Genomic DNA, 56,537 nt, shown 5'->3' with positions numbered 1-56,537 from the left:
TCCGCCGTAGGCGTTCCCGGGCATGGTGAAGAACAACCGGGCAGCGTGCGGGTCGCCGTCAGGGGACCGCCATGGCAAGGTCACCGTGAGCGGCGGAAACCTCCGCATGTGCTCGGTCAGGGCGAGCTTCACACTCTCCGGTAACGGCTCCTCGCGGGCCTTGTTGAACTTCGGCGGCGCGAAAAAGAGCTTGCCCTTCAACACCTTGATCTGCCGCTGGATCGTCACACCGTCGCGGAACCAGTCCACGTCATCGGGGGAAAATCCCAGGATCTCGCCCTGACGCATCCCGAGGCCGGCGCCAACGTCCACCATGGCCCGGAACGGCTCAGGCAGCGCCTCCCCCATGGCTTGCACCTGCCCTTGGGTCCAGGGCACGAGCTTCTTCTTGGTCACACCCGGCAGCACGACCGTGCTCGACTTCGTCGGGTTCTTGACGACCACCTCGTCTTCGACCGCAACGGCGAAAATGGTGCCCACGTGACGCATGATCGTCTCAATGTAGGTGGGGGCGAGCCCTGCGTTCTCCATCGACTTCACCAGGGCCTGAATCATGCTTGGGCGTCTCGAAAGCCGTCCCATCTCCTTGCCACCGATGATCGGATAGACGTGCAGCGTCAGGCGCGTCCGCATCGCCTCTTGCGTCGAGACGTCCAAGGTGCGGTTCTCGATGACCTCCTCGGCGAACTTCTGGAAGGTGACCCTGCCTGCGTCGGGATCGATGTACGTTCCGCGGAGTAGGTCAGCCTCGACTACCTTCTTCCGGTTCTCGGCATCGACCTTCTTGCCGAAGCTCTCGTTCTTCTCCCGGCTATCAGGCCCGTCGTACCTGAGTCGCCAGCGCGAGCCCTTGCCATACCTCTTCGGATCTCGCTCCATGACCGGCTTGCCGTTCCCGTCGAGCAGGACCTTGCCATCCGGGCCGCAGGCCTTCCTGTACCACCGGTCCTCAATGTGCGCCACCGATCAACCCTCCATGTCCTGGTCACGCCCACTCGAGAAGCTCTCGTATACCTCACGAGGATTCATGGAAACCGCCCTGGCCATCTGATCGTTCCCGAACCGTTCTCGCCAAGATTGCAGGGTGGCTAGCACGTCAGGGAGCGGCCAATTTTGATCTGTCCCTGCGGCGGGATCTTCCAGATCTACGAACGCGCGCTCGTGATGTCCGAGGCCGACCAGCCCTTGCCAGGCCGCCAGGTGATCCTCGTAGGCGCGCAGCGCCTTCATGGCCCACACCATCCCCCAAGCAGCTCCATGGTCGAGGCTGTCCACGCTCTTGGCCGTTGCTGGCACTCTGTCAGCGAGCGCGAATACGAGGGACTCGATGTCTTCGCGCCAGTCTTTGTACAAGTCGAGGAGGGTATCGGCTTGCAGTTCCGAGGTGGCTCGGAGCCGATCGACCGAGTACCGAAGCTCGTGGTCTGAAGGTGTCGAACTAGCCCCCATCGAGAGAAGGTCCGTCCCGAGCACCTTTGCGATCAGATGTGCTTCGTTGAGCCGTACTGGGCGTTCTCCGTTCTCCACGCGCTGCACGGTCTGCTGGTGAAAGGGCAGGCCGAAGGCTTTAAGCTCGCGCGCCAGGTCAGTCTGCGTCATCTTGCGCGCCTCGCGGAGCCGCTTCATCTGCTGGATGAAGTTGTGCTCCCACAAGGCGTGCGGGTTCGGTATGTCTGCCACAGACCGCACGGTACAACGTTTTGTAGGTGGGCTTCCACATCTTGATTATGCGATTGGCGTTGGCTGTGTTAGATGTGGAACCAGGACGTGATGAGCAGCATCGACATCTGATTGCTCGCGGCCAAGGCATCGCTTGACCAGTTCAGGAAGAGACACGGTGAAGACTCCACGCGCGCCCCGGCAGGTCCGCAGCACGCGTCCAGCCAACGACCAACTCCTGTTGCTCCCGGAAATCGCCGAGTATGTCAGGCGCAGCGAGGCCACCCTCCGGTACCTGCGTCATGTCGGCGGCGAAGGCGCCCCGCCTCTTTGGCGTCAGGGCCGGCGGCTGGTCGCGTGGAAGAGCGAAATTGACGCTTGGCTTGACGAGCAGCGCGAAGCTGACGAGCAGGCATCGCAGTCTGCTTGACGGGGGAACCCAGGGCGGCTTTCACGCAGGCTTGGCCCGTTGATGCTTGCTCTGGACTGAGGTGGTTCGCCCTGAGGTAATCAATCTCAGCGCCTTTACAACATAGATTCGCTCGTTGCGTCTTTCGTACCGCACCCGCACCCGTCGCCGTGCGAGAGGGTGACACGAGGCGGCTCGACAGTGACACTGCCAGAAGGGTTGATGCGCTCGTACGCCTCGCGACGGGCGCGCTGCTCGGCCAGCAACTCCGCTGCTCGGCTGCTCGCTGCTCTTTAAAGTGCGATCGTCTAGCCGCCGCGCGGCAGAGGTCCAGGGCGTTCACCAGGGTTCTGGAGTCGGCCGCGATAGCACGACAGCGGTCCTGGTTATCGGTCCCTGTCGCGGCGACGGAGAGAAGACAGACCCGCATCCACCGCGTAGGCGACGAGCAGGGCCATGGCCAAAATGGCCAGCAGCGCAACAAATTCCCAGATGGTCGGCAGGGAGGCGCGCCAGTCGTGGGTCACGATGTTCAGACCCATGGCGACGATCGCGACGGTTACGAACCAGACCGTGCGCTCGGAGGGAAGCTTCACTGAGGAGCCCTTCGTGGTACAGCGGGGTGACCAGGCTGGCACTGCACCCAGATCGTCCCAAAAGTTACTTCACGGAGCCAGCAATCCCCTGCCGCATCAGCTCTCTCAAACGCTCGCGAGTCCGCTGTTCGGCAAGTAACGTGGCGTGCTCGGCCGCGCGCTGCTGGACCGGCCAGGGGGTGACGAGCTGTCCGTCCGGGTTGATCCACGCGGACAGTCGGTGCCGGATCCAGCTCGGGAGCCAGCGTGGGGCGTGGGTGTGGATCCATGGGGTGCCGTCCGGCCGGTGGTCGAGCGCGTGCCGGATGTCGCTGATGGTCGCGCCAAGCTCGAACACGGGCCGCAGCACGCTGCGCAGGTGCCGCGCGGAGATGCGGCGCAACAGCGGCACCTCACGGATCAGCTGCTCACACGCTGCGAGTCTGTCCTTCCTGGTGACCGGCGTGACGGTCGCTCGCCACTCGCTGGCTGGTGTCGCGGGCGCGGTGCGTCGTCTCGCGCGCGCGTTACGGGGAGTCTCCTCACCTACAGCAAGGGGGGAGGGCTTGGGGGTGCAAGATCCATCCACAGGGGCGCTGCCTGCGGAAACGTCAGATACCAGCTCCAGGTGCGGGCGGGTCGGCACGGTCTCGCACGGCCACGGAACCTCCTCCGCGCTCACGGGCGTGACCGTCGCGGGCTGCGAGGGGTCGTCCTCATCGGCCTCAAGGATCGCAGTCGGGACGATCAGCAGGTACTGGGCGGCCTCGTTGCCGCGCCCGTCGTCGTCCAGCCCGCAGCGGGTGCCCTTCCGGAAGCGAACCGTGGTGCCGGGCACCGCGCGAGCCAGCAACCCGGCCTTGATGAACCACGCGTACAAGTTCGCGACGGTCCGCTCCGACAGCCCGAGGTCGGCGGCCAGGTGCTTCCAGGTGGCGCCCTTCTTCGGCGCGGTCAGCATCGCCCACGTCGAGCGTCTCATCACCTGCCAGGCGAACCGCAGAGCATTACGCATCCAGTCGGCGCGCCGGCCGGTGGCCTCAACGAGATACTGCACCGCCTCGGACCACAAGCCATGCGCGGGCGCGAGGATGTGCCCGTCCGGGATCAGCGGACGAGGCTCACCACTGCCCGGACGATCGGGGGGCGGGGGTGATGGGGACGCGGCTGTCCCGCACGCGACGGATTCCGGGCGTGCTGGGGCAGCCGCTTGGGCGCGTGCTATGGTCGGCTCCAAGCGTCACGGGTTTTGGCGCGCAGAAGCCCCCGGCAACGGCCTCGGGCCGCTGCACGAAAGACCTCAACGCGATGTTGTGAGGAAGCCGGACCGGCGACTCAGCCGCTCAGCTCGTCTGGTTGGCCGCCTGGAGCTGAACGATCTGGTCGCGGGTATCGCGACTTCGAGAGGGCCCCGTACGCGGGGCCTTTTCTCATGTCCGGGGCCTCTCCCCTCCGCCGCGCGCCTGCCATGCGGCAAGGCGACGACCGAGATCTCGTCGACGTCGAGCGGGGCACACTGCTGGAGTTTCGCGCCGGTTCACGATCACGGCGGTGACACCACGGTGAGGGGCGGAAACGTGCGGACGGGCGCCGCATTCGCGTTCTGCGCTGCCGATCGTCACACGTCCTTCCCGATCACAAGACCCCCTCCGGACTGGCCAAAGGGTCCGTTACGGATGGACCCTAGCGCGCTCGTCAATCAATGACCACTCCGCATAGCACATATATTGACGGCACGCACACAACCGCACCGGACAGCCCTCGCATGTCTGGAGATATCCAATACCCACCAGGCCCATGAAACCCGCTCCAGCGCCCGTACACGCCCACACAGACCCCGTCCGACGGTCAACGGCCAGCAGCACCTAGATGCCCGCGTGCTTGCGCAGGTCGGCCTCTTCCCGCGTCCCGGCCTGCAGCCGCCATCGGCACCGCCGTCCGCAACTCCAGATGGCCGCGCATCTCTCGAGTCACCGCGGCCGCCGACGATCGCTCGAACTTCTGACCGATGGGCGCAGGTCATGGAATGATTGCCTTACCGTCTACCGTTCCAAGACGCGGCAGACAGGTACCTGCCTCAACACGCGTTGAGACAGAGTCCGTGGTTCGGCTTGGCGGCACCAAACGCCAGGCCGTGTGGGAGCCCAGGTATGTGGCTAGCCTCGGCAGGATCAGTCGATGTGATGCCACCCGGCGAGGTAACCACTCGCTCGGAGCCGGTGCTTTACACCCACGTCCAAAGGAGAAGGTCAGCGAGTAGGACGGGAGGGTAGATGCTTAGCTGCACCTCGCTGGTCGGCTGAGATAGATAGCCATGGGGACCAATCCGGGAGCATGGCTCTCGGGCTTGGGTCCCGCTGGTGCGTTCCTCCTCGTAGCGATGTGCTTCCTTGCGATCCTGGGCGTTTGTGCGATCTTGGTCGCGGCCTACAAGACGAAGCACCGCGAGGGAGAGGTCCGCATCTCTTGGAAAGAAATCTCAGTCCGATGGAGCCAAGAGAAGGTACAGGAACAGTCTGAGGCGTTAGAACAGGCGCCAGAAGACACACCCGCGGTTGAGAAGCCGCGAGCAGCCGCTGGCGACACCGTCACCCCGAATGGGGGTGATGCAGTCGCCTAGAAAGGCCCCCTCTTTCCGAGGGGGCCTTCTGCATGTTGCGGAATGAAGGGCTCGGGCCCTCGCCACCTAGCTTTCGGAAGATCCCTGCTGTAGCTGCCGATGCCAGCGAGTGGGGTAAATCTCAATGTCGAGTGCTTGTTCCAGCCGTGCGAGGGTCGCTACGTCCGGGTAGACATCGCCAAGCAGCACGCGGCCGACCGTTCTCCACCCGAGGCCGGATCGCTCGGCCAGTCCGCGATGGGTCAACTCTCGCGTCTCCATCGCCGCCTTCAGCCGCCTGGCGATCTCCTGCCCAACATGAGCGCCAATGGGGGCGTCTGGCGATAGTTCAGCGCTTGGCCACTCGCCACTGACGATGTAGGCGTTCGGGGCTTGGTCATTGCGCACCAGGCCCTCCTCTACATCTGCGGCTCCAGCCTCCGTCTCGTGAATCGTCATCATTCCACCTCCACATGGGCCATACATGGCCCACGCAGTGTATGGTCCTGCAGTCCAAGGTGAACGCCGCCCGCCGGACGAAAGGCATGATCATCGCGCGAATCAACATCTACAAATACGAGGCCGGGGGCCGTGTTCTCGACGGCTGGTTCCACCAAGAGCACGCCCCCTCTGTGCGAAGCTCAAGTGAGACAGATGGGACTAAAGTTCCTTAACTGACATGAGTAGGGCGAGAACGGGTATCCACCGCAGTGACCATGACCAGCCATGATCTCCAGCGCGGCACCGGGCCGCGTGCCGACCGGCCCAAGCGGCGGACCTTCACCGCCGCCTACAAGCTGCAGATCGTCGAGGAGTACGACGCGGCGCCGGACGGCACCAAGGGCGCGATCTTGCGCCGGGAAGGGCTGTATGAGGCCAGCATCTCGCTGTGGCGGCGCCAGCGTGACAATGGTGAGCTGACCTCCGCCGCCGGCCCGGCCGGTGCGCCCCGGGCCCGCAAGACGCCCGAGCAGTTGGAGTTGGAGCGGCTGCGCAAAGAGAACGCGGCACTGGCGCGGGACAAGGCGCGGGCGGAGAAGAAGCTGGCGCAGACCGAGGCCGCCCTGGACATCATGGGAAAAGGTTTCGCGCTCTTGGAAATGATCTCCGAGAGCGCGGAGAACGAGCGTTCGTGACCACCGTCCGGCGCGAGACGCTGGAGCTGTTGCGGGCCGCCTGCCTGCCGATCGCCGCCTGCTGCGCGCTGACTGGGATTGCCCGGGGCTCCTACTACCGCAGCCTGCGCCCGCGGCCCGAGCGCGTGCCGGGGACGCGTCCGGCGCCGCCGAACAAGCTCACCGCGGCCGAGCGCGAGGAGGTGGTCGCGGTCTTGAACAGCCCGCGCTTTGCCGACAAGGCGCCCCGCCAGGTATGGGCCGCACTGCTGGACGAGGGCACCTACCTGGCCTCGGTGTCGACCATGTACCGGCTGTTGCGCGAGCGGGATCAGGTGCGCGAGCGCCGCGCCCAGGCCCGCCATGAGGCCCGCAAGAAGCCCTACCTGGTCGCCCGCGCTCCAAATGAAATCTGGTCGTGGGACATCACGAAACTGCCCGGCCCGCAGGCGCGGCAGTTCTACGACCTATACGTGATGATCGACATCTTCTCCCGGTACGTCGTGCACTGGGAGATCCACTTGCGCGAATCGGGCGAGCTGGCCCGGCAGTTCATGGAGAACAGCCTGCTCGCCAACGGCGGCATCGCCCCGCAGACGATCCATTCCGACAACGGCACGTCGATGACCTCCCAGCCGGTCAGTGACCTGCTGGTCAGCTTGGACATCGCCAAGTCTCATTCCCGGCCGAAGGTCAGTAACGACAACCCCTACAGCGAGGCGGCGTTCAAGACCCTCAAGTACTGCCCGGTGTTTCCCGAGCGGTTCGATTCCCTGGCCGAGGCCGAGACGTTCTGCCACCACTTCTTCCAGTACTACAACCACGAGCACTACCACGCCGGCCTGGGCCTGCACACGCCGTTCACCGTGCACATCGGCACCGCCCCGGCCATCCAGGACCGACGCGAGCAGGCGCTCGATCGCTTCCGCACGGCCAACCCCCACCGGTTCACCCGCACACCGCGACTACCCAAGATCCCCACGGTCGCCTACATCAACCAGCCCGAAGAAGACCACAACAGCGCATCCACGCCCGCGCAGGAGGCCGCCTAGCGATCACCTCGGCAGCGTCCCTGTCGCACTTGACTTGACACCTACCGGCCGAGCGATTCGACGAAGCCACGCGATGGGACGGCCAAGACCTCGTCAGCATCCTGACCAGTGACAGGGACGACCACGAGACGTTGTATCGAACGGCGGAAGGCAAATGGGTGCTCCACCGCTGGTCGCAGTGGGAAGGCAAAGATGACACCTACAAATTCATCGATCACGCACGGGCGCGCATCTGGCTGCTGACCTGCAACCACGACGACGCTGTCGTGAAGCACTTCGGCGAACTGCCCGATGAGGCCGGACCTGGCGCCAGTGACGCCGAAACGGTGCCATGATGGGGACACCACCACCTTCGTTCGGCGATCATGGTGGGCTACGTTTCGGGTAGCGATGGGTCGGCCTCCGGGCGCTAGGGGTAGCGCTGCTTTCCGGGGGCCGTTTCCCTTTCTCGGGCCACCTGTCCTGTGCCGCCGAGGGATGATTGCGTCTCCCAGGCACCTTGCAGCGACTCAGAGTGCGTAATCACATAGGTCGGCGAAGACATCGGTCAGTCAGGCACGCCAGTCAGCCGTCTGGCCAGGTCGGTGGCGTCCTTCTGGGTGAAGGCGCCACTGATCTCCAGCGCGGGACCAGAAATCGGCTGTGTAATGGCCGGTGCGGTGACCACTTTGCCGTCGATGACGATGGCGAGCTGGTTCCGCGGGGTGGGCAGCTGGTACAGGGCCGACGTCAGCGCGGCGAACTTGGCGCTGTCGGTGTTGTTGAGCGTGACTTGGACTACCCAGGTCACGCCTCCGGACAGGCCGGCTTCCGCCTTCTCTGCTGTGATGTCGGTCAGGCCCTGGCCGAGCTTGTAACACGAGGTGCCGTCGAGAGCGCCCACCGTACCCGTAGCGCAGGGAATGGAGGACGTCTCAAGCACGGGCTGCAGCGCAAAGGACGTCACGTGCGGCTCAGACCGAGGCGCTCCAGTCATCGCTGTGAGCACTCTGGCCGCCATGAAGATCATGACGACTGCCAGCCCAAGAGCGACAATCGTTCCCGCGACAATAGCGATCACATGAACACGCCTCACAGAACCCCTCCCACAAGACGAGCTATCCCTTCTCGTATGACTGTCAGGGAGTTCCCCCCTCCACTCGTGACGACCGGAGCCTCTCGGTCAAACTATGGCGGCATGAACCTTATGGTCATCAACTTCCAGTGACAATGGTCAGCCTGTCGATGACAGAGGACGCCCCCTCCGGTGTCCATCAACCCACACTGGCTACAATCGAACACGTGAGCGAAGTGCACTGCCGCAAGGTCGTCGCCGAGTCCCGCATCGCGGCCATCGCCGTCATCGCGGCCGGAGAGACGTTCCCCACCCCGCTGTGGCAGCACCGCAACTTCGCCAGCGCCGTCCTCCGCCTGGCCGACCTCGCCGACCAGGCCGACGACGAGGAGCTGCAGCAGCTCACCGACGAACTGCTCGCCCTATTTCACGTCCTCAGCGAAGCACTGACCAACCACTACGGCCCGGCGCTTGCCGCGCACGCCGAACGCCTCCAGATCAGCACCGAGCAGGTGGAGGAACGCCTCTACCCGCCACTGCCAGCCGACGACGCCACCCGCCGCGCCTACGCCAACAGCATCTACGGCTCGGCCGACCGGCTCCGCAAGGCCGGGCTCATCGGCCTGGGCCAGGACCGTGGCCACGTCCTGCACAACATCGTCCGCATCGTGTGGGTGCTCGCGCAGCGCCGCGCCGACATCGACGCGTTCTTGACCCGGTTGGAGCAGCTGCGGGCCGATCTGGACCTCGTAGCGCGCATCTCGTAACACAAGTGACGACGATCACACCCAAACCGGTTCGCTTACGCAGGACGCCGCGTTCAAGTTGATCCCGCTCCTGGAGGCGAGCCGCTCGGCGGGCTGGCCCTTCTGACCGCTCTGAAAGACGTAAAGACCCCGCCGCCCTTGATGGGGCAGCGGGGTCTTCGTTGTCACAAGTAAGCGATTGGGCACACCATGATGGCGGCTCTCACCCCTCAACCCAGGACTACCTGGACGTCGGTACGTGCTCGTCTATCTCGCGAATCAATGCCTGCACGGTGCCCAAGCGCCGGGAATGCGGCATCAGCTCAGAACGAAGCTCGTCCAACAGGGAGAGACATCGAACCGAGGTGACCATCGGGAGTCGCCGCACCGCCAGACGCCCTGCGTGTACGGCCTGGTCCAGATCACCAGCTCCGGTGTAAGCGAGACTGAGCAGGGCGCTGTGGCGTAGCGCCGACCGGCGGTGCGCATCCGATGCGTCCAAGGCTCGTTCACGCAGCAAGGGCTCGGCTTTCAGGATGAGGCGGTTTCGGCGCCCGGGGACCTGACGCGCGAGCATGACGAGAGCACGACCAGCGAGGGCGTCTAGCTCGGTCGGTGTGACGTAACTGGCCCATGCGGGCCGTTCCTCGTCGGCTTCGCTGATCAGCCCCGCAGCACGGTCCCTGGCGCGCTCGACCCCCGTCAGATCGCCCGCACCAGCGTGCGCGAGAGCGCTGCGTGAAGCGATAAGTGCCTGCACAGCGGTGGGTGTATGGGATGCGGCCTCCGTGGCCGCTGCGGCGAGTTGAAGAGCGTCACGGTGCTTTCCGAGGGTGGTCGCGTGGTTGCTCATCAACGCCATGATGCTGGCGGCCACGCCCCGATCGCCTGCGGAGTGAGCGGCGTGCAGACCCGTGAGGTACCAGCGTTGCGCGCGGCCGTCGAGCGCCGCTTCCTGCGCCATCCAGCCGGACGTCTGCGCGAGCTGCGCGAGCGCCGTGCACAGGCGCTTACCGGTGTTGGCGTCGTAGCTGCCAGTGCGCACCAACCGGGCCACGCTGTCGAACTGGCCGCCGACGAAGTCGGCCGCGGCGCTTCCATGTTCCTCATCGAGCTGCTGCGCGCCCGCGACCGTGGTCTCGATGAGAGACATCAGCGAAGGCGGGACATGGCTGGATGTTGTCTGCTCCGGGATCGACGCGGGAGCGTCCAGCCACTCCCAGGCCGGCCCGGTCAAGGCCACGCCGCTCAGGGTCAGGAATGTGCGTCGTGTCAACATGCCGAGCCGCCACTCTCCCAACAGGTGCTGTAGGCCCGCGTGGTCCCACGGTACGTCAAGATCCCCACCCAGCCAGATCCTCGACGGGCGCGATGGAGTGGTCGCAGGCCACACCATGTCGAAGGAGATCGGCCGCTTGAGGGCCTGAACCAGCAGCTCAACCACAATGTCGGGGATCGGCGCACGCGGAGAAGCGCCGCGTAGCCAATGGTAAGGCGTCTTCTCATGGACACGGCGCTTCCCTGGATGCTGCTGGAGCACCGCGTTAACGCGCCTGGCGAGAGCCTCTGGACGCCATCCCACTTCGTCGAGCAGCAGCTTGAGCGATGGGTTCGGCTCTGGTGGCCGGACTTCACCAGTGACGGCACGGGCCATGTGGGGGCCTTCCGGCAGCGGAGGGTGGCAGCGGAGCACATGAGAACGCGTCGTCGAATCTACGCCCCCGGCCAGGGGTCTGACGGTGAAACGCACCAACCGCACCAACTCAGCGTCCGACCGCACCACCCGCACCGGCGGCTCGCCTACCCGAGTCATGATCGGCGATCCATCGTGGTGAGCAGCGGCCCCGCACCGCGCGAGGTTTCCGTGGCCGTACTCCCCGTTGCGGCCACATGAGCCGCCTCCTCATCTCGCTGGCCTCATCCCAAAGGAGTAGCCATGCACGATATGGCGCACAGTGCCCACACGAACCAGCAGAGAACCCCCGCCGATTCTCTCACCGTGCGCGGCGGGCGCACCCTGTCGGGAACAGCGACGGTGGACGGCTCCAAGAACGCAGCTCTGCCGCTGCTGGCCGCCGCCGCCGTACTCGGCCGGCCGGTCACCCTGACCAACCTGCCCACTTCCTCGGACACCGCCGCGCTGGCCGCGCTGATCTCCGCGGCTGGCAACCTGGTGGTCGCCTCTCCCGATGGCGCCCACACCATGCATGTCACGCCCGCGCGTGACCAGCGCGGCCCCGTTGACCGCGCGCTCGCCGCCCGCATCCGCGCCTCTTACTACCTGGTGCCAGCCCAACTGGACTGCGGCGTAGCAGACCTCCCGTGGCCGGGCGGCTGCGCCGTGGGCCACCGCGGGATGGAGCTGCACTTCGCCGTCTACGAAGCGTTCGGAGACACGGTCCACACCAGCGACGACGGCTATCGGATCACCAGCACCAAAAGCCAAGCCCGCACTCCGGTCGAGATCACGCTGCCGTTCCCGAGCCGCGGCGCCACCGTGGTGGCGCTGTTGCGGGCCTTGGTCGCTCACCGCCCACTGCTGCTGCATATGCCCTCCCTCTGCCCGGAAGTGACCGGCCTGGTGGAGGCGCTGCGGCTGGCCGACCATCACGCCGCCTACCTGCCGGACGGCACGCTGTCCTTCGAGCCCGGCGTGGCCTGCCCCGTCCGATGGAAGGTGCCCGGCGACAAGATTGAGGCAGCGACGCTTCTGGTCGCCATGGCCGCCACTGGCGGGCACGGCCGCATCCTCGGAGTAGACCCTCACCATCTGACGCCCTTCATAGAGCTGCTGACCAAGGCAGGATTCGTCGTCGAAGCGATCCCCGGTGGCGTCGAGCTCGGCGCGGACTTCCACCTGACGGGGACACCGATCAACGCGATCGCCTCCCTGGACACGCTGGGCGACGCCGATGGCCTCGACGCGGACTTCGAGCCGCCGCTGATGGCCCTGGCCATGACCGTGCCCGGCGTTCACTCCTTCGCTGACGAGATCAACCGTGGCCGGCACGCCAATCTGGTGCCGCAGCTGCGTCGTCTGGGCGCGGTCATCTTCGAGGAGTCCGCCACCGCCTGCCGGGTGAGCGGCCCGCAACGACTGGTCGGCGCGGACGTGGTAGCTGAGGACATCCGGACCGGGGCGGCGCTGCTGCTGGCCGCGCTGGTGGCCGAGGGCACCACGGTGGTGGCCCGTCTCAGCCAGGTTCGGCGCGGATACGCCGACCTGCCCGGCAAGCTCTGCGCGCTGGGCGCCGACATCACCGACACAGCCGGCGTGGTGTGAGTGATGGCCGCGGTCACAGCTCGTCTTCCCCTGCGCTCGGTGGACTCGATCCTGGCCACCACCGACGTGCATTCCGCTCTGGAGGAGCCGTCGTCGCTACTCACGCACCTGCACAGCGTCCGGCCCACCACGCTCGTGGCCGACTGCGGCGACTTCTTCGAGGGCAGCGGCCTCTACCATCTCGGAGGCGGCGAGATCGAGCGCCGACTTCTCATCCAGCTGTACGACGTCCTGGCCCCTGGCAATCACGGCTGGCACCATCACCTGGAGCCTGACCTGCGCCCGCTGACGGTGTGCGCGAACGTCACCGACGCGGCCGGAGACCTGGTGTTCCGACCCGTGCACTGGGCTCAGATCGGCGGCCAGCTCGTCGCCATCACCGCGGTCCTGGGCGAGCAGGCGTTCACCTGCCTGCCCGCCCAGCACCGCGCCGGCCTGCGATTCGTTTCCCCGGCTCACGCGCTGAACGCCTTGTCCGCCACCCATCGAGCCGATGCGTGGGTCGTGCTGAGCCACTCCGGCTACAAGCACGACATCGAGCTGGCACGGGCGTGCCCGCACCTGGATGTCATCTTCGCCGGCCATTGCCACAGCGACCACTACGGGCCCACGACGGTCGGGGCCACGCTGGTGGTCAAGGGGTATGAGCAGGCGGCCGGTTACGCCACGGCCAAGCCGAGCGGGCCGGGATGGCACGCTGCGGCTCACCGGTTCGCTCCCGCCAGCGGCGTCCCGGCGCCGCTGCAGGCGATCACGCGGCAGATCGACGAGCTGCGTGAGCGACTACGGGAACCGCTGGGCGTACTGGCCCCGCGCTTCCGCCGTCGGCCCTTGGACCTTGATCGGCTGCTCAGCGAGGCCGCCACCTACCTGCTGCAACGAAGCGCGGCCGAGGCGGTGGTTCTGAACCGCACCAGCCTGCGTACCGTCGACCTGCGTGACTACCTCACCAGAGGGTCACTCCTGCAGATCGAGCCGTTCGGTAACCGGCTCACCAGAGTGAGCCTGCCTGAGAAGGCCCATGACCAACCGCAGAAGCTCGTGGAAGACCTGGCCACGTGGATGGGGCCGATCATCACCGCGCCCGACCCACTTCCGACCCGCCTTCGTCACGTCCTGACCACCGGCTACGTGGCGACGACTTTCCTGGACGACTCCGGCACCACGCCGGACGGAGAGCCGCTCGCCGACATCATCCGGCACGTGCTCAGGACCAACCGGCCCTGACCAGATGGGGAGAGCGAACACCCATGATTCTCACCGGACCAGAGATCCAAGCCGCCGTCCACGACGGCAGAGTACGCATCGACCCGTACGACCGCGACCTGATCAACCCGAACAGTTACAACGTCCGGCTCGGCGACACCCTGCACGTCTACACCGAGCCTGTCATCGACGCCTACCGCCACAACCCGACCCAGACACAGCGCATCGACTCGACGGGGTTCGTCCTGCAGCCCGGCGAACTGTACCTCGGCCACACGCAGGAGCAGGTCGGCAGCGACGTGTTCGTGCCGCTGCTGTTCGGCCGCTCCTCTGTAGGACGACTCGGCCTGTTCGTGGAGATTACCGCCCCCATCGGCGACGTGGGGTTCCATGGCCAGTGGACGCTGATGCTGTCCCCTATCCGGCCGCTGCGCGTCTACCCGGGCATGAGGATCGGCCAGGTCATGTTCTTCGTCTGCGTCGGCCCCATCGACCTGTACCGAGGCAAGTACCAGGCGTCGATCGGCCCTCAAGCCTCGCGACTGTGGCGCGACCGGCAGCCGGTAGAGGTGCTCTCGTGATCCTCACCGGCCCCGCCATCGCCGCCGCCATCAGGGCGGGCGAGATTGCCATCAGTCCGTTCGAAGAGGAACGCCTGTCCCCGAACGCCTACGACTGGCGGCTCGGGGAGCACCTGCGCGTGTGCGAACAAGACCTCGACGCCGCCGCACCCTGCGGCTTCCCCGAGGTCGTCATGCCTCCCAGCGGTTTCGTACTGCAGCCGGGCGTCCTCTACCTCGGCCACACCCTGGAGCAGACCACCTCCGAGCATTACGCCCAGTTCCTCAACGGCGACCGCACCATCGGCGGCCTGGGCATCTGGGTCCACGTGTCCGCGCCTCTCGGCCACGCCGGGCACGCGATCCGCTGGACGCTGGAGATCCGCGCCGCCCGCCCGGTTCGCGTCTATCCCGGGATGACGTTCGGCAAGCTCGTCTTCTTCCAGACGTTCGGCGCTCCCGCCAGCTACCAGGACCTCGGCCTCAAGTACACCGGCTCGGTCGGCATCGACGTGTCACGTCTGTACGAGGAGATCCAACACTCATGAACGACCTCAAGTTGAGCGGCCCCGTACTGACCGCGTTGGACATGCCCGTGGCCAGTCCCGGCGGCAGCATCGAGCTGCTGTACGACCTCTACACGGGGACGACGCCGCTGATCGACGCCACGGTGTTCATGCTGGCCGGCGACCCTCCGCCGCCGCGCCTGCCAACTGGAGTACGAGTGGTGGAAGCCTCCGGCAAGTGCCTCGACGGTGCACCGTTCTGGGCGTACGTCGACCGGCTGCGCGACGCCCTGGCAGGAGCGGTCGACCGGGACACGGTCGAGATCGTGCACCTGCAGCATCTTGCGTTCGGCGCCGCCCCGGCCCTGCTCGGTCTCCTGCCTGACCATCCCGCGCTGGCGCTCGTCCACGGCACAGACCTGATCTTCGCCGCCACCCATCCCACCCAGCATCGCGTCCTGGCCGACACCGTCGCCGCCAGCCGCGCAATCGTCGCGCCGACGGCAGCGATGGCCGACCTGCTCATCGCTCTGCACGAGCCCGCCCGTCAAGCGCGCATCATCCATCTCCCGTGGGGCATCCCCGACGAGCTGATCCACACCCCGCCGCTGCCCCCTCGGGATCCGGACGGCACGCTACGGGTGTTGTACGCCGGGCGCTTGACGCAGGAGAAGGGATTCGACAGCGTCTACCGCATCATCACGGCCGTCGACGGCATGCACCTGTCCATCGCGGCCCCGCCGCGTCAGTACTCCGCTCACCCCATCTACCGGGAAAGGTCCAGCTACCCGCACACCTACCTCGGCTGGCTACCCCGCCGCAGGCTGTGGCAGACCTTCGCCGACCACGACCTCCTCATCGTGCCCTCCACCACCCTGGAAGCCTTCGGCCTGACCCCCTTGGAAGCCCAAGCGTGCGGTCTGCCGGTGCTCTACCAGCCCGTGCCCGGCCTGCAGGAGGTGCTCGGCGACTCCGCGCTGAGCAGCGTCGCCGACGCCTCAACGTTGACCCGCGTGCTGCGCGACCTGCGAACTGATCCGACGATCCTGGACGACTTGCGCGCGGCTGGCCGACGGAACGCGGGCCGCTTCCCGCTCTCGGCCACCGCGGCCGCGCTGCATAAGCTCGGCCAGGACATCTGACACGCACGCTGTTCGCCTGCCGGGAGCGTGCGTGGTTACTACGCTGGCCACTGCACACCGGCTCGACCATCAGGACGCATCATGGATGACACGCACGAGTCGATCACCCGGCTGCTGGAGCAGGGGGTGAGCGAGCGTGTATTCCCCGGCGCGGTCTGGGCGGTCGGCGACGTCGACGGCGTCCTCGACTGGGGGGTGTGCGGGCTGGCCGATCCCGACGACCCCGGCTCCGCGATGCGGCGCGACACTTTGTTCGACGTCGCCAGCCTCACGAAGGTCGTCGCCGTGTGGGCCGTCATCGGCAGCCTGTGGGAGCAGCAGCATCTCCCGCTGGACGAACCGCTGGCCACCTTCTGGCCCGAGGTCGACGGCCGTCCACTCGGCCTGGTTACCGCCCGCCAGCTCCTCACTCACACCGCTGGTGTGCCACTGCGAGCCAACCTCAAAGCTCTCTACGGCACCGACCACCGCTCCATCCGGGACGGCGTCCTCCGTGAGGCGCTGCACCGCCCGCCCGGCGAAGCGGTCGAGTACACCGACCGCGCCGCCCTCATCTTGGGCTTCCTCGCCGAGCACCTCACCTCGACCCCGCTGGACCAACTCGCTTCCGAACGGATCTGGGAACCGCTGGGCATGACGAGCACCCGCTTCGGCCCGCTGCCGACCCAGGATCGAGCGCGGTGCGCGCCCACAGAGCTTGACCCCGACACTGGCGCCCATCTGCGGGGCGTTGCCCACGACTTCTCCGCTCGCCTGCTCGATGGTGTGTGCGGCATCGCGGGCGTATTCTCCGACTTGGATGATCTGGCGCGCTTCCAACGCCACCTCCTCGACCCCGTGCCTGGGGTCGGGTACAGCGATGCCTGGGTCACGGAATCCCTCCAGATCCACACTGGGATTCTCACGCCCCAACGTGGACTGTTCTGGCATCCCGCTCCGGGCAACGACGACACCTACGTCCATTACGGGTTCACCGGAACGGCCCTGTGGGTCTCCCCCAAGCACGAACGGTGGTCCATCCTTCTCACGAACAAGTTGCACTATTCACGGGATCGCGAGCCGCTGATGACAATCCGCAACGCCTTCCGCACGCTCGTCTTCGCCTGAGCCGGTGCTCGACTGCTTGAACGACGAAAAGCCCCCGCTCACCTCCGAAGAGGCGAGCGGGGGCTCCCTAGCGGGGGCGACGTCGTGGCTGTCTCAACGCTGGTCCAGTGGCAGATCCGGCCGGGCGGTGTGCCGCGCCACGTACCCGGACACGTATGTGATCAGGCCCGGCAGGAGCGGGATTGCCAGCGTCTCGATCGCGTCGGGTAGCCACGAGATCAGGTCGAGACTGGCGTTCACGGTCTGCAGGACGGTCAGGAGCGCGAGCAGGCCCAAGTAGGAGCCCGCGGTGGCGGCCGTGACCTTGCGCTCGACCGGCTGGCGTTCGGGGTTTTCATGCACCATCGTTCCTCCTCGGGATGGGTGCGGACATGCGAAAGCGCCCACCCCTGGCTGGGTAGACGCAGTTAGACCGGTTCGTCGGATGGTTCCGTCGATCAGCCGGACTCGTACCCCTCGCGGCCGACAAGCGAATGGCGGACTGCCAACCAACCGACTGTGCCGTTCTCGCGCTTCACCGGCTATGTGATTACCCGGAAAGGCGATTGACGTTTTGGCTGTTCAGCCGCCTTTCCACACGGGCGAGTTAACGGATCTTCTGCGCCGAGTCAAGATCTTGTTCCCAAGCGCTCCGGATGTGAAGATCTCCGGCGGACCTTCACACCTGCAGCGAAGGGAAAAAGTGTGCATTTATGGACACGTCATGCACGGAGAGCAACCCTGGGAATGGTGCTAATAGGCGCATTATTCTCTGCCCCGCTCGGCCCCATCGCTTCGGCACAGACCACCGACGATCCTGGAGCGGCAAAGTCGACAGCCACGACACCGTCCCCCGCCGCGTCGCCGTCCACGCAAGCAGATAAGGATGCTGCCCGAATCCGAGCGGCCAACGCCTCCATTCGCGAGGACACGAGCGCCGGAAGAAAGTCAACCTCAGCGATCAAGGTCACCTCGTCCCGCCCCTGCGAGGAGGTGAAAAAGCAGCTGAGCAGTCTGCGGGCCAAGGGTGTGGACAAGGTCATGTGTACCCGCCCGCCTAAGCCGAAGATCGCCGCGGAGGAGCCTCCGGGCGGCGTACCCCCCGGCGTGCCCAACTGGTGCAAGGACGAGACCACTGGTTGGTACGGCCAGACCCGCTTCAACCAGTGCTTCTGGCAGATGGAAGGTGTCGACTGGATCCTGGCCGACACCGGTGAGGTCGTCGGCGGCATGGACTTCACCCACTACGTCGATGTCGTCACCGTGTGGAACGAGGGCGCGCTCATCTACGGCGAGCACATCTGGATACACAACGAGTGGGGCGAATGGGAGCCCACGACGCAGATCAGCTTCGGCGGACACTGCAACCCCGACTGTACGCAGGTGTCTGCCAGCGGCCCCAAGCCGCTGCAGTTTCGGACGTGGCTGCAGTTCAACGTGACGCTCAAGGTCACCGTTCCCACCGGCACGATGGAGAACATCAGCCTCGACTCACAGCTCACCTGGGCCACCCCCAACAGCGGCGACTTCGACAAGGCCGTCTATGTCACCGACGGCCCCATCGATCTGCGCTGCGACAACGGCATGCTCAAGGGCTGGACGAACACGGGCTGCGTCTTCTCCGACACCTGGCCTACTCTTACCTACAAGCGCAGTGAGGTCGAGGAGATCGTTGGCCACATCAGCCGCGCCCAGGCAAGAGGCAACCCTGGCGCCGTGGGCGACGTTCCCCTCACCCGCATGTACGACGACGCGGACGCGGAGCAGAACCGCGAGGATGCGTGCAGTTTCCTCACCGGGTCTCCCCCAGCCGGAGCGAACTGTGACGAGTATCCGTTCGCGCACACCTATGAGGGTGCCTACACCGGCGGCGGCGACTACCCCTCCGACTTCTCCGTCGAATGGGTGAACGCCACCCAGAACTCCCAGGCTGGCGGCCAGTATAGTAATTTCGTCCGGGACCAGCGACTTCTGGATAAGGATGCGTTCTTCGTCTTCCCTGACATGAACTCCTAAACGCAGCGGAGTCTTCGCCCTATGACTGCCACGTCTCCCTCCTACCAATCGAGCGTGCACCTTTCTTATCACCAGATCCAGCTTCGGGAGCTGGACGAGGCTGGTCCGGAGTTTCCGGCACGGTTCGACAACGGCTTGATCGCTGTAGCCGAGGAGGGGGATGGCGCGACGATTCTTACGGGCATCGCGCTGGGCCTGGTAGACGTTGAGGTGCAACTGGCCGACGAGCCTCCGGTCCTCGACCTCGACAGCTGGGAGGAGATCGTCGAAGTCTCCATCGAGTCCACCACAGGGTCACTTATCGTGTGCGGGCTCGATGGGGATCTCCCCAACCTGCCGAATCTCGCCCACCAGGGCGAAGGCTTCTACCGGCTACGGGTACACGCGCGAGGGCGAGACACCAAGCCGGACGGGGTGGCCAGCATCCCGGTTGAGCACTACCTGATCATCTCGTGGCCAGCGGAACCTCAGCCCGACATGCCCTTCAAGTACGCTGACGTGTTCGGCGCGGGGGTCCGTCGGCCGATGGGCACCTAGTCGGCGTAGCCGCGCAGCGCGGCCAGGACGATCTGCCTGGTGCTGGCGTTGCCATCACGGGCTCGGATACGGCCGAGCAGGGGCCGCTCGCCGGTCACGTGGACGGCTTCCACGACCAGGTGATGTCCCACGTCTCCTCGTCGATGACGCCGGTCGCCTTCAGCCCGACCTTCTCCTGGTAGCTGGCGCACACCGCTTTCGACTGCGGGCCGTAGATGCCGTCGACGTCGATCGTCCAGCCGCGCTTCTTGAGCTTGTACTGCCAGGCGTGCACGTCGCTACCCTGCATGTACGGGTCGTCCAGCTTGATGACGCGGCCGGGCCAGATAGGCACGCTGTCCTTGTAAACGAGCCGGATGGGCTTCTCCATCGGCTTGTCCGGGCGCGGAGCCCCCGCTTTCACCCACGCGTACAGCGGCCCGCCGGGGCAGGAGGTCGCGTAGCCGTCGCAGTGGCCCTTGATCTCGTTCCCGGCGTCGCCCTTGTCGCGCAGGTATTCGATCGCGTCCCGGAGAGCGTGCAGCATGGAGTCGTTCGGCTGGGTGAACCCCGAGTCGCCGACCAGCGCCAGCACCGCGTAATGCTGGCTGTTCAGACCCGGGCCGTTCGCCGCCGGCAGATGGTGCGCGCCGCGGCCGATGAACACGTACCCGTGCGGGCAGCAGGCCAGGTTGTAGCCGAAATCGATGTACTTCTCGCCCCGGCCGCCTGACATGTGCATCTGCTGGATCTGGTGGACGAGTTGCACGCACAGCTTGTGCTTCTTCGGCCCCGCGATGTCGGCGGGCACTGGCCCGCCGGTGTAGTGGATCTTCACACCGCGCGTGGAAGAGACACGCGTGTAGCTGCCGGTCGGGGATGCGGCGTTCCAAGCGGCACGCGAAACCTGCTTCAAGGAGTCACCTCTCGTGAGGGTTGGAGGTTGAGCCACTCGGCCACGGTCAGGCCGAGGGCAGAGGTCGGAATGTGGATAGGGAGGACAGCGGGCACAAGCAACACGCCGTCATGTACCGGCAGCACACACCGATCCATGTCTGTGACCAGGGCGTATGTCTCCATTCGAAGGGTCACTGAGATAATGAAGCTGGCACAGTCAAATGACGCTTCGGGGAGACGTCATGGCTAAGAGCAACGCTGGCAAGAGCAGCAGCAAGCGGACAACTGGGAAGGATTCCAAGCGCATCCAGAGCGCGGCGGACAAGAACCCATCGAGCAAGTCCGCCACAACCGGCTTCAAGGAGCGCGCCCAGTCGGCAGCCGCCAAGAACGAGAACAAGCAGTAGGTCAGCCTCGCGTCAGCGCGATCAGCGCGATGACCGCACTCGCCACGGTCACTAGCGCGGACACCACAGCGATGATCTGCCGTGTGCGCTCGGCCAACTGGGTGTTGGTGACAGCGGTCTTCTCGACTTCGGCGAGCCGGGTCTGGAGCTGCTCGACGTGCTTGGCCAGCTCGGCGTGCCGGTCGTCGACCTGGTCGAGCCGCTGGAGGATGAGCGCGGTGGAGCTGTTCGTGCGCTCAAACCCCAGCTCGACCGCGCCGCGCAGCTCGGCCAGCGCCAGGGCGAGGTTCGGAGTCTCATCCACGAGCCACCGCCCAGGGCTTGCGGCCCATCCACGTCGCCGGCGGCTTCAGGCTGTAGGACGGCATGGTAGGGACGTCCTGGTTGGAGCGGTACCAGTCCACCGCGAGGCGGCGCGCCTGCACCCGGGCGGGGTCGAGCCGAGTCATGGCCTTGACCGGCTCCAGCGGGTCGGGCGGGGCTGTCACGTCCAGGCCGACGTAGGCGAGCACGTCCTGCCGGAACTGCTGTCTCTCTGGTTCAAGGCTCGCCCGGTAGGTCTTGACGGCTTGAACGCGGGCCAGGTGCGCGGCCAGCCGGTCGGCGTCGCTCACGCCGGGAGTCCAGCAGGTCGGCAGCCCGTGCGTGGCCTGCAGCACCTGAACCACCGTCGGGTCGGTGCGGGCCAGCGGGTCGTCCGGCGCCGGGATCCACGGCTCGTGCAGCACCACATCGAGCAGCGTGTCCAGGTCGTCGGGGTCGACGGCGTACTCGGCCGCCCGCCACTCCCACGTGGAGTGCGGAATGATCAGCATGTGCGCCACCGCGTCCGGGCGGACGCACACGATCCCCCACATCGGCTCAGCCCCGTCATGGCCAGCCCGCCGCCCAGCCTTGGCCCCGCCTGTTTCCAGCAGGCTGGTGGCGCTGTACCCGAGTTCGGCATCCCAAATTTTCCAGATCTCCGCCACGACGGCGGCCTCCTCTCCGTCGTCGACTAGGGTCTGTTTCTCGAATCAAGCGCGGCACTGGATGGTGTCGCCCGCTGGGGCTCTGCTTGGCGCCACGATGAGATGATCGCGATATGCAGGTTCGCCCGGCTGTTATCGAAGATGCTCGGCGTGTTGCTGAGGTTCATGTGTGGTCCTGGCAGACGGGATATCACGGGCTATTGCCGCAGCCGTTTCTCGACGAGTTACGTCCGTCCCAGCGTGTGCCGCGGTGGACGCGGATCATCCAGCAGGATGCATGGCCTCGACAGGGCACGCTGGTCGCGGAGGATGTCGGTGAAGTGGTCGGCTTCGCGAACTTTTGCCCCACCCGAGACGACGACCATGACTACGTGGAGGTAGGGGAGATCACCTCGATCTACGTACTGCCGGCTGCCTGGAGGTGCGGTGTTGGACGCCAATTGATGACAGCGGCGATGCTCGCGCTCAGGTCGGCGGACTTCGCGTCCGCAACCTTGTGGGTACTGGAAGGCAATGTCCGTGCGATTCGGTTCTACGAACGGTTGGGCTGGCAGCCAGACGGCACCGTCAAGGACGACGCGATAGGCGGGATCGAGATCCGTGAGCTGCGGTATCGGTGGGAGTTCAGCTGACCGCCCGTTCATTCACTGCGCCTACGCCTTCCTCGGCACTGTGACCCTGGCCGCCCTGGCCATTTGGCTCTGAACCTGATCTAAGAAACAGCTCCTAGTGGCGGTGACTCCACCAATAGAAGGCTTTGCCTGACCACACCCCACCGCCCTGAGACCAGCCGAAGGAGAAGCTGCTCTGGTTGGACAGGTCGAGGCACCAGTAGAAGTTCGGGTTGGCCGCGCCATCCCTGATCGTGGCGACCGGGCCCATGTTCGAGGCCATGGTCGCCCCGTAGAAGATGGTCACACCACCGTTGTCCGGCGAGACCGTGCCGGACCCGGCGTGCACAGTGTCGTACGGGTCCGCGCCGTTGGTATCCCACACCCGGCCCCGTAGATACCAGCGGCCCGTGGAGTTGCAGTGGATGTAGGACTGCGTGGACGCGGCGCCGTCGTCATAGCCGAACCGGCCATACCCCTCGGCCACATCCAGGCCCCCGCCCTGACGAGTGGAAAACGAGGCGTCACGGATACCCAACCGGACCAGCCCGGCAGCGACCTGGAGCTCGGCCCGCGCGGTCCCGCCGCTGTTTGTCCCCGACGTGATGAACGTCGTCGTCTCGCCCGGATACAGCCCATCGACGGCGTAGAACCGCGCATAGTTTGTGTTGCCGAGCCCGCCCGGGTAGAACCGCAGGTCGAGCGTGGAAGAGTCAAGCACGAACCGCTGCCCGGTCGGCGAGCTCCGGACGATCGAGCCGGTGATGATCTTGCCGTTGAGGGCGTCTGCCTGGATCTTGCTCGCGGTGATCGAGTCAGCCGCGATCTTGTCAGCCGTGATCGCCGCGGCGGCCAGGTGCCCCGTCTGGATGGCCCCGGCTGTGATCTTGTCCGCCTCGATCGCGTTGGCCTGGATGTGGCCTGCCTGGATCGCGAGCGCCTGGATCAGCCCGCCTGTGATCGTCCCAGCGGTGATCTTCGCGTTCGCGGGGATCGTGCCGTCGATGATCGCGGTCGCACCATTGATCACCTGGCCGATCAGGTCGGTATCCACGAGCGGCCTGGTCTGTGCCACCACCTGAGCGGACTCTCCCGACACATTGCCCGACCGGTCGAGCGCGACCAGCCAGAACTCCCTGTCCGTGTTGTACGGCAAGCCCGGCACGACCGCGGTCCCGGCCTGCTCCAGCCACTCCACCGATTGGCCCTCGTCGGCCGAGTCCAGCGGGTCACGCATCATGACCAGCACCCGGTGGAAGTCGACCGGCATGCCCGCCCCAGCGCTGGTGAGGCCGTCCCAGGTGACGCGCACGATCCCGAGCCGGGAATCGACGACCGGCGTGGACGGGCTCGGCGGCGGGTCCTCGTCGTCCGGAATGGTGATGACCGGCGAGGCCGCAAGTTGCCCCTTGACGCCCTGGTTAGTGGCGCGCACCCCGAACCGCCACTGCGACTTCGGCGTCAGCGGGCTGTAGGAGATGCTGGTGCCGTCGGTGTGGCCGAGCACGCGTTCCGCGCCCGTCCCGGGCGGTGTCTGCCCGATCAGCTCGTACCCGTCCACTGCCAGCGCGACGCCGTTGACGTCCGTGCTGACCGGCAGCCACGACACCATGATCAGCCCGTGCGCGTAGCCCTCCGCATCCAGGTACGCCTGCGGGTTCACGATCAGACCAGTGGGCGCGGCCGGCACCCGGTCTTTGGCCTCCGGAGCCGGTTCGCTTCCGTTGCCGCCCTCGGCCACCCCACCTGACAAGATGCCGTTCGCTCGGCGAGCCAGACGGATGTCCCTTTCCAGGAATCTGTCGTTCAACACCAGGTTGCCGCCGATCACGCCGTCCGCGTCCACCGACAGCGTCAGCTGCCGGACCCGCAGCCCCTGCATGACCGCCTGATCGCCCGGAGCACGCACCGTGTCACCCGGCCGGTAGTCCTTCCACGGCAGGAACCGCGCCGCGTACGGCTTGATCTGCCGGGTGAGCTGCACCCGCTCCCCGCTGGCGCGCTCCAGCGCCGTCTGAGCGAGCAGACGCGCGGTCGCCTCGTCCTTCACCCCGCCCTGGCTCTGGAAAACCTCCCACCGGCCCCACGGCCGGACCGCACCCGGGTTCGTCACCTCGACCGACAGTCCCTCCTCACCCGTGATGAGGATGGCCGACGCGGCGTCCTCGAACGTCGCATCATCCGGGGCCTGGTCGACGTCGCGGCCCAGCCGAAGCTCCACCGGCCCAGGCCCGGCAGCGAGCTGACGGCCGAGCGTCGTGTTCTCGTTGAACACCCGCAAGGTGCGACCCTGCATCTGCCAGTCGCACGCCCCCTGCTCCGACAGGTTCAGCAGCAACTGCAGCAGGTCGGTGCCAGGATCCAGGCCCAGCGTCATCGTGACCGCCCACGGCTGCCCGGCTGAGTCGCGCATCGGCGTGAAATCGTAATCGAGGCCGGGCACAGTGCCACGGCCTTGGCCCTCGTCGATCACCTGGGAGAGGATGTCGCCCACGTTGGCGGACGGGAACTGGCGCTTCCCATCGATCATCCCCAAGCTCGGGTAGAGCACAATCTTGCGCAGCTGCCACGCCCAACCCGGCATCTCATACGACCGCGACAGCGCCTGATCAGCTCCATCGCCCGACCGCTTGATCCGCAAGAACCGGCCGTTCGGCGGCTCTGCCCACGCGCCGCCAGCCGACCACTCCACCGCGACCTCACACGGCGAGCCCAGCCACTGCGCGCTGGCCGCATACCCCGAGTAGGTCAGCCGCAGCGACGGCACATCGTTCAGCGGGGCCGCGGCCTCCCACCCGAGATGCTGCCCGAGCACGCCGAGACGTGCCCCGTTCGGGGCGTAGACGACCAGACGCAGCCCGTACCGCATCGGCTCGCCTGGGATGATGACCTGCACGCGACAACTCCTCTACTGCGCCTTCGGGAAAGATGAGGGCTGTGATCAACCAGGCGTGCGAGCACCGTCGAGCGGTCCCCGTCTTGACGCGCGACGGCGCGATCGTGGCTGCACTGTGCTTGGCCTGCGACCGGCAGCTCGACGCGGCATGGTGCTGCCCAAAGTGCTCCTGGATGTCGTTCACCAAGCCTTTCGGCGTGCAGGAACGGCAGCTTGTCGAGCGGTGCGCGGACCACCCTCGTCCCCAACCTCCAGTTCAACGAGGGCCGAGGAGATCTGCCTTGATCAGCCGCCTACTGCGTCGGCTCGCTGCCTGAGCTGCACCTGGAGCTGGTCGACGGCGACGGCCAGGACCGCGTTCTCGTACGTCAGCTCATCGATCCGTCTGCGCAGAACCGCCACCACGGCGTTCGGATCCACGTGCAGGTCCTCGGTCACGCGCCCCCCTGAGGTTGAGACAGCAGGTGCCGGTCGATCTCCAGCCGGATCGTGGCCACCCGCACCGGATCGACCCGGACCTGGTCGCGCAGCACCTGCAGCGGATCAGCAGCGCGGGCCAGGCCCTGCACGGGGGCAGTGGTCACCTCGCCATACTTCTCCTTGCATGCGGCGACCTGGCCGAGCACCCGGGCCCGCGCGGTGGCCGCGTCGCCCTCCAGCACCGGCATCACTCCAGAGTGGTCGTCCGCGTGCATCGCGTGCAGCAGCGGCGTATACAGCAGGACCTCGATCGCTTCGTCGAGGGAGTCGAGGCCGTGTTCGGCCATGCGGATCTCGAACGCTTCCTTCGGCCAGGAGGCCGCGAACGCCTCCCCGTCGCCGAGCGGCTCGTAGTGGATGAGCCACGTCTCCCGCCCCTCGGTCACGCTGGCGATCCGCCACCGGGCTGCTGCCATCAGGCCACTCCATGCTGTCGCCAGGCCCACACGTGGACCAGTACGGTGAAATTCGTCGGGGTGGTCGTCTCGCTCGACCGCAGCGTGAACCCGCTCGTGCCCGGATTCGCGATGTGGAACGCCAGCCGGGCCGGGTTCGGGTTGTCGGCCGTGATGGTGAGGCGCGGGGTCGACTGCAGGGTCACGTTGAACCCCACGAAGTACGACGCCGCGGCCCCGCCCGACTCGGGCAGGCTGCGCGCGAACATGACCAGTCCCGCAAGGGACTCGTAGGAGAAGGTGCCCCGGAACGCCGTGTACCCGGTCGTGGACCCGCCGCCGTTGTTGAACAGCCACCTGTTCAGGCGGCCCGAGGTGTCGTTGTAGCCCACCTCAAGCTGGTTGGGCTGCGCGAACATGTAGCCGCCGCCGGCGAGGCCGCTAGCGGTTTGCACCATGTGCATGCGCCATTCGTCGCCACGCTGGATCACCTCCGATCGGCGGGTGCCGTCCGTGCTGTTGCCGGAGTACAGACGGATCGCAGCCTCGGTGTCGGTCCAGATCCGGGCATAGTTGGTGCCGCTACCCGGCATGAACCTGATCTCTGGATCAGTGGCACCGGCCGGGTTGACGATGATTCGGCGGCCGGTCACCCCGGTCGCGAGCTGGCCCACGATGGTGACCGCGCCGGACGCGGACGAGATGGCCACAGTCTGCACGGAAGAAGCGTCGTACGCCTGCAGCCCGTTCGCGTTCAGCTCCACGCGGGCACCGGCCGGAGCACCGGCCACGATCCTCGTCGAGAGAGTGAGCACCGCCTCCAGCTTCGCGGCCGTCACTTGGCTGGCGGCGATGTGCCCAGCCAGGATCTGCCCGGCGGCGATCTTCGCCGACGTGACCGCGTTCGCCACGATCGCGCCCGTGGTGATCGAGTCGTCGGCGGCGTCGCCCTGGACGAGCTGCACCGCGGCGATAGTCGAGCTTGCCGACCGCGCCGAGTTGTTGCCGGAGCGGTCGACGGCGGTGAACGAGAACTCCCGATCCTGCCCGTACGGCAGGCCCGGCACCACGAGCGACCCTGCTGCGTCGAGATAGCCGATCTCGGTCCAGCCGGGCGCGAGCGGGTTCTGCATCCACACCAGCACCCGCAGCAGGTCAGACGGCATCGGGGCCGCCCCGATGCCGAGCCCGTCCCAGGTGACGTGCACCACACCGAGCCGGGATTCCAGCGTCGGCGCGGTCGGAACCGGCGGCGCGTCCACGTCGTCCGGGACCGTGACGGCGACCGTCGACGAGAACGGGCCCTTCTTGCCCAGGTTCACCGCTCGGACTTTGAACTGGTACTGCTCGCCGACCACCAGCGGTGAGAAGGTGGCGTTGGTGTCGGCGGCCTCCGTCGAGGCGATGAGGAACCACGGAGCGCCGACCTCGTTGAGGCGCATGAACAGCTCGTAGCCGTCCACGTCCAACGCCACGGCGTTGACGTCGGTGGTGACCGCGCCCCACGTGGCAGTCACCTGCCCACGCGGCAGGCCGTGCTCGTCGACGTACGCGACCGGGTTCACGATCAGCCCGGACGGCGCGGCCGGAGTGCGCGGGGCCGGGGACTCCGGCGCAGGCCGCGCCCCCGAACCGCCCTCAGCCGTGCTCCCGCCGACGATGCCGGCCGTGCGGCGGGCCAACCGCAGATCCCGCTCCAGCAACCGATCGTTCAGCACGAGGTTGCCGCCCAGGACGCCGTCCCGGTCCCGGGTCACGGTGAGCTGCCGGACCCGCATGCTCTCCATCGCCCCGGACGTAGACGGGGCAAGGATCCGGTCGCCCGGCCGGTAGTCCCGCCACGGCAGCCATCGCGCCGTGTACGGGCTGATCTGGCGGGTGCGCTGGACACGCTCATGCCCGGCGCGCAGCAGCACCGCTTCGGCAAGCAGCCGCGCCGTCCCCGGATCGGAGACGCCGCCCTGCCCGATGTAGGTCTCCCACCGCCCCCACGGCTCGGCCGCGCCCCCGTTGTGGTACGACGCGCGGAACCCATCCTCCCCCACCACCAGCGCCGCGCTGGCCAGGTCCTCGAACGTGCCGACGTCGGGCGCCTGCACCACGTCACGGCCGAACCGCAGATCCACCGGCGCGGGCCCGGCCGCCAGGTCCCGCTCGAGCTCGGTGTCCGGGTTGAACACCTGCAACGTCCGGCCGTTCATGCGGAAGTCGCAGACGCCCTGCTCGGCGAGGTTGATGAGCGTGGTGAGCGCGTCGAGGCCGGGCTGGTAGTAGATGGTGAGGATCTTCGCCCACGGCTGCCCGGCGCTGTCGTGGGTCGGGGTGAAGTCCCAGTCGAGGGCGGGCAGCGCGCCGCGCGCCTGACCCTCGGCCAGGAACGTCTGCAGGATCGCCCCCGGCATGGAGCTGAGGAACGCGCGCTTACCGTCGACCAGCGGCGCGGGCCCTGGGTAGAGCACGACCTTGCGCAGCATCCACACATAGCCGGGCAGCTCACACGTGGCCAGCCCGGTCTCGTCCACCTGGTCGGCCCGCCGCCGGATCAGCAGGAACCGGCCGTCAGACGGCTCCGTCCACGCCTGCCCGTCCTCCGACCATTCGATGGCGACCTCGACCGGCCCGTCGAGCAGCTCCGCGTTCACGGCCCGGGTGCTGTAGGACAGCTTCAGCGCGGGCACGTCCAGAAAAGGGCACGCGATCTCCACGCTCAACGGGGTTGGCAGCACTCCGATCGCGGCGTCGTTGGGGGCGTACACGATGAGCCGTAGATCCACCGGCCTGCGCCTCCCCTCACCATGACGAGGCCCGCACTGCAGCAGCCGGAGACAACACGAGACTCGATGGAGCGTCGGCGGCCGGGCGTCGTGGCCCGGGTGCTCATGGCCACGTTGCGGACCGCGGCTGGCATTGCCAGCCCTCAGTACAGCGCGATGAGCGGAACGCGCGATTCAGGGGTCCAGGCGCCGAGGGCGATCCTTGCTGGCAGTTCGGCATGGTCGCTGCTCCGGTAGCAGAAACCCCCCAGGAGCTCGGACCGGTACGGCTTGTTCGTGAGGACCGTCATGCCCTCCACCTGGCCGAATTCGATGACCGCCCACAGGGGACGCGCCGTGTCGGCGGCCGGAAGGGGGCGGTGGAACGTGGCCTTCCACCAGACCCCGGGGACGGCGGGTGAGGGAGCGCTGACGGCCAGCGGCTCCAGGAAGTCGCGGTCGTCAGCGGAGTACAGGCCCGCCCGCCACGTGCCATTGATGTAGCCACCGGACGGGATGTCGATGGCGATGCCAAGGGCCACGATCTCCTGGCCCGCTGGTACGTGCATGCGCACGGCCAGCAGCGCGCCAAGGTCGCTGCTCGGCACGGGGTTGTTGGCCGCGTAGTACGGGACCGTCTGTGCGATGCCGCGCTGCCCGTAAGAGACATACTCGGGGTGCTGGTGCGGTGGCACGTCGGCCGTTTCAAGCAGGGTGACGTCGGTGTCGGACATTGGTCTCCTTCACAGATAGGCGCGACGGGCTCGGATCTCGAGCTTGGACGCCGCGGTGGTGGAGGTGGCCGCCGCGGTGACGAGCACCGTGCGGGAGTGCGGGTCGCTGACCGCCACGGACGGGGTCAGGTGCAGCCATCGGAACGCCGAGCCGGGGCCGGTGGCGGCGATCTGGCCGGTCACGTCCGTCCCGGCGGTCAGGTCCCACGTGTCGGTGGTTACCAGGCGGGCACGCATCTGCCCGCAGTCGATCAGGAGGCGCTCTCCCGCGAGCAGCCCTGACGATCGGGCGACCGTGCCTCCGGTGGACACGTCGGTCAGGGCCGGGTTGACGGCCGGGCCGGTGAAGCGCACCAGCGCGTCCACGATGGGGCCGGTCGCACCGGCCAGGGTGGTGACCAGCTGGTCGGCGCCGTTGGCGGCCCCGGCCCAGGTGGTGTCGAACTCGTCGCGCCAGTACACGCCCGGGATGCGCATCACAGCGGTCAGTCGGGCCATCGCCGCGTCGGTGTTGATTTCCGGCTCGCTGATCCCGTCGAGGATGACGTCGGCCTGCCGGACAACCGTCCCCGCGACGAAGGTGAGCTTCATGAGCCGGTGCTTGACGCCTACCAGCGCGGTGAGCGCCTCCAGGTTGTGTTCCATCTGCTCGTACCCGCCGGGCGCGCCCGAAGGGGTGCGGCCGTACACGGTCAGCACGAGCGGCATCGTCGTCGTCTCATGATCGAGGCCGACGATGGGCAACTCCCCGGCCCGGCCAGGCACCTTGACCTGGACCTGCCGCAGGCCGGGCAGCGGTCTGCGCTTGGTGCCCTTCTTCAACTTCCAGCACCCGGCCGGGTGATCCAGAGCGACCCCGTCGAGCAGGTACGTCGGCATCAAGCACCTCCGGGAGAAGTTGTGTCGGGCTCATCGACAAAGCCGCACCCCTCACACCGGCCCTGAAATGCCACAGGCGCACTCCTCAGATGGGAAGTGCGCCAGAAGCATGTTTAGGCATTTGGATCAGTTCGTTCGTAATTACTGATCCAAGGTGCAGGGGTCGGAGCCCTGTGAGGGGACGTTCCCGGTTAAGGGCGACGCCGCGCGTGAAGTATGCGGAAGATCGTCATGGCGGTACGCCGACGATCGCGGTCACGCGTGAACAGCGCGACCAGCACGACCAGGATACGAAGGCCGAGAAAAGCAATCGTGGCGCTGATCGAGCTCAACAGTAGTAGGGAGTAATTCATACAGGCTGGCGAGAGCCGCGATGGATCAGCCCGGTTGGGCCATGCTGTACCTCCTTCTTCGTAGGTGTCTCCACAATGATTAGGACGTCCCGTGCTGCCGGAAAGTTCGCGCGATCTCTATTCTGGCGCCCAGGATGCTATTGCTTGTCAGGCACATCGGCATCTACAGCACCCCCAGCATCCCGGCGTACGCGAGGCCGCGGTTGACGGTCTCACTGGTGGTCTCGGCGGCCGGGTTGATCGTGGTGACGTGGATGTTCACCCCGGCTGTCCGGCCTGGGCCCGCGCCCGTGACAGTGCGGCCGGTCGAGCCGATGTCCACGCCCAGCTCCGGCTTGAACGAAGCCTCCAGGTCCCCGGCGATGCGCGAGGCGGTGGCCAGCACCGTGCGGGCCGAGGACTGCATCCCCTGGGCCATGCCGAGCATCGTGAACTGGCCGATCTCCGCGAACACCGTGGACGGCGAGCTGATGCCCATCGCCTGCCGCACCCAGTCCGGAAGGATGTTCCGAAAGAAGCCCCAGATCACGTCCCGGAACCACCCGGCCGCCGCCTGGATGCCGTTCCACAGTCCTTGCAGGAGCTGCCAGCCGAGGTTGTCGACGACGACGAGGAAGTCCAGGATGCCCCGGCCGGCGGTGGCCAGCGCGCCGATGAAGTCGCCGGTCAGCAGCAGTGCGACCGCCTGCACCAGCGTGATCAGAGGCGGCAGCAGGGTGGTGACGAGCTGCAGCAGAGGCGGCAGGAGCGGCAGGATGACCGGCAGCAGCTGGGCGAGCGAGCTGATCAGCGCGAGCAGTTGCGGTGCGAGGTTCACCAAGGCCTGCAGGAGGACCTGGCCGAGCTGCCCGCCGACCTGGCCGAGCAGCACAACCACCGGCCCCAGGATCGGGACCAGCCCGGTTACCAGATGGGCGATCAGCACAGCGAGCTGCGGCAGCAGCGGGGCCAGCGCCGTGATCACGCTGTTGACGAGCACGACCGCGAGCGCTCCGAGCAGCGGCAGCACCGGGCCGACTGCGGTGACCGCCAGCGAGAAGGCGGCGACCAGCAGGTTCAGGGACGGCAGCACGGCCTGCACACCGGCCGCCAGGGTCTGCGCGACAAGAGAGGCGAGCTGCCCGACCAGCGGCAGCAGCGGAGCCGCCGCCACCATGATGGACGACATGGCCTGCGCGAGCGGCACCAGCGCGGGCGCCACAGCCTGCACGGCCTGCCCGAGCGCGGCGAAGATCGCGGACACGCCAGGGAACAGCGCGGCAAGCGCGGGCACGACGGCCTGGATGGCGGCGGTCAGGATCGGGCCAAGCTGCACCGCCAGCGCCGCCACGAGTGGTGCGAGCCGACCAATCCCCTCGGCGACGGCGACGATCGCCGGGGCGAGCGCGGAGGCCATCTGGCCGAGGGCGACGAAGACGGATGTCAGGGTGCGTTGCCCAGCGAGGCTGTTCACCCACGCGTTGACCCGGTCGAGGATCGTGCCGAGCACCCCGAGCGCGTCCCCTCCGGCGGCGCGCATCGCATCGAACACGCCGGAGACGATCTGCCACACGTCGGCGGCGATCGCCCCAAGCTGGCGCAGCACCTGAACGGCGTCCTGCATCCAGCCGAGCGCACGGCCGGAGTCGGCCGCCACGCGTAGGAAGTCGCCGAACCGGATCGCGAGCAGCGCCAGCTCAGGGGCGAGTCCGGCCGCGAAACCGGCGCCCACGGCGGCGATGCGGGTCAGGCCGGTCAGCACCGGATCGATCGCGACCGACATAGCGTCGATGGCCGAGCGCAGCGACGCGAAGGTCACGGTGATCGCCGAGACGGCGGTGTCGGAGCGGGCGAACTCGGCGACCCGGGCGGCGGCCCGGCCGAGCGCGTCCGCGACCGAGCTCATGCCGATCGCGACCGGCCCCAGCAGCACGTCGACCAGGGCGGTCAGCTGACCGAGCAGCGGGGTGAACAGTGCGTCTTGGACGAGGTTGCGCAGGCCGAGCAGCACCGGCCGCAGCGCACGTAGCTCCCTAGCTGCGGCCTGAGCGGCCCCAGACAGGCCCTTGATCGCTTCCTGGAACTTCTCCTCGTCCTCCCCGAGAGCGGCCGTGAACGCGTCCTGGACCCCGTACAGGGCAACCGACAGGGTTGCGAGTCCGGCCGCTCCGAGCGCGGCCACCCCGGGCAGCGCCGCGACCAGGCCGACAGCGGGAGCGAGTGCCGTCCCCAGCGAGACGACGCCGTTGGTCAGGGCGCCGGTCGCGGCCGACAGCAGCGCCATGCGGGCGGCGGTGGCCACGATCGCGGTGCCCATCCGCACGACTGAGGCGGTGACCTGGTTGGTCGCGCTGCGGAAGGAGATGGAGGCGCGCTGGGTGTCGCCGAGCGCCCGCGTGAGCCGGGTCGAAAAGGAGTGGTCCCGCAGGTCCAGGGTGATGAACAGCTCGCCTACGTTGATCGCCACCTGTCCCTCCCTCCTCGTGGGGTCCGGAAAAGGAAGGGAGGGACAGGGGCGACGTTCGGGTGGGGTGTCAGGCTCCGCGCATCAGGCTCCGCGCATCAGGCTCCGCGCATCAGGCTCCGCGCATCAGGCTCCGCGCATCAGGCAAGGCCGAGCACGGACGCGTACTGCAGGCCCTTGTTGACCGTCTTGCTGGTGGGTTCGGCCTGCGGGTAGTTGTTCGTCACGTTCACCACGGTCTGGTTGCCGTAGTGGCCGCCGACCATCCCCGGGGTGAGCGTCGCGACCGGCTTAGGCGTGAACGCCTTGGTCAGCTGGCCCGCGACGCCGGACGCCTTAGCGAGCATCTTCGGAGCGGCCTCGACGATGCCGTGCTCCAGCCCGGACATCGTGAACGCGCCGATCTCGGCGAAGATCTGCGACGGCGATTTGATCTTGAGCGACTTCTTGATCTGCGCGACCAGGGCGTTGGCGATGTCCTTCATCGCCGCCTCGATCTGCTTCTTCTGCGAGACGATCCCGGTCAGGAAGCCCTTGCCCGCGTTCTTGCCGGCGTCGAACATCGCGTCGGCGGCGGCCTTCCCGGCCTGCTTGGCGGCTTTCTCGATCATCCCGTACGTCGAGTTGATCGACTTGAAGGTGGACGAGTCGGCCTGCAGGATCGCCTGCCCCAGTTCGTTACCGGCGTCGGGCCCGGCCTCGATGATCTGTTGCAGCAGTCCTTTGGACAGGCCGCGCTTGGCCAGCTTCTTGATCGTGTTGGCCCAGGTCTTGATCACCGCGAGCCGGGCTTTCAGCCCTTCCTGGATCTTCTCCGCGCTGGCGGGGTTCTGGTCGGAGAACCCCATGTTCGACAGGTTCGCGAACTGGCGGGTCTGGTCGGCGATCTGCTTGGCGTAGGCCATCGCGTCGGCGATGGTCTTGACGATCGTCTCGCGCTCCTTGGCGAGCTTGGCCAGCTCGGTGTTGCCGGTGCGGATGGACTCGACCAGGTGGTCCTTCACCCCGGAGGTGATCTTGCCGGACTTGAAGGCGTTCGCCACGGCGTCGACCATCCGGCCGGCCGTGTCCTTGATCTTGGACTCTTCGCCCTGCAGGCCGACCAGCCAGCCCTTGGCGGTGTCGGAGCCGATCGCGGCCATCACCTTGCTAGGCGAGGAGATGCCGAGAAGCTTCTTGATCCAGGACACGAAGCCGGAGAAGAGATTGCCAACGGAGGAGATGAAGCCGTTCCAGGCGTTGACGAACCCGTTCTTGATGCCGTTGACCAGGTCCTTTCCGAGGTCCCACAGCTTCTTGAACGCGCCGGTGATGGTGTCGCCGAACTGCTTGACCCCGGCCTTGATGGTGTCCCAGGCACCTTGGAAGTCGCCGGTCAGCAGCTTGACCAGGGCGGTGATGATGCTGATGACCAGCGGCAACACCGACGTGCCGAGTTCGATCAGCGGCGGCAGGAACGGCGTCACCGCCGAAACGATCTTCGTGAAGATCGACGCGAGCCCAAGCAGGATCGGCGACAGCGCGGTCACGAGTTGCACGATCGGCGGCAGCAGCGACGTGGCGAGCTGCATGATCGGCGGAAGGATCGGCAGGATCGCCGAGATCAGCTGACCGAAGATCTGCGCAAGCTGCGTGAAGATCGGCGACAGCGCGACGATCGCCTGCTGGATCGTCTGCCCGAACAGCGCCGCCATCTGCGAGATCGGCGGCAACAGCGGGGTGATCGCGCTGATCAGGATCGTCACAGCCTGGACCAGGATGCCGCCGAGCGCAGCGGCAATCTGCCCCACCACAGGAATCAGCGGGGTGATCGCGGGGACGAGTCCGGTGATCAGCGCGGCGGCGAGCTGCGCGATCGGAGGCAGCAGCGGCACCAGCGCCATGATGAGCTGTCCGAAAGAGGCAGCGATCTGTCCGATCACCGGGCGGATCTGCGTCAGGACCGGCCCGAGCGCCGAAGCGAACACCTGTCCAACGCGCGTAAGCACTGGCACCAGCGCGGTTGCGAAGGTCGCTGCCAACTGCAGAATCGGCGGCAGTAGCGGGATCAGCGCGGCGGCAAGTTGCGCGAACGACCCCAGCAGAGTCCCGATGCTGGGGCCGAGCTGCACCAGAGCTGGGCCGAGCTGCCCGGACAAGGTCTGCGCGATGAGCGTCAGTCCAGACATCAGCGGTCCCGCTAGCGATCCCGCCAGCGTGACAAATGAGCCCAGCAGCGGGCCGAGCGCTTGAAGGACGCCACCGAGCCCGGTCACCAGCGCGGCAAGCAGACCCGAGTTCTGCGACAGCGCAGCCGAGATCGGCGCCAGGAAGCCAGCGAGCTGCGCCCCGAAGGTACCCAGACTGCCGGCCACCTGGCTCAGCATCGGGACGACCGCGGCGGCGACGGCCTGGATGGCGGGCAGCATCGGCCCGAGGAAGCTGCCAAGACCGGCTGTGAACTGGCCGATCAGAGGAGCGATCTGGCCGAACATCTGCTGCAGGGCTGGCGCGATCTGCGAAGAGAACATGGACTTGAGCTGGCCCGCAGCCGCGATGAGCGGCCCCTGGAAAACCTGCGCCGCCTGTGCCAGGTCCGCCTTGACCGACACGGCCAGCCCGGAAAACGCGGCCTTCACTTGAGGCACTGCCGCCGCCGCTGCGATTCCGACAGCGGCGATCCCCACCACAGCGCCCGCGAACGCCAGTCCGAGCACCCCACCAGCGGCGACACCAGCCGCGCCCACCGCTGCCAGCGCGGCCCCTGCCTTGACCGCAGCCCCGATGACCATCGAGGTCATCCGGGTCGCGGCCATCCCCGCGCCGATCATGGCGGCATGGATGCCGGTCGCATGGATCCTGATACCGGCCACAGCGGAGCCCAGCGGACCCGACATCTTGTCGCGCAGGCTCAGCGTGGCAAACAGCTCTCCAACGTTCAGCGCCACAACGCGGCCCCTCCCGTGCTGGTCAGTCCTTGTCAGGGGTGAGGGCGCGAGCGATGCGCGTGTCCGCGTCGAGCAGGCCGAGAATCCGCACGCGGAGCCACCGCCATGACCGGCCGGACAGCGACTCGGGCGAGGCCAGGTCGACGCCGTACACGGAGTGCAGGTCGCACTCGATCAGGGCCCAGCGGGTCAGGAGGTCTTCCCACCCGACCGCTTGGCCGTCACCGCTTTCGTACGCGGGGTCCGGCTCGTACCACTCGTAGAGCCCCGTGACGGGGTCGAGCTCGCCGCCCCCGCCTCCGGGGCTTCCGCTTCCGGGCCCGCGTCCCAGTACTTCGCCGCGGTGTCGGCGTCCCCGGCGATCCACAGGAACGCCGTCACCCCGGCGTGCTTGATACGCGGCCACGACACCCGATCGGCGATCATCTCGGCGTACGCGGTGCCGAGCACCCGCCGGTACAGGTCGGTCTCGCCGTCGTCGTCGAGGTTGGCCGCGTCCACCTGCTTGCCGTTGGCGGCGTCTATCCCGGCCGCCATCAGCCGCTGACAGAACAGGCCCGTCTCGGCGTCGGCGGGCGGGATCCGGTACGTCTTGCCGCCGATCGGCAGCGACAGGCTGTCGTCGAAGAACTCGTCAAGGTCGCGAAACTGAGCCACGGGTCAGGCCACCGGGTTCGCGATCGAGACCGGCGCGCCCTGGCCGATCAGCTCCAGCTCGAACGGCTCCAGGTCGGTCGTCTTACCGCCGCCGCCCTTGTAGTCGACGGCCGCCCACCCCTGGTAGGCGTCCGGGCTGCCGTCCCTCCTGTACCAGCGGACCTCGACGTTCGCCTCCACGCCGACGATGAGGCCGGCCTGGCGGACGAAGTCCTGGCCCGGGTCGGCCACGAACGTCGCCGAGGCGGTGTCACGCTTGCGGTTACCCTTCGCCTTCAGCGTCCAGGTCCGCTGCGTGACTGCGTCGGAGCTCCAGCCGTCGCCGTCGAAGTCCGAGTCGTCCTCCGTCTTCGTCTTGATCTCCAGCTCGAAGCTGGTCAGACCCCGGATCTTCGTCCAGGTCGGCGCGGCCCCGGGACTAGTGTTGACCTCCACCACCCAGTCCTTGGCCAGCAGGCTACGAAGCGCCATGTCAGTGCCTCCTCAAGGCATGCGAGAAAGCCCGCTGGCGGAACCGCTAGCGGGAAGTAATCGGTCAGCGTGGGTGGGTCAGTCGCCGTCGCGGTGCGACGAAGGCCGGTGAGCCGTGATCTCGTACGAGTCAGCCCGCTCCCAGCGTCCGGAGTCGTCGCGGCCCAGCGGCGTGACCAGCCGACGCTGCGCCAGCAGCACGAACGCGCCCGTCACGAGCTCGTGGTTGGCCAGGCCGTGCACCTGGTCGTACACCCCGTCCGCCAGGTCGTCGACCACGCGCGGGTCGGGCCCGCCGCGCATCCGGAACTGGATCTGCACCGTGGTGTCGGCGTTGACGACGTCGTCCATGCCGGTGCCCGACCCGTACATGGCCAGCGCGATCGCCGCGTCAGGCGAGGTCGGCAGTCCGCCGATCGTCAATGCCGTCTGCGCGGGCGTGTAGATGCCGTCCGGGTCCCACTCGGCGACGCCGGCGGCGGCTAGCATCTGCGCGAGCCCGGTCAGCAGATCCCTGGTGAAGGTGCGGCTCATGACATGGCCCGCTCGATCGCCGCGGCGATGATCCGCTCCACGATCTCGGCCTCCTCGCGCGCCGGGTTCTCCAGGTACTTCCATTCGCGTCCGGCCAGGTGCCGCAGCCCTTGCGTCTCGTGTTGGTAGACCGCGTACTCCGTGTCATACGAGACGGCGGCGCGCAGCTCGCTGGCGTCCACGCTGGCCAGGCCCGAACGCTCCAGCACGCCGTCATCCAGCGGGACCCGCTGGCGTGACACCTGCAGGATGTGCTCGGCCGCGAGTGTCAGCCCGTTGACGGCACCGGCCTTCCAGCGGGCGTTGACCTCGGCCGGGCTGTGGTGCACGCGGAATTCGGTGCTGCTCACCGGCACACCACCTCCACATGATCGGGGGTCGGCAGGCGGCCTCCGTTACGGTCGAAGCTGGTGATGGCGATCATCTGCCGCCCGTAGGCGGTGATCCGGCTTCCGGCCGGGCAGCGCGTGCCCGGCCGGAAGAAGATCGTCGTATCGGAGACGACTTCGGTGCCTTCGTCGTCGCGCACCATGCGCCGCTCGTCGTCGATCAGGCACGGCTCCCCCACGATGGGCGGCTCGTAGACCGGCCCGTACGCGCCATGACCTTTGAACGGCTCGATGTCCGCGACGTGCGGCAGCAGCGACAGTGGAAGTGTCAGCCCCACGCGCGTCCCCCCTTCACCAGTACGGGCCGTCGATGACGTAGCCGGGCAGCAGCCCGGCCCTGCGCAGGATCGACACAGCGTCCTGGGCGTAGCGCGGCGGCCCGCCCGCGTCGGTCCGGCCGCCGAGCTTCACGCTGCCGATCTGCACGTCCTTGTAGGCGGACGCGACGCCGTACGGGTCACCGACCGCCAGCGACCAGGCCGCCTGCGCGCACGTGGCCCGCTTGAGCGCTTCCCGCTCGTCCGGCTCGATCGGCATCCCGGTGTCGTCGATGCGGTAGACGGCCACCGTGAGCAGCTCGTCGATCCGCTCCGAGGCCCGCTCCAGCTCCCCCGCGATGTCGGCCGGAGCGGGCTTGCGGGTGTAGTGGGCGTAGTCGTCCGGGGTTGCGTACACCAGCACCACGGGCCCCCATTACGGCTCTTCGAGGACCGCGACCGACACACCGGTAGGGTCGGAGTAGTTGATCCACACCTTGCCGTCCGGCCGCCGGTACGCGGCCGGGAGCGGCGGGATCAGCACATCGCCGGTGGTGGCCGGGATCACGTACGCCCGGTCGGTGATGTCCTGGCCGTCCACCGTGCCGGGGATCTCGATCGTGACCGTCCTCGGCGCTGCGTTGGTGTTCTTGATACGGATCTGCCGCTTGTCCGACCAGGTGAACATGTGGCCGTCCACCGTGGCCGGATTCGGCAGCGCCGCCCCCAGGTCCAGTCCCGCGCGCGGCACCGCAGTGATGGTGAGGTTAGTCCTGGCCATCGTCGTCCCCCTCCTGGCCGAACTCTTCGATGAGCGCGGCCTTCGACAGGGCCTGCGCGTCACGGGCGGCCATACCGCGCGAGATCGCGTAGGCGACCCATTCCTTCTTCGGCTCGTGCTCGGCCGGGCGGATGACCTGGCCGCCGACGTCGGCGAGCCCAGGACCGGCCTGCCCCTGCACGGGACCGGCCGGTGGCTCCTCGGGAGCGCCGATCAGGATCCACGCGTCCAGCGCGTCCAGGCGCGCGGAACGGTGCGAGTACTGCACGACCTGGCCGGTGTTGACGTTCTTGTACTGGTAGGTGGAGGCGACATCCGCGTGGATGCCTTCCACCGTGCCCAGCGCGCCCATCGCGTTGACGTTCTCCCGCGCCGTCAGGGCGCCCATGTGGTCGACGGGAGTGCGCGGCCCCGGCATCAGAAGTTGGCGTCCTTCTCGATGTCGATCTGGATGACCAGGTCGGTCGGGGTGCCGGACGCCGAGACGATGGTCGCGGCAAGCGTGTCGCCCTCGACCATGCGACGGGCGGAGAGCGCGCCGAGCGACCCGGCCGCCCACGTGCTGGCAGCCGGGGTTGCCAGGTCTCCAGTGAGCACGGACGCGCCGTTCTTAGTCGCGTTGACGACTGCGGTGGTACCGCCGACGCGGTAGGCGCGGACAGCCTTGATCTTGCACGGCACGCTCGCGCGCCACAGCACGAAGGACCCTGCGGCGATGTCGGCGCCCTTGAGCGTGATGGTCTTTTCGGTCAGACGAGGCTTGTACGCCATCTCTGCTGTCTCCCTGTAGTCGTTGAGAGCCCATATCCCGCTAGCTGTGCGGCTAGCGGGATGTGACGGGTTAGGGCACGTCCACGTCCTTGACCAGCACGGCCCGGTTGGCGTCCAAGGTCTTGGTGCCGTAGAGGGTGTCGATCGAGCACACGTCCTGCTTGAGGTCGATGTCGTAGTCGAGCACGACCCTCAGAGAGAAGCCCTTGTAGTTCGCGACCACGGCGTTGGCCGCACCTTGCGGCAAAACCAACGGCCGGGTCACGAGGCAAAACGCGGTCCTGTGGAACGCGACTCCGACTTCGCTCTTGCTGTTGCCGGATGTCTGCGGCGGCACCTTGATGTTCTGGGTGCTGAACGCGTCGAACCCGAACACCCTCCGGCCGAGCGACGCTTCGCGGAGGCCATCCGTGTCGCCGCGCACGTCGAGCTGGTGGAACAGCGGGTCGGACAGCCAGTGGGCCTTCATCTGCGGGCCGATCACCACGGACCGCTGGGACGGCGACACGTTGCGCTCGTTGAGGACCCGGTCGGCGTCGATCATGGCCTTGGGAGTGTCCCAGGTGTGGATGTTCGGCAGGCCGCCGTTGCCGACCTCCTGGACGATGTCGTCGCGGAGGGCGAGCAGGTCGTTGTCGATCTTCTGGCTGATGGCCTCCATCGCGGGGTTCAGAAGCTGTGTTGCGAAGTCCTGAACCTCCAAGGTCATTTCCTCCGCGGTCACGGCGAAGGAAACGTCCGCGAAGTGGTTGAGCGTGACCGGGATCGCCGTCTCGGTCGCGTTCTGGATCTGGATGCCCTGGCTGCGGTCGTACTCGTACGCCGAGAACGTCGCAGGCTTGCGAACGTTGACGGTGTCGCCCTGCTTGCCGGCGAAGTCCTCGTCCAGATCACGGTGCACGAGCTGCGCCATGACGCAGGTCTCATACAGGGTCGCCAGCGCGGCGCGGGCGATCACCTGCGGGGTGAGAAAAGTGTTGGCCATGAGGCCGTCTCCTTACGGGGTGGGAGACTCCTTCGCGCCGCGACGGCGCTTGCGGAAGTCGTCCACGGTGAGCTGGTCATCGCCGGTGTGTCCGCCGGGCCCGCCGCCGAACTCCCCTCCGGACTTGGTGTGCGTCGCCGCCGGGGCGACCGCCTTGAACTTGGGGTTGTCCTCCACCGCTTTGGTGATGGTGGAGGTGATCGTGGTGGCGAACTCCTTGTCGTCCGGGTCCAGGCCCGAGAGGTTCGCCAGGAAAGAGCGGGAGTCGAGCAGCGCGTCGACATCGGCGCCGAGCTTGACCGCCTGCCGCACCACGGCGAGCTCGACCTGCGTGCGCCGCAGCCGGTCGCCGAGCGCGGTGTGATCCTGGGTCAGCGTCTCCTTCTCGGTGGTGAGCTGCTCGATCACCTGCTGCGGGTCGAGCGGCTTCTCCTCCTCGGGAGCGACGCCGAGCGCCTTGGCGATCTGCGCCGCCACCTCCTGCCGGGCCGTGGCCACCAGTTCCTCAGCGGTGGGTCCGTCCGGCTTCGCCTCGGCCGCCGTTTTCAGCTCCTTGAGCTGGTTACGGAAGTCCGCGGCCTCGTTCCGGGTGTCCTTGATCAGCTTCTGCGCCCACGGGGGCAGGTCAGAGACCTTGCGCGGGTCCGCGACCGTAGGCTGCTCCGGCTGACTGTCCGGCACGGTGGGTGCGTCCGTGACCTCGGCCCCGCCGCCGTCCGCAGGGGCGGGGGCGGGCTGGCCTTCGGGTGCGCCTTCAGAGCCGCCAGCGATCAGGTAGATGGGATGGCCGGACTTGCGGTAGCCGAGCAGCGCGCCAGGCGCGGTCGGCAGAGCGGCGGTTGGCTGGACGGCCGCCAGCAGCGGGTGGTGCTTCACGATGGGCCCTCCTGGAGCCAGACATGACGAAGGCCCGCGCCTGGCGGGCCATGGTGGAGAAAAGTACAGGTCAGCCCCTTCCGGGGCTGGGGTCAGCGCGGCATTCGCAGGCCCTTGGTCTTCACCAGCTCACGGGCGCGCGCCCGGTACTCGCGTATCTTCGCGTTCGCCTTCCGCTCGGAATTCGGGTCGATAGCTGCGGCTGCGCGGCGTCCCCACTGACGGGCCTGGCGTTGCAAGCGCCGCACCTCCTGGGTGTCGCCGTAGTCCGCGGCCACATCCGGTTTCGGCGCGGGACGGGTCAGGCCGGGCAGATACGCGCTGAGCGAGTGGCGGCATTGCGGGTGCAGCAGCCCGTCCAGGCGGGCCTGCGCGACGGTCGCGGCCACCTGGACGGTGATCGGCTCGTTGGTGAGGACGTTCGTCTCCGGCCGCTCTCCTGCCGTCCCGTTCTGGGTGAGGATCTTGCCCTCCCATGGGTCGCAGCGATCGCAGGAGTAGGGCGTGGTGGAGACGATCACCAGGTCGATCCCCGCATCACGCAGGCTGGCCAGGTGGCCGTCCACGGCTGCGCGGGCGGTTGCGGTCCGCATGGCCATCGCCACGTAGGACTCCAGGTCCCAGATGCGGCCAGATGAGTCGGTGAACCCGGTGATGCCGCGTGCGACGAGCCGGTCGAGCACCTCCTGAGCCGCCTGCCGCCGGGTCTGCGCACCGGTCAGGACGCGGCCCGCAGTCTCGGCGATCACCTGCCGGTAGAGGTCGTCGACCGCGCGCAGCGCGCCCACATGTACGGCGTCGAGCTTCTCGACCGCCTGCCGGGCCAGCTCGTTCACCCCCTGCCCGGGGTTGATCAACTGGCCGGAGCCGAGCTGGCGCGCGTCGCGCAGGGTCCGTTCCAGCCGCTTGCGGACCTTGGCGTTGTGCACGTCGAGAACCGCGTCGATGACGCGCTGGTGCATGCCGGCCGCCCACGCGTCCAGGACGGACTTCTGCGCGGCGGCCTTGGCGGCTCGCTCCAGCCGGGCGATGATCCGCTCCGCTTCTCTGCGGAGCTGCCCGAGTTCGGCCAGCCGTTTGGCCTGCCACGCGGACGGGTCGTCGTCGGCCTGGTCGACGTCGTCGGCGATGCGGGCCGCGATCCGCTGCAGCAGCACCTTTTCGGCGTCGGCGTACATGCGGGCGACCTCGCGGGCCTGCTCCAGCGCGGCGGCGATCTCTTCCTCGGGCGTGGCCATCAGCTTGTGCTGGCGGGTTCGCTGGTGTCATCGTGCGCCTCGGGGACGATGACGTCGCGCAGCTCGTCCGGATCGGGCACGTTCAGGCCGAGCTCGTCGCGCAGCCGGTCCACTTCGGCCTTGACCTGCGTGTCTTCCCACTCGGGGTGCAGCATGCGGACGCGGGTGTCCAGGCTCGCGGACTGGGCCCGGTTGAGCATGTCCAGCGTCCTGCTGAGCGCTTCGGGGTCGGGCATGACGCCGTCCGGCCACTCCACCCTCGCGCGCTCCGGGACGACCTTCGTGCCGTAGATGTGCGCGTCGACTGCGAGCAGGCATTCCGCGAGCCACGCCAGCGCGGGCGTCCAGTAGTTGAGCTTCTTGCCGCGCGTGGTGAAGCTGCGGCGTTCGCGGGAGTGGATCTCCGTCGCGGTCGCGGCGGCGCCCTCGCCTGCCTCCCCGAAGCTTTGCACGCTGTATCCGGCACCGCGCAGGATCTGCGCCAGCAAGCTCTTCGCGGTTTGCTGGTGCTCCTGCACGCGGATGTCGAACTGCGAGACGGTGATCATCGACGCTCCGGAGCCGCCCGGCGGCGGCAACATTCCCAGCGGCGCGTACACCTCGCGGTCCGGATCCCACGTCGAGCCCCGGCCGCGGCCGGTGTTCGTCAGGTACACCTCGGGCACGATGATCCTGCCCTTGCCGAGCCGCAGGTCTCGCATCCAGCTCGTCATCGTCTCGTCGAGGGAGTCCATGAGTGCCTCGACGCCCGCATAGTCGGAGCGGCCGAGCGACGTTCCCCTGAGTAGTCGGTGAGGGCGCATGTTGGGCACGTACTCGACCAGCAGCCCGCGCGGGAAGCCGGAGTCGAACCCGCCGTCGGCGTCGACCATCTCGGCGAAGATCGCCGTCTCTGGGTGGTCGGTCAGCGGCACCTGCATGCCCAGCTTCTCGTCATCGCCCCGGTACAAGCCGTGGTAGACCTTGCCGAACTCGTGCCTTTCCAGGTGCCGCCACACGTCCTTGTGATCCTCCGCGAGGATCCGCCAGAACGTGACCGCCTTCAGCCGGCCTTTGGCGAACTCCGGGACGGCGCAGTCCGCCGGGAGCACGTCCACCACCGGATGCTTGTGCATCTCGGTGTCCCAGCCGACCCGCAGGTAGACGCCGCCGTACGCGGCACACAGCTCAGCGCCCTCCAGCAGGATGGCGTTCACGCTGCCCTCTTCGAGGATCGTCTCCAGCCGGGCGTTGCCCGTTTTCCCGCTCACCCGCAGCGTCGGCGCTTCAGCGAACAGCAGGTCGCCGGACGTGCCCGCGATATCGGCCGCGATCGGGACGTGCAGCTTGGTCGAGCGGGACTGCCCGGCAGGGATCGGCGTGCCCCAGAACCAGCGCGAGATCCGGTTCAAGAAACCGCCGCCGTGCGTCAGCGGCCGGTCCCACCCCTTCAGGTCGAGCCCGACACCCGGGATCACCCCGCCGCCGTACACCTTCGCCAGCTGGTCCGGGTCGCCGCCGTACCAAGCGCCGTGCTGGGCGTACATGCGCAGCTCCGGCTTCATCCGCGGGGGCGGCCACTCCTGATCTGTGGTGGGGAGCGGCACGTCACACCCTCTCTCTTTCGGCTAGTAGATTCGCTAGCGACAACCACGAGTCGGCGAGCTTCTCGATGCGCTCCATCCGGGCCAGACCCGTCTCCAACTCGGCGTTGGACAGCAGCCGGGCCGCGTTCTGTACGGCCTCATCGACGGTCACGTGCGCCTCGCTCAGATGATGGGGACCAGCCCGGACGGCAGCACCGGACGTTCGTCGGGCCTGGTCACGCGCACCCACCCTTGGTAGGTGCCGTCAGGCAGGGTCACCGCGCCGCCGGGACCGACCCGGACGCGCGCCTCAGCGCCGCCCTGGACGACCGCGCCCCACGACGCCGGGTTCCACTGGCCCTCGGTCGGCTCGACGCCGGGCTGGGTAAACGCGATCTCGACCGTCTCGACGCCGACGGCGTTGGTGACGAAGAACCGCAGGTACTCCAGCGACAGGCTGCTGATCGGGTCCACGCCCGTCCCCCTCCCGAGAAAGCGCGCCGACCAGGACCTCATCGGCAGGCCGACCCGGAGCGGCGGAGTGCGCCGGAGCACCGGTTTGACCTGACCGGCGCCGGTGGCGCGGCCGATCGTGAACGTCTTCGTGGCTGAGAGGGGAAACGCGTGGCCGGTAGAAGTGACGCGGCCGAGCGGCCCACCCCGCGCGTAGGAGATCGGCTTGGCCTGCCCGAGACCCGTCACGATGTGGGTGCCTAACGCCTTGGCGGCGCGTACCGGCCGCGCCTGGCCGAGGCCCACGACGCGGTTGGCGACCGGGTCGCTGCGGACCCCGAACACCAGACCGGTCCCGGCGACCTGCCCACCCTGTCGCAGCTTCCACCGGCTCACGGACACGGCGGCACCGGTCCCGATCACGAGCCCCAGGCGCAGTGTGCGGACGGGGCTCGTCGGCGTCGCCGCCCCGGCCCCGGTCACCTGGCCGATGATGATCGTCTTGGTGGCCACCACCGGCAGAGGCCCACCCGACCCAGGTGCCTGACCAGCACGGCGGGAGCGGGCGGCGAGCACGGCACGAGCTGAGCCCTGCCCCTCGACACGCGCCACGAGGATGTCTGGCGCGCGGGCGACCACTGGACGGTTCGGGTAGGCGCGGCCGGCACGGGCCATGACTCAGCCTCCTCTACCAGCTAGCGGCGCGGCGCGCGGCGCCAGTCGGTGCCAGCACAGATGCAGCGGTCACAGCGGGAGGCCGTATCCGAAGCGTGAATCCGTGACCCGCGTAGATACCGTCCGACACCGTGTGAGTCCGGGACGCCGAACTTCCTGCGGGTGGGTCTTGCCGGGTCAACTGCGCCGCCACGTACGAGGCGCTGATGTCGGCAACTTCGACGGTCGGGCTTGACGCCGTCCACGTGCGCATCGCCGAAGTAGGGAAGTTATCGCCGCCGACCCACCGCAGTTCCAGATCCCCCAGGGCAGGCGCTGGCCCAGCCGGGCTGGAGACCGTCGTGATGGGACTGCCGGACGTCGTGGACGTCTGATCGCCCGACACGGTGTACAGCGGAGCTTGGAGCAGCGCGCCAGTGACGGCGATCACCGCCATGACCATGTACGTGCCTTCGACTCCACCACCGGTGGCAAGAGCCCAGCTCGTCTCTCCGTTAGAGGCAGGCTTCCACCAGATGCCTGAGGCGAGGGTGCCCAGAGTGCTAGTCCCCGCGCTGGTGGTGGCCTTCGAAACGAGCGGCTCCCACTCGGGCGTGCCACCGGTCAGCGTGGCGGCCCAGGACACGGACTCATATGACAGGAACGCCAACAACAAATCGCCAGCCTGACTGCCCTCCGGCGGGGTGATGGTGGTGGCGGGACCCGTCTGAAAGATTTGCGGACGGACGGTGGGCATTCAGCACCGTTCGACCCATAGGCAGGCGCTGACCGACACGGCCGCCGCGAACTTCGCCCGCAGCACGAACCCGGTATTGGGCCCGCAGTCCGGGCTGTCACCGAGCGGCAGGTCGTACAGCACCGTGCTGCTGTTCGGGGTCAGCGGCCAGGAGTCGATGACAGTGAGCACGGTCGGTTCGTTGCCGGCCGTCCAGGCCGAAGCCGCGAGGAAGCCCGCGGGGATGGTCCGGCCATAGAGCTGCTGCGGCGTCACCGCCGTGGACGTGACAGGGGTCGCGCCGGGCGGCTGCGTCGCGAACGTGGCCGTGCATAGTTCGATATCGCCGGGCACCGCTGCCGCGGTGCCGAACGTGCCGACGCGGATCTTCTTGATCTCCAGCCCGAACGAGCTGGGCGCGAGCACGCCCAGCACGCTGCGCGCCGTACCCGCGGCCAGCAGCACGGCGGCCGGAGTGATCGCGGAGTAACCGGTCTTCGCCATGTCACACCGCCCGGTAGAAGCCGCTGGGGTCGATCTGCAGGACGACGTTCGAGCCGTCCGGCGTGATGCTGAAGTCGTGCGCTGTCATGGGCACGATGTCGGCGTCCGGCGAGGCGGTCGCAGGCCGGTAGCAGAGCAGCACCTTCGCCCACGCGCCCCCGGCCGTCTGGACGTTGAGGTACGTCTGGTCCGGGATGTCGATGTCGGTGCGGTCGTTGGCCAGGTCTGGGAACACGTCGGTGAGGTCGGCGGCGGCGAGGATCTTCCGGTTGTAGCCGGTGTTGGTGGCCTCGTTGGTTGCGCCAGCGAGCACATCGGCCAAGGTCAGCTTGTCCTTCAGGATGGCGTCGGACTCGACGCCAGCCACAGCCAGGGCGACAATCACGAGAGCGCTAGTGGCGGGGTCGCCGAGCCGCACACGGCGGTACAGCTCGACGTTTCTACCCTTCGCGATATTGAACTCGAAGTCGGGCACGCAGGCCCCTCCTTGAATCGTTGGACGTTGGGTGCGGGGGGCTACCAGGTGGCGGCGCGGTGAGCGGCGGCCGAAGGAATCCGTGGCGGGGCGATGCTGGTCTCTGGCAGGGGGCCGATCCACCCCTGGTCGGACCAGGCCACCTCGTCAGTCCAGGCCGAGGTGGTGCCGTCGTTGACGCCGCCGACGCGCACGGCGCTCCAGGTGCTGGCGACCACAACGTCCGATCCACTGAGCGAGACAGTGGGCGTGGACGCCTCCGGGGTGGCGTAGACGCGGGCCGCCGCGAAGCCGCTGTTGTCGGCGTTGGCCTGCACCTCCAGCCGGATCCAGCCGCCGGGCGGGGTGAAGGTCTCCGTGTCGAGATTGGCCTGCTGGAAACCTGTCATGCGCCACAAGGTCAGCTGTCCACTGCCGATGTCCAGCCCTACGATGTCGCCGTTGACCAGGGCTATCTCCACCAGGGAGTTCATGGCGCTGGTGGGCTTGGCATACCATCGGACCCACCGCGAGCCAGTCCCGGACAACGGATACTGCACGTAGCCGATCGCGCCCGCTGTGATCTCAGCCGAGAGCGGCCCGCGGTACGCCTGGGCGGAACTGTAGGTGGTGCCATCTGCGGCGGCGAACGCGTCTCCGGACGCACCGCCGGAGTTGGCGGGTGTGATGGCAGTGGCGTGGCTGCCGCCGTCGAAGGAGTTGCTCGCTCCCGGCACTGAGGCACCCCCTTGACCGGTGTCGTGGGTGTGGTCCCGGCCGGTGGCTGCCCCTCAACAACCGCGGCCGGGACCACACCGGGCTCGACGCTGGCGGCCGGAAGGTGCCGTCGCGGAGCCGTCTTGCACCCGGGCCTGTCCTCGCTCGAAGGCGTGCGACCGGTAGAGGCGAGGACAGGGCCCGGGGAGTCGGAAGGCAGGAGACGATCAGTAGGCGGGGACGGGTTCCAGCAGTGGGAGCCATGCCGCCTGTGCGGTGTGCAGGATGTACCGGCCTGCGTCCAGCGCGTGGTCGTCGAGTTTGACGGGCACGTCGTCGCCTTTCTCAGCCTTCTTGTCGTCCCACGAGTAGCTGCCGATCTCCGACAGCCATCCCTCGCAGGAGCGGTGCACCTTCAGGTTCCCGGCGGCGATTAGGTTGGAGACGGTGCGGATGCCGTCGAGCACCGAGTTGTCGCCTGCTATCGGGGCGAACCCGTCGTGGTACAGCTGGGTCACGAACGACGCGGCGGACGGGTCGACGACCAGCCAGTCCGGCCGCACCCCGTACGTGCCGGGGCCGTGGCTGGCAGGGATGTTCTCCAGCCAGCTCTGCAGCCGCTTGGAGTACTCGGCGTCGGTGAGCTGGCGGCGCTCTCTCTTGGAGTCGTAGCGCAGTTCGCTGGCGAAGTAGATGCGCCGCTGTCCGTGCTTGTCGGGCACGGACACGCCGACGAGGAGGGCGTTGAACGGGTTGACGGTGCCGTAGTCGACGCCGACGCCGATCCAACGCTCCATCAGCGGCAGCGTGTCCACGATGTCGCGGTCAGGGTCGAACATGTCGTACACGGCGCCCTCGGCCATGCACCACTCGCCGAGCACGTAGCGCCGGTACCACAACCCGCTGTACTCGGCCTTCAAATTGGCCACGTAGGCCGCGTCGAGCGACGGGTTGTCGTCGAGAACGAAGTGCCAGAAGTTCAGGTCCAGTTCGGCCTGGCGGAGGATGAACCTTTTCCTAAGCCAGTGGTTGGGCGCGTCGGGGTTGGTCGTGCAGAAGATCATCGAGCCGGGAACGCTGCACCGGGCGAGAAGCTGGTCCCAGAACGTCTCGGGGATCAGGGTGGCCTCGTCGACGTACGCCCCGGCGCAGGTCATGCCCCTGAGCCGGGACTCAGCACGGATGTCGTTCGCCGAGATGATCTCGACCCGCCGGCCGAGCACGTTCGCGGTCGGCGCGCCCCGGTTGTAGAAGATCCTCCGCGAGACCGGGCCGGTCAACGCCGGATCCATGAGCGGCTCGAACACATTGCGCGCGATGGTGTCGTTCGTCTTCCCGACCACGACCAGGGAGCCGCCGCGCGGAGCGGTGGCCACGTACATCAGCCACCGCAGCAGCGACGCGATCGTCTTGCCGCTGCGGACCGCGCCCGACCAGATGTTGATGCGGGCCGACGCCTCCGCGATGGACCTCGCCTGCTTCGGCGACAGGGTGACAGCAGAGGTCACCGCAGCACCTCGACAGCCTCCACCACCTCGGCGTCCTCGATGTCGATGGCGGCAGGGAGGGCGACCTGGCCGTTGGTGGCCTGGATCTGCGCGAACAGGTTGCCCAGCAGGCTGACGACGTCGGAGTTCTCGGCGCCGTTGCGGTTGATCAGGTCCAAACCGAGCAGCGCGCAGCGGCGGGCGATGAGCCGCTCGACACCCTCGACCGCTTTCACGTCCCCGCCGCACGCCTTGGTCCACAGCGACGCCATCATGCGGTCGAGCCGGTCGATCTCGATCTGCAACAGCTCCTCGCTGGACTCCTGCTGCGCCTTGGACGCCATCTGCAGGGCCCGCGTGACGTCCTTGGACGCCGCCGCGAGGGAGGAGTAGCCGAGTTTGTCGGCGATGGCCCGGTATGGTAGGCCAGCCAGCCGCATTTGGACGGCTTTTGTCCGGCGCTCCGCAATGGCGACCGCACGCGCTTTATTGGGACGGCCCATGAGGGGAACCCCCGAAAGAATCGATGTGACCACACACACAGTTCGCGGTCGGGATTTGTGGGTTAATCTGCGAAAATGCGAGAAATGAAAATGATCACTATTCAGCAACCCTGGGCCGCGCTGATCGTCGCCGGACTGAAGGACGTCGAGAACAGGAGTTGGACGACGGCCTACCAGGGACCACTTCTCATCCAGGCCGGAATCAAGATCGACCCGCGCGGGTTCCGGCGGCTCGACGAACTCGGCCTGGAGCTCGACGCGCCGCTGCACCGCGGGGTGATCCTCGGCTCCGTCCACCTCGGCGAGATCACCCGCTCCAGCGACTCCCCCTGGGCCCGGCCCTACGCGCAGCACTGGCAGTTGTCCGACCCGCAACCCGTCGTGCGACTGCTGGAGGCTAGGGGCCAGCAGGGCCGCCTGTTCGATCCCCCTCCTGATTGGAGGCGCGCGTTCGCCGACCACGACGCCGGCGCGGTCCGCCTGTCTCGGGTGCGTGACGTGCCGGCTGACGAGGTCGCGCCCCGGTTCAGGAAGAAGGTGGACCCTGAGCTGGCGCTGCTGGCCGCACTGACTGTGGGGTGACGGGTGGCACGTACTCGAAGGAGATCACTCCGAGCCGCCGGGGGTCGAGGGACTGCTCATGCATCCAGGCGTGCTTGCTGCTGGTGCCGAGCGTGTGATCCTTGCGCTGCATCCGCCAGCGGGGGCTGCGGGCGCGGTAGGCGTTCAGCGCCGGGTGGGCGGACACGGCGCGCAGCCGGTAGCCGCGCTCGTACAGGTACTGGCCCATCCACTCGGTCATCCGGCCGCCGAGCGACAGCCCCTGATAGTCCGGCAGCACGACTGTGCGGTGCGCCATTTTCAGATTCCTCGTGCGAGGGTGCTGGAAATGGCGGTAACTGGTGAAAGCGGCCAATTCGCCATTCACGTACCCGGCGAAGCATTGCGCGCCGCGATGCAATTCGGCGGTCAGATAGTGATGGCGGCTAAACACCTGCCAGAGGGAGCGGCCGGCGTCGTGGATGTCGAGCCGGAGCGGTGGGCGGGGTTGAACCGACCTCCAGGTGAACGAGGCGGCGGCGACGTCGTACACCCAGTCCGGCTGCAGCCAGTCGAGAACGTCATAGTGACAGGTCACAGCCACGAGCTGCCGGTTGCGCCGTCGTACCGCTTTCTGCACCGCGTGCGACGCGACCTTCGCGACCTGCCGGTCCACCACAGAGGTGAACTCGTCGATGACGACCAAGCCGTCACGGTCGGCCAGCGCCCGGGCCAGGCCCGCGCGGAACGCCTCCCCGTTCGACAACGTGCTGAAGGGCCGCATCCACGCCGGCGGCGAGTTCAGGCCGACCGCGCCCAGCAAGGCCACGACGTCCTTGACGCTCATGCCCTTCGGAAAGTCGTCGACGAGCGCCCGGTCCGTCCACTCCTGGGCGCCGACGAGGGCCTCCGGCCACAGCTCGCGCGCGATCGTCGACTTGCCCGCGCCGGACGGTCCGACGAGCAGGCCGACGTTCCACGACTTGTCCTCGATGGGCAGCTCCACCGACCACGAGCTGGTCAGCTTCTCCTCGATGGGTACGTCGAACAGGCCCTGGAGCTGGAGGACGCGTGCGGAGCGCTTGACGGGCGACGACACTGTGATCTGAGCGCGCACCAGACCTCCTCCGGGGCAGTTTGACGAAAGGCCACCCACCCCTTATTTCACCTAGATACGATAGCGGCATGGTAGGTCTTGAACGGATCACGCAGCCCACCCTCGATGTGCTCGAAGTCCTCATCGCCGCGTTCGACGACAACGAGCAGATTTACGGCTGGGCGATCATGAAAGCGACAAAACGTGCTGGCCCCACGGTCTACAAGGTGCTCGACCGGCTTGAAGACGCCCGCTGGATTTCTGGCGAATGGGAGGAACTGGGTCCGGACGAGCCAGGCCCCCGCCGTCGCTTCTATCGATTGACAGGTGAAGGCGCTCCGGCCGCCCGCGCGCTTCTTGCTAAGCGACGCCCGGCCGCACTCAAGCCGCGTCCCGCACTCGGGTTCGCCCCGATCGGCCGCATGATCGCTCTCCTGTCGGGAGGCGGTCGTTGAGCGGAATCGAAATCATCCTCGGCGTCCTGCTGGGCCTCATCGTCAACGAGGCGTGCGATGTTTCCCCATGGCTCGCACGAAAACTCGTCAAAAAGGCGCCCTACCTGCAGTACCGAGATCGTGAACGTGCGGCAATGAGGGCTGAAGAGCTCACCGCTGTCGTCAATGAGCGTCCTGGCAAGTTGCTCAAGCTTGCTACTGCTGTGGCCTTCGCGGCAGGTGCTCTGGTCGTTCGACTGAAGTCCCTGATACAGGACTTCTGGACCATTCTGCGTCTGGCGGCGCGACTCTATCTCGCCATGGCGGGTCGCTCGCGGGATCAGCCGAGAGCTAAGGCGAAGAAGAGGAAGACCAAGAAGGCGGCTCGAATCGGCGGCACGACAGGGCAGGGCAAGACTGAAGCTGTTGAAGTCGCCATCCGGCTTCCGCGGGACGTGCATCTCGACGCGCCTGTGAAAGGTAGTTCACAGGAGATGGAGGAGCGCGTTCGGCGGTTGTTGCCGGAGACGCAGCGCACAGGCTCACAAGAGCGACTCGCTGGCGATGATTGATGAGTGGTATCGAGATCATCCTAGGAGTGCTCTTAGTTCTGGTCGTTAATGAGGCGTGGAACGTCTCCCCTTGGGTCGCCCAAATGCTCGTGCGCTGGTCTGCTCGGCTACGCTACCCCGATGCGGAACTCAGGGCGACACGAACAGAGGAGCTAGCAGCTTTGATCAATGAGCGACCCGGCAAGCTGCTCAAATTGTGCACCGCACTAAGCTTCGCTGTCGCTGCTCTGATGATGCGATGCTGGCGGTTCGCGAGCCAAAGCGGAACGACGGCCCAGGGCTTTTCCGATCGGCTGGCGCTGCATGTCTTCGTGAGCTGCACCGAGGCTCAACTGGCGAGCCAGCCGAATGGGACCCGAACTCTCGTCACCTGGCTCCCAAAGAGGAGAAGGGCTGCCCTAGGCAAGGCTGAGTTTCGGCTACTGATCTGGCCTCTACAGCGAAGGGCGATGAGACATGTCATGAGGGCAAATCGTAGGCAGGAGAAGCGCATCCTCCGTAGCGAACTTACATGAGCGCGCGGACCTGCCATCCCTCGTCGGCCAAACGCTCGAGTAGGCGGGTCTGCTCTTCCTCGTTGTCGCAGGTGACGATGATGCCCCACACCTCGGGGCGTACGTCCTCGTCGGCGTCGCCCGGGTCGGGCAGTGCCTCTTCGCGGTCGCTGCCGTCCTCGCCCGCGATCGCGTCGGCGAGGTCGGCCAGGTCGTCATCGGTGTAACCGGCAGCGAGCAGCAGGTCCGGGTTGGCGTCGCGGACGTCGGCGAGGACCTCGGCGAGCATCCGCTCTTCCCAGCCGCCCTTTTCCGTGGTGCGGTTGTTCGCGATGAGGTACGCCTCAGCGTCCGCGTCCGAACGGGACGACCAGCCGCGCACGATCGGCGGAAGCCACGTGCCGTCATCGTCGACCAGGACGCCCTCGGGCGGGAACTCCTGGGCGGCGGCCATTTCCTCCAGGACCTGAAGACGGCCGTGACCGACAACGATCCGTCCGGTTCGCTCGTCCAGTTCGCCGGCAATCACGCAGCCGAACTCGTCGATCGACTTACGGATGCCGGGAAGGTCGTGCTCCTTGGGGTTGCGGATGGCGCGGCGGATCTCGTGCAGTCGCATGTGCTCGATCCGTCGCACAGCTATCCTCCTGCTCGGGTCTGTACTCAACAGCCTCAGTACGATCTACTAGGCGGACGTCCTGCCTACGCGGAAGGCGGATCTTCTCGCTGTGGGAAGCCCGAGAGCCAGATTCGAAAGCTGTGGAGCTTGATCGCTTCTGCCCCTACCTCGCTGCGGTCCAGGAATACCCAAATGGTGTCCCTCTCCACGCCGAATTCAAAGTCCAAGATCCATGCGCGACGTGCGCGTCGTTCTCCTTCGCGCTTGTGTAGAGTGCCTCGGCTAGCTTGAACCAGCCGCACCTGCTCTCGAGGGAGTCCTTGCTGAATGCAGATGCAGGCACGCGCTACCTGGATCGCCTCCTGTTTGCGAAGGCGGCGGACTCGTTGTCCCTTCATAGCTAAAACCCTGCTCTTGAGCAGGTCGTAGGCGGCGTTACCTGCTACGCCGCTGGCGACTGCAGTAGCTATGAAGCTGACGAGATCGACCGCGGCTTCGCCTATGAACCCGCCACCTGCGGTGGACTCTGGAGATACCCAGAGCGTCCCCTCCGGGGTGACGTCGGAGTCTTTCAGGGACGAGCTCGGGTCGAGGCGGTGATAGGAACCGTCAGCGTCTCGAAAGTCGATAATGTATCGGTTTCGCCGTGCGCCTGAAGGCTGCCCGATCGCGGAGAGGACGACCTCTCCGACAAGGGTGTCCACGGGGACGTCACTCACTACAAAAGCTTGATGATCGGGACCATAGATGGTCAGCGTCAGGTGCACAATCGATCCGTCGGACATAGGACCATGGTGGCCCATGCAGTGCGCCGTAACGCGGTTTACGGGGAAGGCACGTACCCGAATCGCGCACGGTCCTCACCGAGCTTGCGGGCGATGAGCGCGCAGGCGAGCACGTCCCACGAGCGGCTTTCAACGGCCTCGTCGGGGACGCTCACGGCCGAGCCGGTGATCCGGTTCCGCCCGTTCGTCTTGGTGGGGATGCCGCCGTTCGGGGTCTCCCAGTCCACGTTCCACGACCACTTGGCCCGCTTGAGCCGGGGACGGCCGAGCCGCTGCCGCTGGAGGGTGAGCTGTACCTGGTGGGTGTCGCCTTCGGGCATCTTCACCCAGCCGAGCACCGGCCCGTCCACCGTCTCGTAGGAGTACCGTTTCGGCCCGAACAGCGCCTGGACCAGGTCGAGGCTGACACGGCCGTGCATCCACCACGGGTCATCTCGTGACCACTCGTGCTCACGCGCCCACCACTGCCAGCGGATCGCCCAGTCGTCGACCGACACCTTGATCACCCGCGACGTGTAGCCCTCAGGAATGAGACGGCGTTGCAGCCAAGCGCCGAACCCTTCGGTGTGCAGGTACAGCGCACCGAACGGCCAGATGCGCAGGTGTCCGGACAGGGTGTGCTCCGCGCCGGCGGCACCGATGGTGATCCCGGCGGAGAACACGCCGAACGTCTTGCCGATGACGAGCTCGCCTCCGAGCGTCCCGGCCGGGCGGTCCGGCCAAGGGCCAGGCCCCCACGTGCGCGAGCCCAGCTCACGCATCGCCTGGATAAACTCCGGCCGGTACAGGTCATTGGTGTACGGCTGGCCCAGCTCGAAGTGCTTCGCGGGCAGGTTGCCCTGCGGGTCGGGGCGGACGCCGCATCGGTCGCAGGTTACCCAGCGGGCTGCGCGCAGACCTTGCCCGATCGGACCGTGTCCGTCGACCACCGGCTTGTGGCCGCGCAGGCGGCACCACAGCATGAGCCGGGGCAGGTTGTGGAGCCAGAAGCCGCGGTGGACGAGCACTCCGCGGTGGCGGCCGTCCCGCTTGAGGTAGTCGATCGAATGCCACCACATGAGGGGATCTCCGAGAGGGTCGATTGTGTGAAGGCCAGCGCCGGTGGGGTAATCCGAGTGCGGCGGTGCCTGCCCGCAACTCCGCGAATTCCCAACAGACAATCCGAACTATCACTAAAGTGATCAAGTCAAAGATCAAGGAGAAAGCACTATGAACCGCACGAACGCCCAATGGATCGGCCGCTCGGCGCTGGTGGTGGCGCTGGCGGGAGGTGTCCTGCCCACCGCCGTCGCGCCCGCCGCGTTCGCAGCCCAGAAGGCGACGCTGGGACCGTTCGGGTACGGCAGCCTGAAGCTCGGTATGAGCGCCGCGAAGGCGAAGGCGACCGGGAGAATCGTCCGCAAATCGGTGGGGGACCATGCCGGATGCACGGGCTGGGACCTGAAGGAGAACTCGTACCCCAACTACCGGGTGGGGATGTACATCTCGAAGAAGTACGGCATGACCATGATCGTCGCACCCTCTGGCCTCAAGACACCCCGAGGCATCGGCATCGGCTCGACCAGGGCGCAGTTGAAGGCTGCCTACCCCGACCTGCGGCGTGGTCCGGGCGGCTATCCCACCGCCAGCGTGCCGGGCAACAAGAAGGCGCTCTACCTCTTCTACGTGTCCTACAAGACCAACCAGGTCGCTGGG

At 67.3% G+C, this 56,537-nt stretch carries 62 protein-coding genes (2 of these 62 only partly in view); 18 read left to right on the top strand and 44 right to left on the bottom strand.

Translation table 11 applies throughout. The annotated features are described in order from the left end of the window. The 5 genes from ABZS69_RS40090 to ABZS69_RS40070 all read right to left on the bottom strand — a co-directional run. Positions 1-963, bottom strand: the 5' portion of a protein-coding gene (locus ABZS69_RS40090) for a hypothetical protein (RefSeq protein ID WP_355381488.1). The gene continues 558 nt to the left of window position 1, outside the view; 963 of the gene's 1,521 nt are visible here — the first part of the coding sequence; the start codon lies at positions 961-963; the stop codon falls past the left edge of the window. 3 nt (positions 964-966) lie between these two features. Further along, on the bottom strand, positions 967-1,680 hold the full coding sequence (locus tag ABZS69_RS40085; RefSeq protein WP_355381486.1) for a helix-turn-helix domain-containing protein: 714 nt from the start codon (positions 1,678-1,680) through the stop codon (positions 967-969). A 774-nt stretch (positions 1,681-2,454) separates the two neighbouring features. Further along, complete coding sequence (locus ABZS69_RS40080) at positions 2,455-2,664, bottom strand: hypothetical protein (RefSeq protein ID WP_355381484.1); 210 nt, start codon at positions 2,662-2,664, stop codon at positions 2,455-2,457. Between the two features lie 64 nt (positions 2,665-2,728). Further along, a complete protein-coding gene (locus tag ABZS69_RS40075; RefSeq protein ID WP_355381482.1) occupies positions 2,729-3,700 on the bottom strand; it encodes a hypothetical protein in 972 nt (323 codons plus the stop codon). Between the two features lie 1,629 nt (positions 3,701-5,329). Next, positions 5,330-5,704 carry a helix-turn-helix transcriptional regulator gene (locus ABZS69_RS40070; protein WP_355381480.1) on the bottom strand — a complete coding sequence of 125 codons (375 nt, stop codon included), beginning with the start codon at positions 5,702-5,704 and terminating at the stop codon, positions 5,330-5,332. Between the two features lie 254 nt (positions 5,705-5,958). Here ABZS69_RS40070 and ABZS69_RS40065 point away from each other — a divergent pair, with 254 nt between their 5' ends. The 3 genes from ABZS69_RS40065 (at position 5,959) to ABZS69_RS40055 (ending at position 7,744) form a co-directional block, all read left to right on the top strand. Continuing rightward, positions 5,959-6,378 (top strand): transposase, encoded by a 420-nt coding sequence (locus ABZS69_RS40065; RefSeq protein ID WP_355381522.1) that lies wholly within the window; start codon positions 5,959-5,961, stop codon positions 6,376-6,378. After that, positions 6,375-7,409, top strand: a complete 1,035-nt coding sequence (locus tag ABZS69_RS40060) for an IS3 family transposase (protein ID WP_355381478.1) — start codon at positions 6,375-6,377, stop codon at positions 7,407-7,409. Before ABZS69_RS40065 ends, ABZS69_RS40060 begins: the two co-directional genes overlap by 4 nt. 131 nt (positions 7,410-7,540) lie before the next feature. Continuing rightward, positions 7,541-7,744, top strand: a complete 204-nt coding sequence (locus ABZS69_RS40055; RefSeq protein ID WP_355381476.1) for a hypothetical protein — start codon at positions 7,541-7,543, stop codon at positions 7,742-7,744. Between the two features lie 212 nt (positions 7,745-7,956). On the opposite strand, the gene ABZS69_RS40050 is transcribed toward ABZS69_RS40055, so the two are convergent. Beyond that, positions 7,957-8,469, bottom strand: coding sequence for a hypothetical protein (locus ABZS69_RS40050; RefSeq protein ID WP_355381475.1), 513 nt, complete (start codon positions 8,467-8,469; stop codon positions 7,957-7,959). 221 nt (positions 8,470-8,690) lie between these two features. On the opposite strand from ABZS69_RS40050, the gene ABZS69_RS40045 reads away from it, so the two are divergent. Next, entirely contained in the window at positions 8,691-9,230 is a 540-nt protein-coding gene (locus ABZS69_RS40045; RefSeq protein WP_355381473.1) for a hypothetical protein, read from the top strand. A 220-nt stretch (positions 9,231-9,450) separates the two neighbouring features. On the opposite strand, the gene ABZS69_RS40040 is transcribed toward ABZS69_RS40045, so the two are convergent. Beyond that, positions 9,451-10,863, bottom strand: coding sequence for a hypothetical protein (locus ABZS69_RS40040; protein WP_355381471.1), 1,413 nt, complete (start codon positions 10,861-10,863; stop codon positions 9,451-9,453). A 282-nt stretch (positions 10,864-11,145) separates the two neighbouring features. Here ABZS69_RS40040 and ABZS69_RS40035 point away from each other — a divergent pair, with 282 nt between their 5' ends. From ABZS69_RS40035 to ABZS69_RS40010, 6 genes are all read left to right on the top strand, one after another. Continuing rightward, the gene (locus tag ABZS69_RS40035; RefSeq protein WP_355381469.1) at positions 11,146-12,492 is read left to right on the top strand and encodes a hypothetical protein; all 1,347 of its coding nucleotides are present in this window, start codon (positions 11,146-11,148) and stop codon (positions 12,490-12,492) included. Between the two features lie 3 nt (positions 12,493-12,495). Beyond that, a complete protein-coding gene (locus ABZS69_RS40030; RefSeq protein ID WP_355381467.1) occupies positions 12,496-13,719 on the top strand; it encodes a metallophosphoesterase in 1,224 nt (407 codons plus the stop codon). Between the two features lie 23 nt (positions 13,720-13,742). Continuing rightward, positions 13,743-14,279 carry a dCTP deaminase gene (gene dcd, locus ABZS69_RS40025; RefSeq protein WP_355381465.1) on the top strand — a complete coding sequence of 179 codons (537 nt, stop codon included), beginning with the start codon at positions 13,743-13,745 and terminating at the stop codon, positions 14,277-14,279. Further along, complete coding sequence (locus ABZS69_RS40020) at positions 14,276-14,806, top strand: hypothetical protein (RefSeq protein WP_355381463.1); 531 nt, start codon at positions 14,276-14,278, stop codon at positions 14,804-14,806. The genes dcd and ABZS69_RS40020 overlap by 4 nt, the downstream gene beginning before the upstream one ends. Next, positions 14,803-15,906 (top strand): glycosyltransferase family 4 protein, encoded by a 1,104-nt coding sequence (locus tag ABZS69_RS40015; protein ID WP_355381461.1) that lies wholly within the window; start codon positions 14,803-14,805, stop codon positions 15,904-15,906. Before ABZS69_RS40020 ends, ABZS69_RS40015 begins: the two co-directional genes overlap by 4 nt. An 81-nt stretch (positions 15,907-15,987) precedes the next feature. Then, positions 15,988-17,013, top strand: coding sequence for a serine hydrolase domain-containing protein (locus ABZS69_RS40010; protein ID WP_355381459.1), 1,026 nt, complete (start codon positions 15,988-15,990; stop codon positions 17,011-17,013). Between the two features lie 93 nt (positions 17,014-17,106). Here ABZS69_RS40010 and ABZS69_RS40005 read toward each other — a convergent pair whose 3' ends face one another. Then, positions 17,107-17,358, bottom strand: a complete 252-nt coding sequence (locus tag ABZS69_RS40005; RefSeq protein ID WP_355381457.1) for a hypothetical protein — start codon at positions 17,356-17,358, stop codon at positions 17,107-17,109. A 627-nt stretch (positions 17,359-17,985) separates the two neighbouring features. Here ABZS69_RS40005 and ABZS69_RS40000 point away from each other — a divergent pair. Together ABZS69_RS40000 and ABZS69_RS39995 are read left to right on the top strand one after the other, a co-directional pair. Further along, positions 17,986-19,008 (top strand): NucA/NucB deoxyribonuclease domain-containing protein, encoded by a 1,023-nt coding sequence (locus tag ABZS69_RS40000; RefSeq protein ID WP_355381455.1) that lies wholly within the window; start codon positions 17,986-17,988, stop codon positions 19,006-19,008. A gap of 21 nt (positions 19,009-19,029) precedes the next feature. After that, on the top strand, positions 19,030-19,545 hold the full coding sequence (locus ABZS69_RS39995; RefSeq protein ID WP_355381453.1) for a hypothetical protein: 516 nt from the start codon (positions 19,030-19,032) through the stop codon (positions 19,543-19,545). A 94-nt stretch (positions 19,546-19,639) separates the two neighbouring features. On the opposite strand, the gene ABZS69_RS39990 is transcribed toward ABZS69_RS39995, so the two are convergent. Continuing rightward, positions 19,640-20,362 carry an N-acetylmuramoyl-L-alanine amidase gene (locus tag ABZS69_RS39990; RefSeq protein WP_355381451.1) on the bottom strand — a complete coding sequence of 241 codons (723 nt, stop codon included), beginning with the start codon at positions 20,360-20,362 and terminating at the stop codon, positions 19,640-19,642. A 301-nt stretch (positions 20,363-20,663) separates the two neighbouring features. Here ABZS69_RS39990 and ABZS69_RS39985 point away from each other — a divergent pair, with 301 nt between their 5' ends. Further along, complete coding sequence (locus ABZS69_RS39985; RefSeq protein ID WP_355381449.1) at positions 20,664-20,828, top strand: hypothetical protein; 165 nt, start codon at positions 20,664-20,666, stop codon at positions 20,826-20,828. A gap of 1 nt (position 20,829) precedes the next feature. Here ABZS69_RS39985 and ABZS69_RS39980 read toward each other — a convergent pair whose 3' ends face one another. Next, entirely contained in the window at positions 20,830-21,132 is a 303-nt protein-coding gene (locus ABZS69_RS39980; RefSeq protein ID WP_355381448.1) for a hypothetical protein, read from the bottom strand. Further along, a complete protein-coding gene (locus ABZS69_RS39975; protein WP_355381446.1) occupies positions 21,125-21,799 on the bottom strand; it encodes a hypothetical protein in 675 nt (224 codons plus the stop codon). Before ABZS69_RS39975 ends, ABZS69_RS39980 begins: the two co-directional genes overlap by 8 nt. A 113-nt stretch (positions 21,800-21,912) precedes the next feature. Between ABZS69_RS39975 and ABZS69_RS39970 the strand changes: the two genes are divergently transcribed. Next, on the top strand, positions 21,913-22,431 hold the full coding sequence (locus ABZS69_RS39970; RefSeq protein WP_355381444.1) for a GNAT family N-acetyltransferase: 519 nt from the start codon (positions 21,913-21,915) through the stop codon (positions 22,429-22,431). Between the two features lie 94 nt (positions 22,432-22,525). On the opposite strand, the gene ABZS69_RS39965 is transcribed toward ABZS69_RS39970, so the two are convergent. The 29 genes from ABZS69_RS39965 to ABZS69_RS39825 all read right to left on the bottom strand — a co-directional run bounded on the left by ABZS69_RS39965 (position 22,526) and on the right by ABZS69_RS39825 (position 50,239). Then, positions 22,526-25,306: a hypothetical protein gene (locus tag ABZS69_RS39965; protein WP_355381442.1), complete on the bottom strand. Its 2,781-nt coding sequence runs from the start codon at positions 25,304-25,306 to the stop codon at positions 22,526-22,528. Between the two features lie 285 nt (positions 25,307-25,591). After that, complete coding sequence (locus ABZS69_RS39960; RefSeq protein WP_355381440.1) at positions 25,592-25,744, bottom strand: hypothetical protein; 153 nt, start codon at positions 25,742-25,744, stop codon at positions 25,592-25,594. After that, entirely contained in the window at positions 25,741-26,202 is a 462-nt protein-coding gene (locus ABZS69_RS39955) for a hypothetical protein (protein ID WP_355381438.1), read from the bottom strand. The genes ABZS69_RS39960 and ABZS69_RS39955 overlap by 4 nt, the downstream gene beginning before the upstream one ends. After that, positions 26,202-28,955 (bottom strand): hypothetical protein, encoded by a 2,754-nt coding sequence (locus ABZS69_RS39950; protein WP_355381436.1) that lies wholly within the window; start codon positions 28,953-28,955, stop codon positions 26,202-26,204. Before ABZS69_RS39950 ends, ABZS69_RS39955 begins: the two co-directional genes overlap by 1 nt. A 143-nt stretch (positions 28,956-29,098) precedes the next feature. Then, positions 29,099-29,668: a hypothetical protein gene (locus ABZS69_RS39945; RefSeq protein WP_355381434.1), complete on the bottom strand. Its 570-nt coding sequence runs from the start codon at positions 29,666-29,668 to the stop codon at positions 29,099-29,101. Positions 29,669-29,677: 9 nt separating this feature from the next. Then, complete coding sequence (locus ABZS69_RS39940; RefSeq protein ID WP_355381432.1) at positions 29,678-30,547, bottom strand: hypothetical protein; 870 nt, start codon at positions 30,545-30,547, stop codon at positions 29,678-29,680. Positions 30,548-31,063: 516 nt separating this feature from the next. Beyond that, on the bottom strand, positions 31,064-33,346 hold the full coding sequence (locus ABZS69_RS39935; RefSeq protein WP_355381430.1) for a hypothetical protein: 2,283 nt from the start codon (positions 33,344-33,346) through the stop codon (positions 31,064-31,066). Positions 33,347-33,483: 137 nt separating this feature from the next. After that, positions 33,484-36,270, bottom strand: coding sequence for a hypothetical protein (locus tag ABZS69_RS39930; RefSeq protein WP_355381428.1), 2,787 nt, complete (start codon positions 36,268-36,270; stop codon positions 33,484-33,486). 22 nt (positions 36,271-36,292) lie between these two features. After that, complete coding sequence (locus ABZS69_RS39925) at positions 36,293-36,424, bottom strand: hypothetical protein (RefSeq protein ID WP_355381426.1); 132 nt, start codon at positions 36,422-36,424, stop codon at positions 36,293-36,295. A 35-nt stretch (positions 36,425-36,459) separates the two neighbouring features. Then, on the bottom strand, positions 36,460-36,927 hold the full coding sequence (locus ABZS69_RS39920; protein WP_355381424.1) for a hypothetical protein: 468 nt from the start codon (positions 36,925-36,927) through the stop codon (positions 36,460-36,462). A 3-nt stretch (positions 36,928-36,930) separates the two neighbouring features. Next, positions 36,931-37,398: a hypothetical protein gene (locus tag ABZS69_RS39915; protein ID WP_355381422.1), complete on the bottom strand. Its 468-nt coding sequence runs from the start codon at positions 37,396-37,398 to the stop codon at positions 36,931-36,933. A 78-nt stretch (positions 37,399-37,476) separates the two neighbouring features. Beyond that, positions 37,477-37,932 carry a minor capsid protein gene (locus ABZS69_RS39910; protein ID WP_355381420.1) on the bottom strand — a complete coding sequence of 152 codons (456 nt, stop codon included), beginning with the start codon at positions 37,930-37,932 and terminating at the stop codon, positions 37,477-37,479. Then, complete coding sequence (locus tag ABZS69_RS39905) at positions 37,929-38,282, bottom strand: hypothetical protein (RefSeq protein WP_355381418.1); 354 nt, start codon at positions 38,280-38,282, stop codon at positions 37,929-37,931. The genes ABZS69_RS39910 and ABZS69_RS39905 overlap by 4 nt, the downstream gene beginning before the upstream one ends. Then, entirely contained in the window at positions 38,279-38,599 is a 321-nt protein-coding gene (locus tag ABZS69_RS39900; RefSeq protein WP_355381416.1) for a hypothetical protein, read from the bottom strand. The genes ABZS69_RS39905 and ABZS69_RS39900 overlap by 4 nt, the downstream gene beginning before the upstream one ends. A gap of 13 nt (positions 38,600-38,612) precedes the next feature. Continuing rightward, positions 38,613-39,002 (bottom strand): hypothetical protein, encoded by a 390-nt coding sequence (locus ABZS69_RS39895; protein WP_355381414.1) that lies wholly within the window; start codon positions 39,000-39,002, stop codon positions 38,613-38,615. 12 nt (positions 39,003-39,014) lie between these two features. Further along, entirely contained in the window at positions 39,015-39,359 is a 345-nt protein-coding gene (locus ABZS69_RS39890) for a hypothetical protein (RefSeq protein ID WP_355381412.1), read from the bottom strand. Further along, on the bottom strand, positions 39,346-39,777 hold the full coding sequence (locus ABZS69_RS39885) for a hypothetical protein (protein ID WP_355381410.1): 432 nt from the start codon (positions 39,775-39,777) through the stop codon (positions 39,346-39,348). The genes ABZS69_RS39890 and ABZS69_RS39885 overlap by 14 nt, the downstream gene beginning before the upstream one ends. Then, on the bottom strand, positions 39,777-40,130 hold the full coding sequence (locus tag ABZS69_RS39880; protein WP_355381408.1) for a hypothetical protein: 354 nt from the start codon (positions 40,128-40,130) through the stop codon (positions 39,777-39,779). The genes ABZS69_RS39885 and ABZS69_RS39880 overlap by 1 nt, the downstream gene beginning before the upstream one ends. A 70-nt stretch (positions 40,131-40,200) precedes the next feature. Further along, positions 40,201-41,115 (bottom strand): P22 phage major capsid protein family protein, encoded by a 915-nt coding sequence (locus ABZS69_RS39875; RefSeq protein ID WP_355381406.1) that lies wholly within the window; start codon positions 41,113-41,115, stop codon positions 40,201-40,203. A 12-nt stretch (positions 41,116-41,127) separates the two neighbouring features. Then, on the bottom strand, positions 41,128-41,991 hold the full coding sequence (locus tag ABZS69_RS39870; protein WP_355381404.1) for a hypothetical protein: 864 nt from the start codon (positions 41,989-41,991) through the stop codon (positions 41,128-41,130). A 92-nt stretch (positions 41,992-42,083) separates the two neighbouring features. Continuing rightward, positions 42,084-43,229, bottom strand: a complete 1,146-nt coding sequence (locus ABZS69_RS39865) for a phage minor capsid protein (protein WP_355381402.1) — start codon at positions 43,227-43,229, stop codon at positions 42,084-42,086. Next, positions 43,229-44,815 (bottom strand): phage portal protein, encoded by a 1,587-nt coding sequence (locus ABZS69_RS39860; RefSeq protein ID WP_355381400.1) that lies wholly within the window; start codon positions 44,813-44,815, stop codon positions 43,229-43,231. Before ABZS69_RS39860 ends, ABZS69_RS39865 begins: the two co-directional genes overlap by 1 nt. Before the next feature lies 1 nt (position 44,816). Further along, positions 44,817-44,966, bottom strand: coding sequence for a hypothetical protein (locus ABZS69_RS39855; protein WP_355381398.1), 150 nt, complete (start codon positions 44,964-44,966; stop codon positions 44,817-44,819). 11 nt (positions 44,967-44,977) lie between these two features. Next, entirely contained in the window at positions 44,978-45,922 is a 945-nt protein-coding gene (locus ABZS69_RS39850) for a hypothetical protein (protein ID WP_355381396.1), read from the bottom strand. A gap of 736 nt (positions 45,923-46,658) precedes the next feature. Next, positions 46,659-47,141 carry a hypothetical protein gene (locus ABZS69_RS39845; protein ID WP_355381394.1) on the bottom strand — a complete coding sequence of 161 codons (483 nt, stop codon included), beginning with the start codon at positions 47,139-47,141 and terminating at the stop codon, positions 46,659-46,661. Between the two features lies 1 nt (position 47,142). Next, a complete protein-coding gene (locus tag ABZS69_RS39840; protein ID WP_355381392.1) occupies positions 47,143-47,616 on the bottom strand; it encodes a hypothetical protein in 474 nt (157 codons plus the stop codon). Between the two features lie 41 nt (positions 47,617-47,657). Beyond that, positions 47,658-48,332, bottom strand: a complete 675-nt coding sequence (locus ABZS69_RS39835; protein WP_355381390.1) for a hypothetical protein — start codon at positions 48,330-48,332, stop codon at positions 47,658-47,660. A gap of 207 nt (positions 48,333-48,539) precedes the next feature. Continuing rightward, positions 48,540-49,820, bottom strand: a complete 1,281-nt coding sequence (locus ABZS69_RS39830; protein ID WP_355381388.1) for a PBSX family phage terminase large subunit — start codon at positions 49,818-49,820, stop codon at positions 48,540-48,542. After that, the gene (locus ABZS69_RS39825) at positions 49,817-50,239 is read right to left on the bottom strand and encodes a hypothetical protein (RefSeq protein WP_355381386.1); all 423 of its coding nucleotides are present in this window, start codon (positions 50,237-50,239) and stop codon (positions 49,817-49,819) included. Before ABZS69_RS39825 ends, ABZS69_RS39830 begins: the two co-directional genes overlap by 4 nt. A gap of 147 nt (positions 50,240-50,386) precedes the next feature. Here ABZS69_RS39825 and ABZS69_RS39820 point away from each other — a divergent pair, with 147 nt between their 5' ends. Beyond that, a complete protein-coding gene (locus ABZS69_RS39820; protein WP_355381384.1) occupies positions 50,387-50,884 on the top strand; it encodes a hypothetical protein in 498 nt (165 codons plus the stop codon). On the opposite strand, the gene ABZS69_RS39815 is transcribed toward ABZS69_RS39820, so the two are convergent. Further along, complete coding sequence (locus tag ABZS69_RS39815; RefSeq protein WP_355381382.1) at positions 50,829-51,959, bottom strand: GNAT family N-acetyltransferase; 1,131 nt, start codon at positions 51,957-51,959, stop codon at positions 50,829-50,831. The genes ABZS69_RS39820 and ABZS69_RS39815 overlap by 56 nt on opposite strands. Before the next feature lie 68 nt (positions 51,960-52,027). Between ABZS69_RS39815 and ABZS69_RS39810 the strand changes: the two genes are divergently transcribed. After that, complete coding sequence (locus tag ABZS69_RS39810; RefSeq protein ID WP_355381380.1) at positions 52,028-52,393, top strand: helix-turn-helix transcriptional regulator; 366 nt, start codon at positions 52,028-52,030, stop codon at positions 52,391-52,393. Then, a complete protein-coding gene (locus ABZS69_RS39805) occupies positions 52,390-52,944 on the top strand; it encodes a hypothetical protein (protein ID WP_355381378.1) in 555 nt (184 codons plus the stop codon). The genes ABZS69_RS39810 and ABZS69_RS39805 overlap by 4 nt, the downstream gene beginning before the upstream one ends. 507 nt (positions 52,945-53,451) lie before the next feature. Here the strand turns inward: ABZS69_RS39805 and ABZS69_RS39800 are convergent. The 3 genes from ABZS69_RS39800 to ABZS69_RS39790 all read right to left on the bottom strand — a co-directional run bounded on the left by ABZS69_RS39800 (position 53,452) and on the right by ABZS69_RS39790 (position 55,900). Continuing rightward, positions 53,452-54,075 carry a hypothetical protein gene (locus ABZS69_RS39800; protein ID WP_355381376.1) on the bottom strand — a complete coding sequence of 208 codons (624 nt, stop codon included), beginning with the start codon at positions 54,073-54,075 and terminating at the stop codon, positions 53,452-53,454. A 65-nt stretch (positions 54,076-54,140) separates the two neighbouring features. Continuing rightward, positions 54,141-54,842, bottom strand: coding sequence for a hypothetical protein (locus ABZS69_RS39795; RefSeq protein ID WP_355381374.1), 702 nt, complete (start codon positions 54,840-54,842; stop codon positions 54,141-54,143). Positions 54,843-54,880: 38 nt separating this feature from the next. Beyond that, positions 54,881-55,900, bottom strand: coding sequence for a hypothetical protein (locus ABZS69_RS39790; protein WP_355381372.1), 1,020 nt, complete (start codon positions 55,898-55,900; stop codon positions 54,881-54,883). Positions 55,901-56,051: 151 nt separating this feature from the next. Here ABZS69_RS39790 and ABZS69_RS39785 point away from each other — a divergent pair, with 151 nt between their 5' ends. Next, positions 56,052-56,537 carry the 5' portion of a hypothetical protein gene (locus tag ABZS69_RS39785; protein ID WP_355381371.1) on the top strand. Its footprint extends 42 nt past the window's final position, so 486 of the gene's 528 nt are visible here — the first part of the coding sequence; its start codon is at positions 56,052-56,054; its stop codon lies beyond the right edge, outside the window.

Source organism: Nonomuraea sp. NPDC005650, assembly GCF_040605375.1.
Lineage (GTDB): Bacteria > Actinomycetota > Actinomycetes > Streptosporangiales > Streptosporangiaceae > Nonomuraea.
Note: the sequence above shows the minus strand (reverse complement) of the source record. Positions and strands in the feature narration are given on the sequence as shown.

Coding starts and splice junctions, on each gene's coding strand:
- ABZS69_RS40030 (WP_355381467.1), top strand. CDS start 12,496: ATGGCCGCGGTCACAGCTCGTCTTCCCCTGCGCTCGGTGGACTCGATC.
- ABZS69_RS39845 (WP_355381394.1), bottom strand. CDS start 47,141: ATGGCGAAGACCGGTTACTCCGCGATCACTCCGGCCGCCGTGCTGCTG.
- ABZS69_RS40015 (WP_355381461.1), top strand. CDS start 14,803: ATGAACGACCTCAAGTTGAGCGGCCCCGTACTGACCGCGTTGGACATG.
- ABZS69_RS39940 (WP_355381432.1), bottom strand. CDS start 30,547: ATGCCGACGTACCTGCTCGACGGGGTCGCTCTGGATCACCCGGCCGGG.
- ABZS69_RS39875 (WP_355381406.1), bottom strand. CDS start 41,115: ATGGCCAACACTTTTCTCACCCCGCAGGTGATCGCCCGCGCCGCGCTG.
- ABZS69_RS39795 (WP_355381374.1), bottom strand. CDS start 54,842: ATGTCCGACGGATCGATTGTGCACCTGACGCTGACCATCTATGGTCCC.
- dcd (WP_355381465.1), top strand. CDS start 13,743: ATGATTCTCACCGGACCAGAGATCCAAGCCGCCGTCCACGACGGCAGA.
- ABZS69_RS39890 (WP_355381412.1), bottom strand. CDS start 39,359: ATGGCCAGGACTAACCTCACCATCACTGCGGTGCCGCGCGCGGGACTG.
- ABZS69_RS39985 (WP_355381449.1), top strand. CDS start 20,664: ATGGCTAAGAGCAACGCTGGCAAGAGCAGCAGCAAGCGGACAACTGGG.
- ABZS69_RS39820 (WP_355381384.1), top strand. CDS start 50,387: ATGAAAATGATCACTATTCAGCAACCCTGGGCCGCGCTGATCGTCGCC.
- ABZS69_RS39825 (WP_355381386.1), bottom strand. CDS start 50,239: ATGCGGCTGGCTGGCCTACCATACCGGGCCATCGCCGACAAACTCGGC.
- ABZS69_RS40070 (WP_355381480.1), bottom strand. CDS start 5,704: ATGATGACGATTCACGAGACGGAGGCTGGAGCCGCAGATGTAGAGGAG.
- ABZS69_RS39945 (WP_355381434.1), bottom strand. CDS start 29,668: ATGTCCGACACCGACGTCACCCTGCTTGAAACGGCCGACGTGCCACCG.
- ABZS69_RS39885 (WP_355381410.1), bottom strand. CDS start 39,777: ATGCCGGGGCCGCGCACTCCCGTCGACCACATGGGCGCCCTGACGGCG.
- ABZS69_RS40035 (WP_355381469.1), top strand. CDS start 11,146: ATGCACGATATGGCGCACAGTGCCCACACGAACCAGCAGAGAACCCCC.
- ABZS69_RS39910 (WP_355381420.1), bottom strand. CDS start 37,932: ATGAGCCGCACCTTCACCAGGGATCTGCTGACCGGGCTCGCGCAGATG.
- ABZS69_RS39850 (WP_355381396.1), bottom strand. CDS start 45,922: ATGGCCCGTGCCGGCCGCGCCTACCCGAACCGTCCAGTGGTCGCCCGC.
- ABZS69_RS39865 (WP_355381402.1), bottom strand. CDS start 43,229: ATGGCCACGCCCGAGGAAGAGATCGCCGCCGCGCTGGAGCAGGCCCGC.
- ABZS69_RS39810 (WP_355381380.1), top strand. CDS start 52,028: ATGGTAGGTCTTGAACGGATCACGCAGCCCACCCTCGATGTGCTCGAA.
- ABZS69_RS40065 (WP_355381522.1), top strand. CDS start 5,959: ATGACCAGCCATGATCTCCAGCGCGGCACCGGGCCGCGTGCCGACCGG.
- ABZS69_RS40040 (WP_355381471.1), bottom strand. CDS start 10,863: ATGGCCCGTGCCGTCACTGGTGAAGTCCGGCCACCAGAGCCGAACCCA.
- ABZS69_RS40010 (WP_355381459.1), top strand. CDS start 15,988: ATGGATGACACGCACGAGTCGATCACCCGGCTGCTGGAGCAGGGGGTG.
- ABZS69_RS39915 (WP_355381422.1), bottom strand. CDS start 37,398: ATGGCGCTTCGTAGCCTGCTGGCCAAGGACTGGGTGGTGGAGGTCAAC.
- ABZS69_RS40005 (WP_355381457.1), bottom strand. CDS start 17,358: ATGGTGCATGAAAACCCCGAACGCCAGCCGGTCGAGCGCAAGGTCACG.
- ABZS69_RS39995 (WP_355381453.1), top strand. CDS start 19,030: ATGACTGCCACGTCTCCCTCCTACCAATCGAGCGTGCACCTTTCTTAT.
- ABZS69_RS39970 (WP_355381444.1), top strand. CDS start 21,913: ATGCAGGTTCGCCCGGCTGTTATCGAAGATGCTCGGCGTGTTGCTGAG.
- ABZS69_RS39880 (WP_355381408.1), bottom strand. CDS start 40,130: ATGGCGTACAAGCCTCGTCTGACCGAAAAGACCATCACGCTCAAGGGC.
- ABZS69_RS39790 (WP_355381372.1), bottom strand. CDS start 55,900: ATGTGGTGGCATTCGATCGACTACCTCAAGCGGGACGGCCGCCACCGC.
- ABZS69_RS39955 (WP_355381438.1), bottom strand. CDS start 26,202: ATGGCAGCAGCCCGGTGGCGGATCGCCAGCGTGACCGAGGGGCGGGAG.